Genomic DNA, 57,025 nt, shown 5'->3' on the forward strand with positions numbered 1-57,025 from the left:
TCGGAATTGCCGGATTCGACCTCGGCGACACGGCTGGCGGCGTCAGTGACGAACTTGATGGTGACGGTTTCGAAATCCGGCTTGCCGCCCCAATAGTCGGGATTGGCCTTCAGGCGCACGAAGGCGTTGCGCTCGTAGCGATCGACCATATAGGGGCCGGTGCCGATCGGCTTGGCCTCGAAGCCTTCCGCACCAACCTTTTCGTAATAGGCCTTCGGCAGCACATAGCCGGTCAGGAACGACATCCACTTGAAGATGGTCGGCTCGAACTCGATGACGTCTGCCTCGACGCGGTTGCCGTCAACCTTGAAGTTGCCGACCTTCGACCAGACGAACTGGATCGGATTGCCGGTTTCGGCCTTGCCGGCGCGCGCCAGCGACCAGGCGACGTCTTCGGCGGTGAAGGGGCTGCCGTCATGCCATTTGACGCCTTCGCGAACCACCAGGAAGATCTTGGAGCGATCGTCGTTCCAGCCCCACTCGGTGATCAGCCCCGGCGCGAAGGAAAGATCCGGATTCTGGTGGATGAACATGTCGAAAACGGACTGGTAGAAGCCCTGGATGGTCGGGTTGACCGCCGAAGGGCCGACCGTCGGATCCCAGGAAGGCAGGTTGACGTTGTAGGCGATGGTGAGTTCGTCCTTGCCTTGGGCAAAGACCTTGCCCGGTAGCGTCAAACTGGCAGCCGCTACGCCGGCGCCCGCCAGTTTCAGCAGGGTACGTCTGTTTGGATGTGCGCTCATGGTTGTGTTCCCCATTATTGTGATGCCCATTATTGTGTCTTGCGAGGCGATCCCGCGGCTTGCTCAGAGCGCTGCGGTTGCCTCGATCTCGATGAGAAATTCCGGCATGGCCAGCGTCTGGACGCCGATCAGCGTGTTGGCGGCCGGCGTGACGTCGCCGAAGAAGGCTCTTATTTCGGCCTCGATCGGGCCAAGCTTGTCGGGTGTGTGGTTGACGACATAGGTGCGCAGCCGCACCACGTCGCCGGGCGTGGCGCCGACTTCCGCCAGCACGGTCTTGAGATTGGCCAACGCCTGGCGTGCCTGCGCGGCAAGGTCGCCCGCTCCGACCAGCTCGCCGGCGCTGTTCCAGGCAACCTGGCCCGCCATATGCAGGGTGCGTCCGCTGTTCTGCTCGACGGCATGGGAAAATCCGAACGGCAGCGACTTGTACATGCTGTCCGGGTTGATCGCCTTGCGCTTCATATCGGTTTCTCCCACCTCTGGAGCCCGCTTTCCGCGAGCTTTGTTTGAAGATTTGTTTCAGCCGCCTGCCAGTTGCTGTGCGAGCAGGAAGCCTGAGCCCGCACCGACGCCCGCGCCGGGCCATGTTGCGGCGCCGGCAAGATGGAAATTGCGCACCGGCGTGCTCCAGTCGGCTGAGCCGGTTGCCGGCCGGAACAGGAAATTCTGTGACAGGTGATGGCTGCCGCAGATCTGGTCGCCGCCGATCAGATTGGCGTTGCCGCTTTCGAGGTCGAGTGGGCTCACTACCGTACGTTCGATGATTTTGCCCGAGAGGCCCGGCGCATAGCGTTCGATGATCGCGATCGCCCGGTCGGCATAAGCCTCCCGTACCGTTGCCCAGTCGCGATCCTGGATGACACCGGCAGCGTCGCCCCTGATTTCTGCGGGCACGACGCGCGTCTGCAGCCACAATATGTGCTTGCCGTCCGGTGCACGGGTCGGATCGATTGCTGTCGGCTGGCCGACCACGATCACTGGCTCGGCTGGCAGCAGGCCCGCCTGGGCTTCCTGATAGGCGCGTGCCATGACGTCCAGCGACGGCGCGACATGCACATAGGCGAAGTGCTGCAGGGCAGGGTCGGCCCAGTCGGGCAGTGTATCCACCGCCAGGTGGATCATCATGGTGCCGGGCGCATGGCGGAAATCGCGCATCTTGCGGTCGAAGCCGCTGTTGCCGGAGCCCTCCGGTAGCAGTCCGTTCAAGGCTTTCGGCGAAACCGTTGCAATGACGGCACGACTGGCCTCGATGCGGCGTCCATCGGCCAGCATCACACCCGTTGCCCTGCCGCCGGTGATAACGACCCGCTCGACCTGAGCATTGCACTCGATGGTGCCGCCATGGCCTTCGACCATCGCTGTCAGCGCCCGGATCATGGTGTCTGCGCCGCCCTTGCCCAGCACCATGCCGAAGCTCTGATTGGCCATGCCTTCGAGATAGGGGAAGACCGCCCCGCCGGCGATATCGGGCGCGAAATCCAGATGCATGCCCCAGGCGCCGAGCAGCGCTTTCACCTCGCTGCTTTCGAAGGTCTCGTCCAGCCAGGCGCGCGGTGACGACAGCAGGAAACGGCCGAGGTCGAGGGTGCCGGAGATGCCCTCCTTGCGCAGCAGCGAAAACAAGATACGTGCAAGTGCACGTTTTTTCATCGAGCTTCCGAGGATCGAGAAGATCCGCTCCGCCCGCGCCGGGAAGGCCTCGACCAGCGTCTCCCAGGTCTTGCCATCGCGTGCCGAGAATGCGTGGATGCGTGCCGTCGTCATGGCCAGGTCGGTGGATACGCCCAGCCAGCGCCCGCCCGGGAACACCGAAGCGAAGCAGTCCTGCACCGGTGCAAATTCCAGTCCGTGTTGTGCCAGTTCTGTGCCGTAAACCCGGTTGAATGCTGAGCCTGCGAACAGGCTGAGGTTCATGGCGGCGAGGTCGTGGCGATAGCCAGGCAGGGTCAGCTCAAGCGTCTTCACGGCGCCGCCCGGGCGGTCTGCCGCCTCGAACAGACCGACCTTCCAACCGCGTTTGGCGAGATGCGCCGCACAGGCAAGTGCGTTGTGTCCCGCGCCAATGAAAATGGCGTCGTATTTGGTCATGGAATTAGTTCACCCTTAAAATGATATTTGCATACGCATCTAAACTCGTCTAGCCTGATCTTCGGGAAAAACCGGTGCTGCCGCGATTGCTGGCGCCCGGTCAAAAGAATGAAGAACATGCAATCAGGAGGATTGAATATGACCGCTGCAAATGCGCTTGCCGGCTTGGCCGAGCTTCTGGTCAGTGGAAAGGTTGACGTCGTCGACCTGTCCGCCCCATTGGGACCGGACACTCCGCTGCTTAAACTTCCGCCGGAATTCGCGGTTGATACGCCCAAGATCGAAATCCACACCATTTCGGAATACGACAAGAACGGTCCGTTCTGGGCGTGGAACTGGCTGAAGATCGGCGAGCATTCCGGCACGCATTTCGATGCGCCGCACCACTGGATCACCGGTAAGGAATATTCCGACGGCTACACGGACACGATCCCGGTCAGCAACTATGTCGCACCGGTCAACGTCATCGACTGCTCGGCCGAGTCGGCAGCCGACAACGACTATCTGCTCACCGCCGAAGGCGTGAAGGCCTGGGAAGCCAAGCATGGCGCCATCGGCAAGGGCGAATGGGTGGTGATGCGCACCGACTGGGACAAGCGTAACGGTTCCGAGACTTCCTTCCTCAACGCCGATGCCAACGGCCCGCATTCGCCGGGACCTTCGGTCGATTGCATCGAATACATCATCGAGCGCGGCGCGATCGGCTGGGGCACCCAGTGCATCGGCACCGATGCGGGTGCGGCCGGTGGCATGACCCCGCCATTCCCGGCGCACAACCTGATGCACAAGGCCAACCGTTACGGCCTGGCCAGCCTGTGCAATCTCGACAAGCTGCCGACCAAGGGTGCCATCCTGATCGCTGCGCCGCTGAAGATCGTCAAGGGCACCGGCAGCCCGGTGCGAGCCTTGGCGTTGGTCCCGAAGGCCTGACCGGAAGCTGATCATCGTGGTCTACGATCACATCATCATCGGCAGCGGCATCAACGGGCTCGTGGCGGCAGCGATGCTGTCCAAATCGGGTGCGCGGGTGCTGCTCCTGGAACGCGAGCAGCGGCTCGGCGGTTGCATGTTCAGTGCCGAAGCGACGCTTCCGGGCTTCACCCATGACGTGATGGCGGCCACTTTCGTGCTTTTCCTGACCGGGCCTGCCCATGGTGCGCTCGGTCAGGATCTTGCCCGTCACGGGCTCGAATTCTGCCACACGCCGCACCCGACGGCGGCGCTGCGCCCCGACGGGTCGAGCGTGGTGCTGACCACCGACCGTGCCGCCAATGTTCGGGCCTTCAATGGCCTGTCCTCGGGCGATGGCGATCGTCATGCCGCCGATGTCGGTTCGATCGAAACCAGCGCCGAATTGCTGTTCGGTTTGCTCGGTGGTCAATTGTGGAGCCTCGCGACCGCGAAACTGCTGGCGCGCGAAGCCTGGCGGCGCGGCCTGCGCGGCCTTGTCGACTATTTTGGCGGTGCCCTGGCGCCGGCGCGCGGCTGGCTGGAAACAAACTACAAGTCGCCGAACATCCAGGCCCTGCATGCACCCTGGGCGTTGCATTGCGGCCTGTCACCGGAAGACACCTATTCGGCCCAGATGGGCAAGGTCATCGCCTTCGCGCTGGAAGCGGCGGGGGCGCCCATCGTCAAGGGTGGTGCCGGCAAGGCCGTCGATGCTTTCCGTGCGCTGATCCAGGAGCAGGGAGGTACGATCAGGACCGGAGCCGATGTGGAGCGCATCCTGGTTCGTGGCGGCAAGGCAACCGGTGTCCAGCTTGCCGGCGGCGAAGAGATCGGTGCCTCGAATTCCGTCATCGCCTCCGTCGCGCCGGGCCAGCTCTATGGACGCCTGCTCGGTCCGGATGCGCCGTCGCTGGCCAAGGATGCGACACGCGCCTATCGCCACGGCCGCGGCAATTTCCAGCTTCATTATGCGCTCGATCGCGCGCCGCGCTGGCGCGGCGAGGGCCTAGAGAAGGTGGCGCTGATCCACCTCACCGACGGCATCGATGCCGTCTCCAAGTCGCACAACGAGGCGACCCGCGGCATGCTGCCGGTGACGCCGACCATGTGCGTCGGGCAGCCGGCTTCGCTGGATCCGTCGCGCTGCCCTGAAGGCAAGGCGATCCTGTGGATTCAGGTTCCGGATGCGCCACGTGCCATCAAGGGCGACGCCGCCGGCGAGATCGCCACGCGGGGCGTGTGGGACGAGGCGACGCGTGAGGCGTTCGCCGATCGGCTCGAAGCGATCCTGGCGAACCACATCGAAGGTTTCCGCGAGACGGTGCTGGCGCGGCGCGCCTATTCTCCGGCCGATCTCGAAGCGATGAACATCAATCTGGTTGGTGGCGATCCCTATGGCGGCGCCTGCACCATCGACCAATTCTTCGTGTGGCGGCCATTCGCAGGGTCGGTCAACCACCGCAGTGCCATCAAATCTCTTTATCATATCGGCGCCTCGACCCATCCGGGTCCAGGCCTCGGCGGCGGGTCGGGCTTCCTCGTGACCAAGGAGTTCCGGTGAACGAACGCACGATCATAGGTGACGATACCGAAGGCCCGCGGCTCGGCGAGATCGGGCTGCAGCAATTCGCGCCCTATCTGATGAACCGCATCATGGGGCGCTACAATGCCTCGTTGCGCGAAGACCTCGCCAAGCTCGGCCTGACCACGCCCAAGATGCGCGCGCTGGCCGTGTTGTCGGTGATCGACAATCTCGCCATCAGCCGGCTGGCCGTCTACGCCATCACCGAGCAGTCGACCTTGAGCCGAGCGCTCGACGCATTGGAAGCGGACGGGCTGGTGCGTCGCACTGCCGATCCGGACGACAGCCGGGCAACGCGCATTTCCATCACCGAGGCTGGTCGCGCCGCTTTCGAGACGCTGTGGCCTACCATGCGCCGCACTTACAACCACATGTTCGCAGGTATCGACGCGGCCGAGCATGCCGCCTTCGTGGCGACGTTGCAGAAGATCCTGCTCAACGTGCGCAAGCACGAGTTCTGACCGTACCAGTTGATGATTTGAAGGCATCGAATTCCAGCCGAGTGTCGATCCGAGGACCGAGATGAGCAAGAATTTCCTGATCGCAACTGCCTTCGCCGCCATGTTCTGGCCGGCGCACGCCATGGCCGAGCCGATGCCTGGGGTTCGCGGCATCAATCACATCGGCCTCACCGTGCCGGACATCAAAGCGGCTGAAGCGTTCTTCGTCGACGTGATGGGGTGCCAGAAGGCGACGAGCTTCGGCCCGTTTCGGGACGACAAGGGCGACTTCATGAAGGACCTCGTCGACGTCGATCCGCGCGCGGTGATCAACGAGATCACCCTGCTGCGTTGCCAGTCCGGCTCCAACATCGAGCTGTTCGATTACAGCGCGCCCGACAAGAAGGATGTGCGGCCACGCAATTCCGACAATGGCGGCCACCACATCGCCTTCTATGTCGAAGACATCGATGCGGCGGCGAAATATCTGGCTGCCAAGGGCATCCGCACCCTCAAAGGGCCGATGCCGATCAATGAAGGCCCCGTCGCCGGCCAATCCATTCTCTACTTCTTCGCGCCGTGGGGCCTGCAGCTCGAGGCCATCTCGTTCCCGAAAGGCATGGCCTACGAGAAGAACGGCGGCCCGGTGTTGTGGTCGAACACGGACCCATCGAAATAAGGAAAGCTCGCCATGGCAGAACGGTCATTCGCCAAGGAGGTGAAGAAGCTGAAGCTTGGAGCCGGTGAAGAGTTCACCGGTGAAGGGATTCTGGCCATCACCAAGGCCCTGCTGCAATGCGGCGTCGGTTATGTCGGCGGCTACCAGGGCGCGCCGATCAGCCATCTGATGGACGTGCTGGCGGATTCCCAGGAAATCCTGGCGGAGCTCGGCGTGCATTTCGAGGCGAGTGCTTCCGAAGCCACCGCGACCGCCATGCTGGCGGCCTCCGTTCACTACCCGATCCGCGGCGCCGCAACCTTCAAGTCGACGGTGGGCACCAACGTCGCCTCCGATGCATTGGCTAACCTTGCTTCCGGTGGTGTCACCGGCGGTGCGCTGATCATCGTCGGCGAGGATTATGGTGAAGGCTCCTCCATCATGCAGGAGCGCAGCCACGCCTTTGCGATGAAGAGCCAGGTCTGGCTGCTCGACCCCCGTCCGAACCTGCCGTCGATCGTGGCCGCCGTCGAACACGGCTTCGAATTGTCGGAAGCCTCAAACACGCCGGTCATGCTGCAGGTGCGCATCCGCTGCTGCCACGTGCACGGTTCCTTCATTGCCAAGGACAATGTCCGGCCGATCATGACCGTCGCCGATGCATTGGAAAATCCACGCCGCGACACCCAGCGCATCGTGCTGCCGCCCGCATCGTTCCTGCACGAAAAGGAGAAGGTCTCCAAGCGTCTGCCGGCTGCCATCGACTACATCAAGCGCCACCAGCTCAATGAGACCTTCGGCGGCTCCGGCAAGGTCGGCATCATCATGCAGGGCGGCATGTACAACGGCGTCATCCGCGCGCTGCAGCGGCTTGGCCTCGCCAATGTGTATGGCGAGACCGAGGTGCCGCTGCACGTTCTCAATGTCACCTATCCGCTGGTCGAGGACGACCTTGTCGCCTTCTGCGCCGACAAGGATGCCGTGCTGATCGTTGAAGAAGGCCAGCCCGACTATATCGAGCAGGCTCTGGGGTCGATGCTCTACAAGGCCGGCGCTTCGGTGAAACTCGAAGGCAAGGGCATGCTGCCGATGGCCGGCGAATATTCCGGCGATGTCATGCTGTCCGGCATCGGTGCCTTCATGCGCAAGTATGGCAGCGACCTGCTGGCGCCGGAAATCCGCGCGCCCAACGTGCCGGCGCCGCCGATCTTCGACGATCTCGCCAAGACCGTGCCGATGCGCCCGCCGGGCTTCTGTGTCGGCTGCCCGGAACGGCCGATCTTCGCCGCCACGAAACTGGCCGAGCAGGAGCTGGGCAAGCACCACATCGCCTCCGATATCGGCTGCCATTTGTTCTCGATCATGCCGCCCTTCGAACTGGGCGCCACGACGATGGGCTATGGCCTCGGCCCGGCTTCGGCTTCCGCCTTCAATTCGCCGGACGCCAAGCGGCGCTCCATCTCCTTCGTCGGCGATGGCGGTTTCTGGCACAACGGCCTGACGTCCTCGATCGGCAATGCCGTCTTCAACAAGAATGACGGCGTGATCGTGGTCGTGGACAATTACTATTCGGCGGCAACCGGGGGCCAGGACATCCTGTCTTCGCGCGCCTCCAACCGCACCAAGTCGACCAAGCATCCGATCACCGATGCCATCAAGGGCATGGGCGTGAAATGGGTGCGCCATATCGAGCGCACCTATGATGTCGGCACCATGCGCGACGCGTTGAAGGAGGCGCTGACGACGGAGGAGAAGGGGCCGAAGGTCATCGTCGCCTCGTCCGAATGCATGCTCAACCGCCAGCGTCGCGAAGCGCCACTCAAGAAGAAGGCGATTGCCGAGGGCAAGCGCATGGTGAAAACCAAGTTCGGCGTCGACGAGGACGTCTGCACCGGTGATCACGCCTGCATGCGGCTCTCCGGCTGTCCGTCGCTGACGGTCAAGCATCTCGATGATCCGTTGCGCGACGATCCGGTGGCGGCGATCGACGAGAACTGCGTCGGCTGCGGCAACTGCGGCGAGGTCGCTGACGCTGCCGTGCTGTGTCCGTCCTTCTACCAGGCCGATGTGATTTCCAACCCGACAGGCTGGGATCGTTTCTGGTTCGGCCTGCGCCAGCGCGTCATTGCCGCGCTGCAGGGCTGGCGCGAGCGCGGCCGACCCGTGTTTGGAGACGTCGCGGCATGAAGTTCGGGTTGCCGGAAGGGCCGGATACCACCGGTCGCATCATCAAGATTTGTATCCTGGCCGTGGGCGGGCAGGGCGGTGGCGTGCTGAGCGGCTGGGTGACCGACGTCGCTCAGCGCGCCGGCTGGCACGTCCAGTCGACCTCCGTGGCCGGTGTCGCCCAGCGTACCGGCGCCACCATCTATTATGTCGAGATGCTGCCGCGCGATCCGGAGCGGCCGAATGACCATCCCGTGCTGTCGCTCAGCCCGTCGCCGGGTGATGTCGACATCCTGATTGCAGCGGAATTGGCGGAGGCCGGCCGCGCCGTGCTGCGCGGTTTCGTGACGCCCGATCGCACCACGCTGATCGCCTCCAGCCACCGCATGCTGGCGGTGTCGGAAAAGATCGTGCCGGGCGACGGCCGCGCCGATTCCGACACGGTGTCGCGTCGTGCCGGCGAGGCCGCCAGAAGGCTGATCCATTTCGACATGGAAGCGATGGCCAAAAAGGCCGGCAGTGTGGTCTCCGCAAGCCTGTTCGGCGCGCTGGCCGGTTCGGGCGAATTGCCTTTCTCGCGTGAGCAATTCGAAGCCACCATCAAGGCCGGCGGTAAGGGAACAGAGGCCAGTCTGGCCGCTTTCGCCCTGGCTTACGATCGGGCCGCCGGTGGTGAGGCGCCTGCTGCCGCTTCCGAAACAAAAGCAAAGCATGGCGAAGGCACGGTTCTGCCGAAGTCACTGAAGCGCGGATGGGAAGCCCTGTCCGCTCGCGCCGCTGCGTTGCCGCAGCCGGTGCGTGAGATGGCCGAGCCTGGCCTGCGCAAGGTGGTCGACTTCCTCGATCTCGCCTATGGCGAGGACTATCTGTCGGAACTGGAACGTCTGGTTGCGGCGGACAGCGAGGCCGAATCTTATACCTTCTCACGGGAAGCCGCGAAGTATATCGCCAACGCCATGGTCTATGACGACATCATCCGTGTCGCCGACGTGAAGACCCGGCCAGGGCGTTCGCAGCGCGTGCGCGACGAGGTGCGTCTCGGCAAGAGCCAGACCCTTGCGACGACCGAGTATTTCCATCCGCGCATGGAGGAAATGGTCGGCCTGATGCCGGCCGGTCTCGGCGCTGCGCTGGAGGCACGGCCGAAGATGATGAAGACATTCAACCGCTTCATCGACCGAGGCCGCCGCATCCGCACCGACACGATCTTCGGCTTCGGCATGTTGTGGACGATCGGCGGCCTGCGCCGCTGGCGTCGTGGCCTGCTGCGTCACAAGGTCGAGGCGGCGCATATGCGCGAATGGCTGCAGCTTGCGGAAGCCGAACGCGGCCGGGACTATGCGCTTGGCGTCGAGGTCTTGAAATGCCGTCGTCTGATCAAGGGTTATTCCGACACCCATGCGCGCGGCCATTCCAAATTCGACAAGGTGCTGGGCTGCCTGCCCATGCTGCGCGACCGCGGCGACGCGGCGGACTGGGTGAGGCGTCTGCGCGAAGCGGCTCTTGCCGACGCCGATGGTGTTGCTCTCGACGGCGCCATCAAGACGGTGCGCTCCTTCGCGGATGATTCCGGTAAATTGGCTGGGTGATTTTGAGCCGGTCCGTTTCGATTGACGGACCCGGCAGTTACTTTATGCTTTGACCATCACGGATGGAGTCGAGGCCATCTGGGAGCCGTGCCGGGGGGCGCGGTGTGTTTGATGGGGCGCCCGCGTGATGCGGCAGGGGTGGATTCATCGATGGCGGAAACAGATATCGAAGGCTGGCTCGACAGTGAGACCAAGGTGGTCGAAGCGCCGGCCGATCATGGCGACGAGACACGGCTGTGGCTGCGGCTGCTGACTTGCACCACACTGATCGAGGCGGAAATCCGCCGTCAGCTGCGCGAAGAATTCGACTTCACCTTGCCGCGTTTCGATCTGCTGGCGCAGCTCGAACGGGCGGAAGACGGCATGGTGCTGGGCGAGGTTTCGCGCCGCATGATGGTGTCGGCTGGCAATCTCACCGCGCTGGTGGAGCGCCTGGTCGAGAGCGGCCACATCAGCCGCACCACGTCACCGACGGATCGCCGCGTGCAGATCGTGGCGCTTACCGCCTTCGGCCGCAAGGAATTCCGCAAGATGGCTGATCGCCATGGCGACTGGATCGGTGCGCTGTTCCAGGGGCTGTCGTCGCGCGACCGCGAGGTGCTGATGAAGGAACTCGGCAAGCTGAAGGGCTCGATCCGCGGCGCGCTCGCCGACAACGCTTGAGAAAAGCAACTTTTTAAACTGAAAAGGCCGCCTCGCATTTGCTGGGCGGCCTTTTTTGCTGTCACTCCCGCATTACTTCGCGGGCAGCGCCGGGTGCCCGGCCGCGCTTCAGGCTGGGCAGCGCCAGCATCAGCAGCACGAACAGGCCGGTGGCCAGCTTCAGGTCGGGCGGCGGCATGCCGGCGGCCAGACACAGCGAGACAAGCTGGTAGTAGACGACGGCGCCGACGAAAGGCGCTGCCAGCTGGCGCAGCACTGTCTGTTTGCCAGTGATTGCTTCACCGATCATCAGCGCGGCGAGGCCGTTGATGAGGATGCCGAGTCCCATGTTGACGTCGGCGAAGCCCTGCGACTGCACCATCAGCGAACCGCTGAGCGCCGAGAATGCGCTGGCCAGGCCGACGCCGCCGATGGTCGCCGTCCAGACATTGATGCCTTGTGCTTCGGCCATGTCGGGGTTGGAGCCGACGGCGCGCACGCCGGTGCCGCGTTCGGTCTTGAAGTAGAGATAGAGCAGAACGAACACGAGCAGGCCGAGGGCGCCGGCAATGGCGATCTTGGTGCTGGGGAAGCCCGGCTGGCCGAAAGGCGACCAGTTGAACAGCGATTCCATGCCGAACACGGACAGGTTGGAACGGCCCATGATGCGCAGATTGATCGAATAGAGCATCGTCATCATCAGGATGCCCGCCAGCAGCGTATGGATGCGGAAGCGCAGATGGATGTAGGCGGTGCAGCAGCCGGCGGCGAAGCCGGTGATGAGCGCGGCAGCGATCGCCGTCAACGGTGACTGGCCAGCGGCCAGCAGCACGCCAGCGACACAGCCCCCGAGCGGGAAGGCGCCTTCGCTGGTCAGGTCCGGGAAGGAGAGCATCCGGAACGGGATCATGATGCCGAGCACCACGAAGGCGAGGATGAGGCTCTGCGCCAAGGTGACGGGAACGAGCGCGACAAAGCTCGAGAAAATGTCCTGGATCATGGCCATGGCGGTCAGCTCGCGAGCAGCATGCGGTCGCTCTTGACGGCGAAATGGCCGATCAGGTCCGCAACGGTGGTCTGTTTCTTCTCTTCGCCGCCGATTTCAAGGCGTACCTTGCCGGCGTCGAGCATGATGATGCGGTTTCCGTAGTCGACGGCATGCTGCATGTTGTGCGTCACCATTAGCGTGGTGAGCTTCAGCGCCTCGACTGCCTTCACCGTCGCTTTCATGACGATGTCGGCCGTGCGCGGATCGAGCGCCGCGGTGTGTTCGTCGAGCAGAAGCAGTTCCGGCTCGCCGCCGACCGCCATGATCAGCGAGAGCGACTGGCGTTGGCCGCCCGAAAGCAGTTCGACACGGGTATCCAGCCGGTTCTCGAGGCCGAGGCCGAGCAGCGCCAGCCGTTCCTTGTAGGCGGCAAGCCGCGTGGCGTTGAGACCCTGGCGCAGCCGGCGCTTCTGGCTGCGCAGATCGGCCAGCAGCATGTTCTCGGCCACCGTCATCGAGGCGGCGGTGCCTTTCATCGGATCCTGGAAGACGCGTGCGAGCTTGGCGGCGCGCTTGTAGACCGGCATGCCGGTGACGTCGGTCTCGTTGATCTGGACCTTGCCGGTGTCGAGGATCAGCGCGCCGGAAATGGCGTTGAGCATGCTGCTCTTGCCGGCGCCGTTGGAACCGATGACGACGCCGAAGTCACCTGTCTTGAGCGACAGGTTCAGACCGTTGAGCGCGATCTTCTCGTCGGCCTGTCCTTTGAAGAATACCTTGCGTGCCGATTTGATTTCCAGCATCCGCACCTCCTTGCGCAACGATCCGGTGGCGAGCCTCGCCGGCCATGATGTGCGCTGACCCCATTTAAGAAAAAACGGCGCCCGAGTTGCAGTTCCGGGCGCCGCCACGCGATCCTCAGTCCAGCCAGCCTAGTCGGCGAAGCACTTGCAGTCGTCGAGCGCTGCCGGAATCTTCAGGCCGAAGTCAGCGGCGACCTTCTTCGAGATCAGCGGGCTGTGGTCGGCGTAGGCCGGACGGAACGGCGGGATTTCCTTCGGGTCCTTGCCCTTCAGGATCTCGGCTGCGATCTTGCCGGCAGCAAGGCCGACCTGGTCGTAGTTGACCGCGAAGCTGGCCGGAACCACACCCTTGCGCACGGCGCCGTCGTCGGAGTTGACGATCGGGATGCCGGCCTGGCGGGCGGCAGCCGAAACCGCGGCGATCGCAGGCTGCAACAGGTTCGAAGCCGGGGTGTAGATCACGTCTGCCTTGCCCTTGAGCGAAGCGATGCGCTGCTGGATGTCGTTGACGTTGTCGACGCCGACGGCGACGACTTCAAAACCGGCCTTCGGTGCGGCTTCCTTGATCTTGTCGAGCACGGCGACGTCATTGGCTTCGCCGGGGTTGTAAGGAACGCCGAAACGCTTGGCTTCGGGCAGCAGCTTCTTGGTGAATTCCATCACGGCCGATACGTCCTGCAGGTCGGAGGAACCGGTGATGCCGGTGTCGCCGGCTTCCCACGACGGGACCAGCTTGGCGGCGACCGGGTCGGTCACGGCGGTGAAGACGATGTTGATGCCGCTGCCGGCAAGCTGCTGCTTGGCGATCTGCGAGACCGGGGTCGTCACGGTGTAGATCAGCTTCGGGTTTTCGGCCTTCAGCTTCTCGATCATCTGCGGGACCAGGGTGGCGTCGAAATTGGTGTGGCTCTCGGTAAAGACCACATCCTTCCCCTCGACGAAGCCGCTCTCGGCCAGGCCCTTCTTGAAGCCGGCGATCGAGGCGTTGAGCTGCGGATGTTCGCCGAAATTGGCGATGCCGATGCGAACCGGATCCGCAGCGGCGCTGACGACGCTGGCGATCAGCGAGCCTGCAAGTACTATTCCGGACAACCAGCCGGACTTAGACGAAATCATGTTTTCCTCCCAGATTAGGCAAGCGGCCGTCTCTCCCCGGCGCCCCAGGTTGCATCATAACGGGTCGGCAAACCTTGTCAAAAGGTTTATATATAAAATATCTGCTGTGGATGTTTGATATATTATTTTGCCGATAGGCCCGCCAAATATATGATCCTTGCGTGGAGGAAAAGTGCGATGCGGGATGAGGAGCCCTCGACCAAGACGGAAGCGGCTTATTTGCGGCTGCGGCGTGACATCCTGACCACGCGGCTGGAGCCGGGCACGCCGCTGAAGCTTGGGGCGCTGAACCAGATCTATGGCTTCGGCTGGACGCCGCTGCGCGAGGCATTGTCACGTCTGGAAGCGGAAAAACTGGTCACGGCGGTGAGCAACCGTGGTTTCGCGGTCGCGCCGGTTTCGCGTGCGGAGCTGGAAGACCTGATCCGGGCCCGTGAGGTCGTCGAACTGCCGCTTTTGGAAGAGTCGATCCGCAAGGGCGGCGCCGAATGGGAATCGGCCGTAGTGACGGCGCATTACCGGCTGTCGCGCTGCAAGTTCTCACCGGAGGATCCGTCCGAGGCTGCGATCGAGGAGTGGGACGAACGCCACGCCGCCTTCCATGCCGCGCTTGTCAGTGCCGCGAGTTCCGCATGGCTTCTGCGCTTCCAGGCGATGGTCTACGACCAGCTTCGCCGCCACCAGCATTTCCTCAGCCTTGCGCCGATGCTGCGGGCCGCGCGCGGCCGTGGTGGCAATTTCGAAAAAGCGGTTTCAGCGCTGCACGACGCCATGGGTATCGACCACCATACGGCACTGATGGATGCAGCCTTCGACCGTGATACAGAGCGTGCTCGCGCACTGATGACGGAACACATCTCGTTTACGTTGCAGGCCTTCGTCACTTTCGAAGGGGTTGATACCGGCGAGGCGGCCTAGCAACAGAAAAAGTGCTGGCCCGGCGGTGCCACGTGCGTCCTCGTGTGCAGGCGCTCCATCTATCGGGACGAGCTGTGCTGGCGCTTTATCAAAATAACGCGAAGCGTTGGGGGCTTGGCTGTCCCGGTCGCGGGGCAGTTGACGGCAGAACTTTGCGTTGCGGGTCGAAAGATCGACTGCGATAATCATTTTAAGCTTGAAATATCTTTGGATAGGCTTCACTATCGTTTCATGGTTCACGCACGGCTCTGACTGGCCGTGAGCAGAGCGGAGATGACCATGAAGATTGTGTGCATCGGTGGCGGACCGGCCGGGCTCTATTTTGCCTTGCTGATGAAGAAGCAGAACCCGGAACACCAGGTCACCGTGGTCGAGCGCAACCGCCCCTATGACACATTCGGCTGGGGTGTCGTGTTCTCCGATGCCACCATGCAGTCGATGCGCAAATGGGATCCCGAAACGGCGGCGACCATTGAGGATGCCTTCAATCACTGGGACGACATCGAGCTGGTGTTCAAAGGGCGCAAGATCCGCACCACGGGTCACGGCTTCGTCGGTATCGGCCGCAAGAAGATGTTGAACATCCTGCAGGACCGCTGTGTCGAACTCGGTGTCGAGCTGGTTTTCGAGCACGAAGTGACGGGCGACGACGAATTCCCTGACGCCGACCTCATCATCTCCTCGGACGGCGTAAATTCGCGCATCCGCAACAAATATGCCGACGTCTTCCAGCCCGACATGGTGGTGCGCCCGAACCGCTTCATCTGGCTCGGTACCACCAAGGCTTTCGAAGCCTTCACCTTCGATTTCCGTCGCACAGAGCACGGCTGGTTCCAGGCCCATATCTATCGCTTCGACGACAACACCTCGACCTTCATCGTCGAAACCACCGACGAGGTGTTCCAGGCACACGGCATTGACACGATGGACCAGGACCAGTCGATCGCCTTCTGTGAAAAGCTGTTCGCCGAAACGCTGGACGGCCACAGCCTGATGACCAATGCGCGCCATCTGCGCGGTTCGGCCTGGCTGAATTTCGGCCGCCTGATCTGCGGCAAATGGAGCCATTTCAACGGCAACAGCCATGTCGTGCTGATGGGTGACAGCGCTCATACCGCGCATTTTGCCATCGGCTCGGGCACCAAGCTCGCCATCGACGATGCGATCGAGCTGACCAACCAGTTCAACATCGCCGGTCACGACGCCAAGAACATCCCGGCCGTGCTCGAGGCTTATGAAGAAGTGCGCCGTGTCGATGTCGCGCGCATTCAGAATGCAGCGCGCAACGCCATGGAATGGTTTGAGGTGGTCGGCACGCGTTATGCCGACACGCTGGAACCGGAACAGTTCATGTATTCGATGCTGACCCGCTCGCAGCGTATCAGCCACGAGAACCTGCGCCTGCGCGACAAGGACTGGCTGGAGGGTTATGAGCGCTGGTTCGCCGAGCGCGCCGGGGCGCCGGCCCAGCCGAACGGCAAGCCGATCCCGCCCATGTTCACGCCTTACCGGATTCGCGGTCTGACGCTGAGCAACCGCGTCATCGTTTCGCCAATGGCGATGTATTCTGCCAAGGACGGCATGCCGAACGATTTCCATCTGGTCCATCTCGGCTCGCGCGCCATGGGCGGCGCCGCGCTGGTCTTCCCGGAAATGATCTGCGTGTCGCCCGATGCGCGCATCACGCCGGGTTGCCTTGGTCTGTGGAATGAAGAGCAGAAGGAAGGCTATCGCCGCCTTGTCGATTTCGTGCACAACGACACGCCTGCCAAGATCGGCATCCAACTCGGCCATGCCGGCCGCAAGGGTGCGACCAAGGTTGCCTGGGAAGGGACCGATCAGCCGGTGGAGCAGGGCGGTTGGCCGCTGATTTCGGCTTCCGCTATTCCTTATCTTCCGCACTCGGAGGTGCCGCGTGCCGCCACGAAGGAGGATCTGGAAAGGATCAAGGCGGATTTCGTGCAGGCCACGAAATGGGCTGACGAAGTGGGCTTCGATATTCTCGAACTGCACTGTGCGCACGGCTATCTGCTCTCGTCCTTCCTATCGCCGCTTACCAATCTTCGTGATGATGAATATGGCGGCGACCATGCGGGGCGCGCCAAATATCCGCTCGAGGTCTTTCACGCCATCCGTGCCGTCTGGCCGGAGGAGAAGCCGATATCGGTGCGCCTCTCGACCAATGACTGGTACGAGGGTGGCAACACGCCGGAGGATGCCGCGATCTTCGCAGCCATGTTCAAGGAAGCCGGCGCCGATCTGATCGACTGCTCGTCGGGGCAGGTGGTGAAGCAGGAAAAGCAGGTGTTCGGCCGCATGTGGCAGACGCCGTTCTCCGACAAGATCCGCAACGAGGTCCAGGTACCGACCATTGCCGTCGGTGCGATCTCGGAAGCCGACCACGCCAATTCGGTAATCGCGGCCGGTCGCGCCGATCTCTGCGCCATCGCCCGTCCGCATCTGGCCGACCCGTCCTTTGTCATGCACGAAGCCGCCAAGGTCGGTTATTCCGGCCAGGTCTGGCCGAAGCAGTATTATGCGAGCCGGCAGCAATATGAGGCCAACCTGGCTCGTGCCGCAGCCGAAGCGTCGGGGCGCAAATGAGCGCAACGCGCCACGCTCTCATCACCGGTGCAGGCAGCGGCATCGGCCGTGCCATCGCTCTGGAATTGGCCCGGCGTGGGCACGTCGTCTCCTTGGCCGGCCGTCGTGCCGGACCTCTGGAGGATGTTGCCGGGGAGATCGCAGCCAGCGGCGGCCGGTCCGTCGTGATCGACGGTTTCGACGTGACCGATGCAGCGGCGATCGCTGCAGGTTGTGCCAGAGCCATTACCGCCTCGGGAGACGTTGCGGTCCTGGTCAACTGCGCTGGAGAGGCGCCATCGGCACCCTTCGAGCGTACGGATGCAGCACTTTGGGGCCGCGTCATCGGCATCAACCTGACCGGCACATTCCTCGTCACGCAGGCTTTGCTGCCGTCGATCCGCAAGGCCGGCAAGGGCCGCATCGTCAATGTCGCCAGCACCGCCGGCCTAACCGGCTACGCTTACGTTTCGGCCTATTGCGCTTCCAAGCATGGCGTCGTCGGCTTGACCCGCGCGCTGGCGCTGGAACTGGCGCGCACTGATGTCACCGTCAACGCCGTATGCCCCGGTTTCACCGACACGCCACTGCTCGATGGCGCGGTCGACACCATCGTGGGCAAGACAGGCCGCACCGCCGATGAGGCTCGCGCCAGTCTGGCCCGCGCCAACCCGCAAGGCCGTCTGGTGACGCCGCAGGAAGTTGCCGATGCGGTGCTGTGGCTGGCATCCGAGGGAGCAGGGGCCATCACCGGTCAGGCGATCGCCGTCGCTGGCGGTGAGGTCATGGCCGGTTGAGAATAATCAAGGGAGGAACACATGACTGACAAAGCATTGGAAAAGGGCATCACGGAAAACGGCACCGGTTATGAAGCGACCGAGTGGAACATTCTCGGCCAGCGTTATTTTCCAAAGGCGACCTGCGCTTCCAGCTTTGCTTTCGAGACCAACAGCGAAGCTGGTCAGTTCGTGCCGGTCCACATTCATCCGACGCAGGAGGAGTTCATCCTCGTCCAGGAAGGACAGCTGGAACTGAAGCTCGACGGCAAGTGGTTCACGGCCAGGGCCGGCGATCTGGTGCGCATGCCTCGCGGCATCCCGCACGGCTATTTCAACAAGTCGGACAAGCCAGCGCGTGCGCTGTTCTGGGTGTCGCCAGCCGGCCGGCTCGAAGATCTGTTCAAGAAGCTGCACAACCTCACCGATGTCGAGGAAGTGGTGCGGCTCTCAGCTGAGCATGACGTGGATTTCCTGCCTCCGTCGGCCAACGACTGACGACCGGCCCGCATAACAGGACGACAGCCCGGCACGCCGACGGGCGTGCCGGAAGCAAGCAAGCCTGCACGCCGATAGGCGTGCTGGAATCAAGCAAGGATAATGAGCGATGACCGACGCGATGCTGGACAAAAAGCGCCCCTTCAAGGGCCACAAGGCCAAGCACTTCCTGTTCGAGACCGATGCGGACGGCCGTGTCGCCACGATCACGCTCAACCGGCCGGAGCGCAAGAACCCGCTGACCTTCGAAAGCTATGAGGAACTGGGCGACCTGTTCCGTTCGCTGCACAAAGCCAGCGACGTCCGCGCCATCGTCCTGACCGGAGCCGGCGACAATTTCTGCTCCGGCGGTGACGTATTCGAGATCATCGAGCCGCTGACCAAGATGGCGATGCCGGAGCTGCTGGCCTTCACCCGCATGACCGGCGATCTGGTGCGCCAGATCCGCGCCTGCCCTCAGCCGATCATCGCCGCCGTCGACGGCATCTGCGCCGGCGCAGGTGCGATCCTGGCGATGAGCGCCGACTACCGTGTCGCGACGCCGGAGGCCAAGACGGCCTTCCTGTTCACCCGCGTCGGTCTGGCCGGCGCCGACATGGGCGCCTGCGGCATTCTTCCGCGCATCATCGGCCAGGGCCGGGCCGCAGAACTTCTGTTCACCGGCCGCTCGATGTCGGCCGCAGAAGGCCATGCGTGGGGCTTCTACAACGCGCTGCATGACCGTCCCGTTATGTTGGCCGAGGCACAGCGCTTCGCCCGCAATCTCGCCGATGGGCCGTGGTTCGCGCATTCCATGACCAAGAAGATGCTCGACCAGGAATGGTCGATGGGCATCGAGGAGCTGATCGAATCCGAAGCGCAGGCGCAGGCCATCTGCATGGCGACGGGCGACTTCCGCCGCGCGTTTGAAGCCTTCGCAGCCAAGACGAAGCCGGTTTTCGAAGGGAACTGACCATGGACAATCCGCTGCGCTCCGGCGGCCCGACGCGGGATCATCTCGACTGGCCGTTCTTCGCCGAGAACCATAGGAAGCTTGCCGGCGAGCTTGATCACTTCGTTGCCGGCGGCGGCCTTGGCCATATCGACCATCACGATGCCGACGGCGCCTGCAAGGGGCTGGTTCGCAAACTCGGCGCCGGCGGTTTCCTGCGCCATTGCGTGCCGGCGGAATTCGGCGGCATGGCGGCGGAAATCGACAGCCGTTCGCTCTGCCTGATCCGGGAAACGCTCGCTTATGCAGACGGGCTGGCCGACTTCGCCTTCGCCATGCAGGGATTGGGAACCGGCGCCATCAGCCTGTCCGGATCGCCTGAGATCAAGCAGGCGATCCTTCCGAAGATCGCCAAGGGCGAATTGATCTCGGCCTTCGCATTGACCGAACCGGAAGCAGGCTCCGACGTTGCAGCGATGAGCACGTCGGCCGAGCGTCAGGGCGACGAGTTCGTGCTCAACGGCGAGAAGGTCTTCATCTCCAACGGCGGCATCGCCGACGTCTATACCGTTTTTGCCCGCACCGGCGAAGCTCCAGGCACGCGCGGCATCTCCGCCTTCGTCGTCTATGCAGACACGCCGGGTTTCCATATCGCAGAGCGCATCGAGACGATCGCGCCGCATCCGCTGGCCCGCATCCGCTTCGACAACTGCCGCGTGCCGGCCGCGAACCTGCTCGGCCAGCCGGGTGAGGGCTTCAAGATCGCCATGCGCACGCTGGACATCTTCCGCCCGTCCGTTGCTGCTGCAGCACTCGGCTTTGCACGCCGTGCTCTCGATGAGGCGGTAGCCCACGCCAAGTCACGAAAAATGTTCGGCGCCACGCTTGCCGATCTGCCGACCGCGCAAAGCACGCTGGGTGAAATGGCAACGGCGATCGATGCCGCGTCGCTCCTGACCGTGCGCACCGCCTGGCGGCGCGACGTGCAGAAACTGCCGATCACCCGCGAAGCGGCGATGGCCAAGATGACGGCCACGGAAAACGCGCAATGGGTGATCGACCAGGCGCTGCAGATGTTCGGCGGCCGCGGCGTGCGTGTCGGCGAGATCACCGAGACGCTGTATCGCGAGATCCGAGCACTGCGCATCTATGAGGGCGCAACCGAAGTTCAGAAGCTCATCATCGGCCGCGAGCTGATGAAGAGCGCGAAATGACTGGAGTAGACATGACTTTGACCGCAATCTCCGAACACAAAGCCGCCACGACGCCGCACCGGGTGCTGCAACCCGAAGGCTGGGCGAAGCCGATCGGCTATGCCAACGGCATGGAAGCGCGCGGCCGGACCATCTTCGTCGGCGGCCAGATCGGCTGGAACAGCCAGTGCAAGTTCGAGGTGCATGATTTGCCGGGCCAGATCCGCCAGACGCTTGAGAACGTCATCGCCATCCTGCGTGAGGGCGGCGCCGGCCCCGAGCACATCACGACCATGACCTGGTACGTGATCGACCGCAAAGCCTACTCCTCTTCGCTGAAGGAGATCGGCGCGGCATGGAAGGCGACCATGGGCCGCAACTTCCCCGCTATGGCAGTGGTTCAGGTGTCGGGTCTGATCGAGGACGACGCGCTTGTGGAAATCCAGGCGACCGCGGTCGTTCCGGATTGATCGTATTCTGAACTGGGAACCAAAACGCCGGCGGCTCTGTCCGCCGGCTTTACTTTAGAGAACCGTGCGAACGGTCCACAGTTCCGGGAACAGCACGACTTCCAGCATCTTGCGCAGGTAGGAAACGCCACCGGTGCCGCCGGTGCCGCGTTTCAGCCCGATGATCCGTTCCACCGTGGTGACGTGATTGAAACGCCAGCGCCGGAAGTAGTCCTCGAAGTCGACGAGCTTTTCGGCGAGTTCGTAGAGATCCCAATATTTCTGCGGCGCGGCATAGACCGCTTTCCAGGCTTCGAGCACCTGCGGGTTCTCCTCGCGCGTCTCGCGCCAACTGGTGCGAGTGGCGTCGGCACCGATGTCGAAGCCGTTGCGCGACAGAAGCAACAGCGCCTCGTCATAGAGACTGGGCTCCGCCAGGATCTCCTCGAGCTTGGCGATCAGGTCCGGCTGGTGCGCATGCGGACCGAGCATGGCGGTGTTGCGGTTGCCGACCAGGAATTCGACCGCACGATACTGATAGGACTGGAAGCCTGACGACTGGCCGAGCGAATTGCGAAACTCGGTGTATTCACTGGGGGTCATGGTGCGAAGCACGTCCCAGGAATTGTTCAACTGCTCGAAGATACGCGCCACACGCGTCAGCATCTTGAATGCCGGCTGCGGCCTGTCGGATCGGATTTCGCGCATGGCCGAGCGGATCTCGTGGATCGCCAGCTTCATCCACAACTCGGACGTCTGGTGCTGCACGATGAAGAGCAGTTCGTCATGCGCGGTGGAAAGTGGCTCCTGCGCATCGAGCACGCGTTCGAGGTGCAGATAGTCACCATAGGACATGCGTTCCTTGAACGACATCTGCGCACCTTCCTGGGAAGGATCGTAGGGTTTGCTCATGTCACCAGGGCTTTCTTGCGGTACTGTGGCTCGTCCCAGCGCCGGTTGTTCATGACGTCTTCCAGAACGCCGACCGCGCCGAGCACTTCCTGCTCACCGATATAAAGCGGCGTGAAGCCGAAGCGCACCGCGTCGGGCGCACGGAAATCGCCGATCACGCCGCGCGCGATCAGCGCTTGCATGATGGCGTAGCCTTCCGGATGGCGGAACGAGACCTGGCTGCCGCGTTCCGCGCCATTGCGCGGCGAGGCGAGCGTGAGCTCAGGGCAGCGCGCTTCTACCTCGTGGATGAAGAGATCGGCGAGCGCGATCGACTGCTTGCGGACATCGGCCATCGAAACGCCTTCCCAGGCATCCATCGCCGCATCGAGCGCCGCCATCGCGATCACCGCCGGCGTACCGACCCGCATGCGGTCGATGCCGGCCCCCGAGCGATAGTCGAGGTCGAAGGCGAAGGGGCTTTCGTGGCCGAGCCAGCCGGACAGGGCAGGGCGCACCTTGCCGGCATGCTCTGGCGCGACATAGATGAAGGCCGGGGCGCCGGGGCCGCCATTAAGATATTTGTAAGTGCAGCCGACGGCGAAATCCGCTTTGGCGCCTTCGAGATCGACCACAAGCGCGCCGGCCGAATGCGCGAGATCCCACACGGTCAGCACGCCGGCGGCATGTGCTTTAGCTGTCAGCTTCTTCATGTCGTGCAGGCGGCCGGTCCGGTAGTCCACCTCGGTGATCATCAAAACGGCGACGCTTTCGTCGATCGCTGCTTCGACTTCTTCCGGATCGACCACCTTTAATTCGTAGCCCTTGTCGAGCGAACCCAGCAGGCCCTGCGCCATATAGAGATCGGACGGGAAGTTGCCATTGTCGGACAGCACGACGCGCCGCGACGGATTGAGCTCCAGTGCGGAGGCAAGTGCCTGGTAGACCTTGATCGACAGCGTGTCGCCGACGACGACGGTGCCTTCCGGGGCGCCGATCAGCTTGCCGATGCGGTCACCGAGCCTGCGCGGCTGCATCATCCAGCCGGATGCGTTCCAGCCGCGGATCAGCTGTTCGCCCCACTGCGCGGTCATCATCTCCTGCACGCGCCGGGTGGCGCTTTTCGGCAACGGTCCCAGCGAGTTGCCGTCGAGATAGAACACGCCGTCCGGCATGTGGAAGAGGCTGCGCGTCCTTGCGAAGTCGGTCATGGTCAGTGCGTGTCTTTCAAGCGGAAACGTTGGATTTTGCCGGTCTGGGTTTTCGGCAGCGCATCGATGAACTTGATCGAGCGTGGGTATTTGTAGGGCGCGATGGTTGCCTTGACATGGTCCTGCAGGCGCTTTGTGGTCAGCTCATCGGCCGCCACGCCTTCCACCAGCACGACATGCGCCTGCACGATCTGGCCACGCTCCTCATCGGCCGCGCCGATGACGGCGCATTCCTTGACGTCGGCGTGGGACAGGAGCGCTGCCTCGACCTCCGGTCCGGCGATGTTGTAGCCGGCCGAGATGATCATGTCGTCTGAGCGTGCGGCGAAGTGCAGATAACCATCCTCGTCCTGGAAGAAGGAATCGCCGGTCAGGTTCCAGCCATTGCGCACATATTTCAGTTGGCGGTCGTCGGCCAGATAGCGGCAGCCGGTCGGTCCGCGCACGGCAAGCCGGCCGACTTCGCCGCGCGGCACTTCGTTCATGTTTTCATCGACGATCTTGGCCTCGTAACCTGTGACGGGCTTCCCTGTGCAGGCCGGTTTGGAATCGCCGAAACGGTTGGAAATGAAGATGTGCAGCATCTCGGTTGCACCGATGCCGTCGAGCATCGGCTTGCCGGTCTTCTCCATCCATTCTTCGTAGACCGGCGCGGGCAGCGTTTCGCCGGCGGAAACGGCGGCACGCAGCGATGAGAGATCGGCGCCCTTGTCCATCGCCGCCAGCATGGCGCGATAGGCAGTCGGTGCGGTGAAGCAGACGGTGGCGCGATAGGTCTGGATGATCTCGACCATGTTGGGTGGTGAGGCGTTCTCCAGCAGGGTCGCGGCCGCGCCGAACCGCAGCGGGAAGATCGCCAGTCCGCCGAGCCCGAAGGTAAAGGCGAGGGGCGGCGATCCGATGAAAATGTCGTCCGGTGTAACGCTCAGCACCTCGCGGGCGTAGCCGTCGGCGATGATGAGGAGGTCACGATGAAAATGCATCGTCGCCTTGGGCATGCCGGTGGTGCCGGAAGTGAAGCCGAGCAGCGCGACGTCGTCACGGCCGGTCTTGACCGCATCGAAGCGCACCGACTTGTCGAGCGCGACACGGTCGAGTTCCGCATCGTGATTGGCGGTGCCGTCGAAGCCGATGACCTGCTTCAGGAATTTGCTTTGCTTGGCGCAGGCCACCATCTCTTCCATCAGCCTGGTGTCGCAAAGCGCCAGTGTGATTTCAGCCTTGTCGACGATTTGAGCGAGTTCACCGGCGCGCAGCATCGGCATGGTGTTGACCACGACGGCACCGGCCTTGGTCGCGGCAAGCCAACAGGCCACCATGGCAGGGTTGTTGGCCGAACGGATCAGCACGCGATTGCCGGGCTTGACGCCGTAGTTTTCGACCAGCGCATGCGCCAGCCGGCTGGTCCAGTCGGCCAGCTCCTTGTAGGTGCGGCGGCGACCGTTCCCGATCAATGCGGTGTGGTCGCCAAAGCCCTTTTCGACCATGCGGTCGGTGAGTTCGACGGCGGCATTGATGTGATCGGGATACTCGAAACCGTCGAGCAGGAAATCAGGCCAAAGATCCGGAGGCGGGAGATTGTCTCGTGCAAACGTGTCGGTATGCGCCGTTGGCCCAAGCATCTCGTCTGATCTCCCAGCTTCCGTAAAATTTGCGCCGACCGTCTTGACGCGGCCTTGTTACCCGGCGGTGTTGAAGACGCCTGACTGCATGTCCATCCGTTCCGCTAATGGAAACGCTCGCATAGCGCCAGAGTTATTTCAAGCATAAAGTTTATCGTTGCGCTGGCTCGGCGCTTGCCTATTGTAGAGGCTGAGGATGCCAGCCGGAACAGGCAGGGGAGAGACAGCGAACATGGTCGTTCACAAGATCGTCGACTGGGACAACGCCTACACCAATGGCGCCAACATTGCGGGTGGCGATCGCTGGCCCGAGGCCTGGGTAGCTCCGGCAGCGGCCTATCGCGACGAATTGGTGGCGTCAGACCGAGCGCAACTCGACATCGGTTATGGACCGGAAACCCGCAATCGGCTCGACCTCTTTCTGCCGGTTGGTACACCCAAGGGCCTCGTCGTCTTCGTGCATGGCGGCTACTGGATGGCGCTGGACAAGAGCTTCTGGTCACACCTGGCGCGCGGTGCCGTCGAAAGTGGCCATGCGGTGGCGATGCCGTCCTATACGCTGGCGCCCGAGGCTCGCATCAGTCGGATCTCCGCCGAGATCGGCGCAGCCATAACGAAGGCGGCGGAACTGGTTGCTGGTGATATCCGCCTGACCGGTCACTCGGCCGGCGGCCATCTGGTCACGCGCATGATCTCGGCAACGTCGCCGCTGGCGGACGCGGTGCGTCGCCGTATCATCAACACGGTCTCGTTGTCGGGCGTGCATGACCTTCGCCCCATCATGAATACGGGGATGAACAAGACGCTCAAGATCGACGCTGCCGAAGCCGCCGTCGAGAGCCCGGTCCTGCTGTCGCCGATGGATGGCGCACGGCTCGTCTGCTGGGTGGGCGGTGGTGAACGCTCGGAATTCATCCGCCAGTCCGAGCTGCTCGCCAACATCTGGACCGGTCTCGGAGCCTCGACAGGCTTCTACGCCGAGCCCGATCGCCATCATTTCAGCGTTATCGATGGGCTGGCGGATGCCGCTCATCCACTCACCCGGACCTTGCTGGAGGGGTAAGGCCAACGTCAGATCTGATGTGCCTCGAAGCGGCAGGCCGCGGCGCCGCACGCGCTACATTCGATTTCGCGTGCGATGACATCGTCGCTGTCCATCACCATGCGGCCGACCGCGGTCGCCATGCCTGCGATGGCATGACATACGGGTTGTGATGCAGGTCCGTAGCCGGCCGCAAAGGGACTGTTTCGGACCGTGAGTTCGATGCCCGAAGGTCCATGCGCGAAAGACCAGACACCCCAACCAAGATCGGGCGCGGTGTTGGCCACGGTCGACAGCAAGGCGCCAACATCGCCTCCGCCATGTACCTTGTAGGCACGCGCACTGTCGCCACCCATCTCGATCACCGAAGCCGCGAGCGCGTCCAGCGCCCTTTGCCGGGTTTCGTCGTCCAGGCGGCGGAATAGGCCCATCAGTGCCTCGGGCCGCATCAACATGTAGCGGCGGCTTTCGTCGAGCACCTGACCGTCGGCACCGTCAAATTCCAGCCGTTCGCGAAAGGGCCGTTTCATGCTGCCGCTCCGGCGAAATCGCGCACCACACCGTTGAAGGCATCGCGCACCACATCGACATCGGAGGCGAGCACCACGAGGTGATAGCCTTCGGCCCGCCGTTCGAGCGCTTTGTCGACATTGCCGGTGAAGATGCCGCAAGGCACGCCGGCTCTGGCGCAGGCTTCCTTTACATGGAGGCAGCCTGCCTCCGTCGCGTCGCCGTCTCCGCCACGCGCTGCATAGGAAATGCCGAGATCGCCGGTGCCGATCAGCACGAAGTCCAGTCCAGGCGTGGTTACGATAGCCTCTGCCTGTTCGACACCTGCGGCGGTTTCGATCATGAGGCCGACTGCGACATGGCCCGCCCGTTCGAGATAGGCACCGAACCCCATGGACAGCGGCCTCACGCCGCCGCCAGAGCGATGGCCGTGCGGCGGAAAGCGGGCGGCCGATATCGCTTGTTCGGCCTGATCGCGGCTTTCGATCAACGGCACCAGCACGCCGTCGCAACCGGCGTCCAGCGCATTGCCGATCGCTGTTGTCGAGCCGTCTGCCACGCGCGCGATCACTGGAGCCGTGCCGACAGCAATGCCGACCGTCGTTTCCAGCGAGCGGCGATCCCACAAGCCGTGCTGCAGGTCGACGACAAGGGCGTCGGCGCCGGAATGCGCCGCCATTTCGGTGATCGAGGCATGGCCGAGCGTCAGCCAGACCAGGCCAAGCTGTTCATTGGCGGCAAGACGGGTCTTCAGCCGACCGGACAGGACAGGGGACATCGGCTGGTCTCCGTTATTGGCTATTGGTGGTGAGAAAGCGCCCGTGGGCGTAGAAGATCGGGTCGCGCTCGACACGGTCGAGCGTCACTTTGGTCACGAGCCCGATCAGGATCAGATGCGAGGCGCGCGCGACGATCTCACCAACCCGGCATTCGAACACGGCGCGGGCACCAACCAACAGAGGTGCACCGGCTTCGCCGCGGACCCAGGAACCCGCAGAGAAGCGGGCTACGCCCTTGGCCGTCGTCATGCCGCCGAAGACGCGTGCGACATTTTCCTGATCCGCCGCCGGCAGGTTGACGGAAAAGGCCATGTCCTGCCGTGTCAGTGAAGCGAAAGTGCTGTTTCTGTGCACGCAGGCGAGCAGCGAGGGTGGCTCGGCGCTGAACGAGCAGACGGCGGTCGCCGTCAGTCCGAAGCAACTGTGCTCGGCATCTTCAGCGGCCAGAATCGCGACGGCTCCGGCCATCGCGCGCATGCCTTGCTTGAAGCCGCGCGGATCGACTGTGCCGTGCGCGGAAAATGCACCGGTTGCAACGTCCATCAGTTCATCCTCAACCCGGCCTGGCGCATCAGCGGCAGCACGCGGTCGCAGAAGAAGGGCAGGTCGTAGGTGTAGTTGACGAAGGAGAGAGCTGCGCCCGCATAGCCTTGCTCCATGATCCGGATCAGGTCGTCGACGATCTTCTCCGGCGTGCCGACCAGCGGATAGGTGCCCGCGCCGCCTGCAAAGCGCTGCCGGTATTCGGTGAATGCCTTGTCGTCGTGGGAATGGGCGAATTCCTTCTTTTTCTTCATATGCTCGTCGACGGCACCCTTGTCGGCGAGTTCGAGGGCATAGCGGCGATAGTAGTCCTCGGCCTCCTGCTGCGTTTCGCGACAAACCACGTGACAGACCGTATAGACACCGACATCGCGCCCGACTTCAGCGGCACGGTTGGCGATGTCGACGACATGAGCACGGCCTTCCGAAATCTCGGAAAAGGTCGAAAACAGATAGTCGCAATGGCGCGCCGCATAGTTGCGGCCGGGAGCGCCGAAGGCTGCGTTCATCGTCACCGGACGTGGTGCCTGCAGGCTGGCGGGTCGGCTCACCACACCCTTCAGGTCATAGAATTCCCCAGCGAAGTCGAATGGTTCGCGCGACTTGTAGGCACGTTCGATGATGGTGATCCACTCTTCGGCTTGGTCGTAGGTGCGCTCGCCCACCGTTTGACCGAACATGGCGAATTCGTCAGGGTTCCAGCCGCAAACGATGTTGAGCCCCGCGCGGCCGCCGGAAATATGGTCGACGGTGGCGAGTGCCTTGGCGGCCTGTAGTGGGTGTACCAGCGGCACATGCACGGTCATGAACAGGGCAATGTTCTCCGTGGCGGTCGCCAGGCCCGCCGCCCAGGTGAAGGTCTCGAACGACCATTCGCGTGCGTGGGTGACGCCGCCGAAACCACGCCAGCGCGCGATCGGCAACAGGAACTCGAGCCCGGCACTGTCGGCGATGCGGGCGGCGTTGAGATTGTCGTCCCAGCGGGCGCGCCAGCGCTCGGGCGCAGTGGTCATTGCCAGGCCGCCGTCGGCGTTCATGGAAAAGACGCCGAGCTTGAATTTGTTCGGGCCCTTGAGCGGATGTGGCTTGATCATTGCGACTGTCCCTGAGAGCGCCGGCCCTCGTCATTGGCGGTTTCCATTGCCCTGGTCAGCGTGACGAAACGCTCTTCGGCATGCTGGATGAAGGTGGTCATGTGGTCGAAAGCGGCCATCGAGTCGCGGCTCGCGAAGGCGTCGTAGAGCCTGCGCATGCCGGCAAGCACGATCGCCTGAGTCGGCTGATGCGTGAGTGTGCCGAGACGCACGACCTGCACATGGTCGGCGAAGCGGGCGATGGCCGAAGCCAGTCGGTCATTGTCGACGGCTTCGAGCCAGGAGCGGCGGAAGCGGACATTTGCCTGGAACAGTAGTTCGGCGTCGGCGGTCGCTACCGCTTCCTCGGCGTCTTTCAGCGCTGCTGCCAGGCGCTCCATGCCTGCCGCGTCGAGTGTGCGCGCAGCATGGGCGGCGGCGCGGGGCTCGAGGCAGCGCCGAACTTCGAAGATGTTGGCAACATCGGCCGGCGTCAGGGTCGGTAGCATGAAGCCGCGTGTGGTACCGACGAGATAGCCCTCATGCGTAAGCTGCAGCAAAGCTTCGCGTACCGGCATGCGGGAGACGCCGAGACTGCCCGCTATCTCGACATCGACCAGCCGGTCATTGGGACCCAGTGCGCCGCGGTGAATGCGATCGCGGATATCCTCATACACCTGAGCGCGCAGGCTGCCGCCGGAGCCTTTGAATGGTCTCTCGTCCGACATTAGATCCTCCGAAATCAGTATACTGTTTCTCGCCAATTTTTGCCGTGAAAGGTTTGCAATGTTCGATCTGTGCCCGGCGAGAATGGCTAAAAACGGCGAATTTTTGCGAAGCTAGCCCTTATTCTGGGTTGAGCGCAAGCGGTTCAACAAAAAATTTTAGGCTTGAACAGTATACTGTTTCATGCGTTATATTGTGCGAGTTAATTGAGGTCGAGCGTGCAGGAACATGCGCTTCACTCCGGCGTGTCCGGCGTGTCTTTGGGAGGAGTTGGCATATGACCTTGAGCAGAAGTCGCGCATCCGCCTACCCGGCGAATGTCCGGCCTTTCCCGCCGCTCGAGGGCATTCGGCCACAGATCCAGGACCTGCGTACCGAAAACATCGCGCAACTCGCCGCCAAGGCACAAAGCCTCGGCGATGTCATTCCTCTCTGGTACGGCGAAGGCGACATGGTGACGCCGGGCTTCATCATCGATGCCGCCAAGGCGTCGCTCGATGCCGGTCAGACTTTTTACATTCCGAATATGCGCGGTCTCGGCTCGTTGACAGCCGCGCTTTCCGAATATCAGAGCAGGCTGCACGGCCGGCCGATCGCGGTGGAGCGCTCGACCATAACGCCCGGCGGTATGCACGCGGTGATGCTGGCGATGGAATTGCTGATCGATGTCGGCACCAATGCCGTCTACATTGAGCCGCAATGGCCCAACATTCACAACGCCATTCACTTTGTCGGCGGCGAGCCGAGGCCGGTGGCGCTCGCCTTTGACGGCGAATGGCGACTGGATCTCGACGCGGTGTTCGCGCGTTGCGATGCCCGCACACGCGCCATTTTCCTGTCGACGCCGAGCAACCCGCTGGGTTGGACGGCGACCCGTGAGGAACTCCAGGCCCTGCTTGATTTTTCGCGGCGCACCGGCATCTGGATCGTCTCCGACGAAGTCTATGGCCGGCTCTATTTCGAAGGTGAGGTCGCACCCTCCATGTTGCAGATCGCAGAGGACGACGATCGTATCCTTGTAGTCAATTCCTTTTCCAAAGCCTGGGCGATGACCGGCTGGCGCATTGGCTGGCTGTCGCATCCGACCGGCGTCGCCGACCAGCTTGCTGCCATGACCCAGTATGCCAACAGCGGCACCGCCGCCTTCGTGCAGGCGGGGGCCGAGGCAGCGTTGCGCCAGGGCGAGCCGCTGGTGTCCGAAATCCGCGAGCGGGCGCGGCTCGGCCTCGACATCGCCTATGACGCTTTGGCCAGGCTGGATGGCATCATCCTGCCCTCCAAGCCGAAGGGCGGCATGTATGCCTTCTTTGCCTTCGAAGGGCAGGAGGATTCGCGAGAAGCCTGCATGCGTATCATCGACAAGGCGCGCGTCGGCTTGTCGCCGGGCTACCTGTTCGGCGATGCGTCGCGCTCTTTCCTTAGGATGTGTGTGCTACGCGACCCGGATCAGATCCGGGAAGCGGCCGCCCGCATGGTGTCCGCACTTTCATGACGAAGGGTCGCGTCCAGCCAGACCCATCCCGCCGCAACGAACCGGCGGATAAATAGAAGGGGAACCAAAAATGCTTCTCAATCGCCGCAATCTGATCGGCGTCGTCGCGGCGCTGACGTTGGGCCTCGGGCCTGTGTCGCTGGCATATGCCGAAACGCTGCTGGTGGGCGCCTATCCGGCCAACCCGCCATGGGAAAACAAGCTCGAGAATGGCCAGTTCGAGGGTTTCGAAGTCGACCTCGTCAAGGAGATCGGCAAGCGCATCGGCTCGGACGTCGAAATCCAGGACCTCGGCTTCCAGGCGCTGTTTTCGGCGACCGTGTCGGGCCGCATCGATCTTGCCATCTCTTCGATCACCATCAACAACGATCGCCTGCAGAACCAGACCTTCACGCAAGGCTATTACGACAGCGACATCGCGCTGGTGGCCAAAAAGGACACCACGCTGAAGACGCTGGAAGATATGAAGGGCAAGACGGTTGGCGCCATCTCGGCTTCGGTCGGAGAGGCCTGGATCAAGGCCAACACCGAAAAGTATGGCATCAAGGAATATCGCGGCTACGACACACAGCAGAACCTCATACTCGACGTGCAGTCGGGCCGTCTCGACGGTGCCATCGGCGACATCGCCGGTTTCCAGTTCGCCTTCACCAAGATGCCTGACATGGGCGTGGTGACGGCGATCCCGACCGGCGACAAGTTCGGCATCATGATGAAGAAGGGTTCGCCGCTGCTCGAAAAGGTCAACGGCGCCATCGATGACATCAAGAAGGATGGCACCATGGCCGCACTTCACAAGAAGTGGCTGGGTGCAGACGCTGCCGCGGATTCCTCGACCAACAAGATTCTGCCTATTCCACAGGCTCAGTGAGCCCGGCGAGCTTGGCCGATGCCGGCGGCGACACGTTGGGCGCCGCCGGCATCGTGTTGTCCAGAAGGCTGCCGCCGGCAGATCGATGGGCTAAAGCTGTGACCGGGACCAACATGGTTGCTGCTGGAGCGCCGGATTGCCCGAAGCCGGGACCAGCGTAACAACGCGGACGGATCGTCACGATGGGATTGCTAGAAACCTTCTTCAACTGGGATGTTCTCGTCCGCGCCTTCCCGATGCTGATCAGGGGGTTGGGCAACACGCTGCTGCTCGGTTGCGCAGCGATCGTGTTCGGTGGACTGCTCGGTCTGGGCGTCTGCCTGATGCGGCTCTATGCGCCGAAGCCGCTACGCCTGCTGGCAGTGGGCTTCATCGACATCTTCCGTGCGACGCCGATCCTGGTGGTCCTGATCATGATCTACTACGCGCTGCCCTTTGTCGGCATCCGCCTGTCGGCCTTCACCTCGGCGACGCTCGCCCTCTCCATGGTGCTGGGCGCCTTCACGGCGGAAGTCTGCCGTGCCGGCATCGAGAACATCCCCAAGGGACAGTTCGAGGCGGCCGCAGCGCTCGGTCTGCCGTTCTGGACAGCCATGCGCAAGGTGATCCTGCCGCAGGCCCTGCGTATCGTCGTGCCGCCCTTGACCAGCAATGCGGTTTCCATCTTCAAGGACACCGCGCTGGCCTCCGTGGTGGCGATGCCGGACTTGCTCAAGCAGGCGACCGACGCGCAGGCTTTGATGGCCAACCCGACGCCGCTGGTGGGCGCGGCCCTGATCTATCTGCTGTTCCTGTGGCCGTTGGTTCGGCTGGTCAGCTGGTTGGAGCAGCGCTCCAAAGCTGATCCGAGGGCGTAGAGCAGGATCAGCAAATCAAGTGGTGGATAAGGAAGGCCGGTCAGGTTTCGCCTGACCGGCCTTTTTGTTGATGGCAGTCAGCCTATGCGCGCGAGCACCGCTACGGCACGGCCGCGCCTGTCCAGCAAGGTGAGCTTGCGGCGGCGCTGGTCGATGCGCCAGCTCCGTGCCTCGCCGAGCGCTGCGTGGAACTTGCTTTCCTGGTCCATGATCGCCGGGGCGCAAGCCATCTGGGTGCTCATCAAAGAGCCGAAGCGGATACGGTTGCCGGTGATCTTTGCGCTGCCGCCATAGCCGTTGCAGCCGCCCTTGCCGGACACGGAGCCGTTGGCGTCGATCTTGAGGGTGGTCTGCAGATTGTCGATGACGCCGCGGCCGTTGATGTCCTCGGCCAGCCATTCGCCGGCAATGCCGAGCTCGGTGCTCGGTTCACCGGCAACACGCTCGACGCGGATTTCGGTGTTGTTCGGCCCGCCGTCGAAAACCGTATGCCGCGTCGTGTTGATGAACAGCAGCTGCTTGCCCTGGGTAATGCGGGCCTGCAACGCATAGGTGCGACCTTTGCGGATCTGGCTCGAATCGAATGCCAGACGGTAGCGGATCGGGCTTGCACGGGCGCGGCGGATGACGTGGCGGGCGATGGTCTTTGACGGCGCGTCGGCCAGCGAGACGTCTACGAGCGAAACCTCGACCGTCGAATTCGGCGGCAGCATCATCCGTTCGCGATAGGTCACAGTACCGCTCAGCGTCATGGCGCGCGCTTCAGCCTGCATTGCCGGCAAGGCAAAGGCGGCTGCCACCAGGCCGATCATGTGGCGACGGTTGAGGTTCATCGTGGCAATCCTTTCCGTGGTTGGCCGGGTTCTAATTGAGGATGTGCGCCGGCCGGACTGTCTCCCTGCGGTGCTCTTAAGAAGCAAGGTATGAACCCTTGCTGAACAGCTTCCAGTTGCAACTTTGTCGGCACCGGCAATCCAGCTTATAGTCACCTTGGGGAAATGCACATTCCTGCCCCGACAAGCTGGTTTGACTTTTGTCAGTCGTCGTGAATAATGTCGAAAACGAGATTTCGACCCATGGCGATCCGGGCGGCAGATCAGATCATTCACAAGGCGGCGTGGCTTTATTACACGCATGGGCTTCGCCAGGACGAGGTGGCGAAGAAGCTCGATATCTCGCGGGCTTCTGTCGCAACCTATCTGCGCAAGGCGCGCGAGACAGGCATCGTCAATATCTCCACATCCACCCAACTCTTCACCGAAGATACGCTGGCGCGCGAAGTGGAGGATGCGTTCGGGCTCACGACCGTCTGGATCGCGCCACAGGATCGCCAGGCGCTCGATGCGAGCGTGGAGGTGCCGGCTCTTGCGGCAGGTGTCTTCCTCGAACTCGTCAATCGCGGCGACCATGTCGGCGTCGCCTGGGGGCGCACCGTCTATGCGGTTGCCGATGTGATGTCGTTTGCAGACTTGCAGGATGTCACCGTTGTACAGTTGTGCGGCAATCTCGGCGCGCCTTATTCGCAGCGCCCGGACCAGTGCACCATGGAGATTGCGCGCCGTCTCAATGCCAAGGGCCTCAATTTCTATGCGCCGCTGTCGCTGAGCTCTGAAAGGCTGGCGCGCGAGTTGCGGGACGAGCCGGTGATCCGGGAACAGCTCTCACTGGTAGCACATTGCGACCTGGCGCTGTTTTCGGTGGGTACGATCGATGCCGAAAGCCACATCGTCAAATGCGGTGCGTTGACGCCTGCCGAAATGTTTGCGCTGCGCGATCAGGGCGCGGCCGGCGTGATCGCCGGCCAGCTTATCGACACTGCCGGCAACCTGCTCGACTGCGACTACAACCGCCGTGTCATTTCCGCCGATCTCGCATCGATGCGTGCCATCCCCAAGCGCATGATGGTGGTGCAGGAAGACAACAAGCTAGAGCCGCTGCAGGCGGCACTTGCCGGTGGCCTTTGTTCGCATCTCGTACTCCCGGCCGGCGTGGCGCGGCGGCTGCTCGATGCACCCGGCGCCCGTCTGTCGCAAAAGCAAGATCGGCCGGACCTATAACAATCCAACGATCGATCCGGCAGGCCGAGAGGTCTGCCGGAGACTTGTGCATGCAACCTGAACCAATGATGTGGACGACCCGATGAAAAATCTCTGGAACGACGCCGAAGCCGAGAACGTGGTGAAGACCTATGCGGCAAAGGGCGTGGGACGTGATCTGGCGCTGCGGGTCTACACGACACGGCTGCTCGGCGGCGAGCCGAGGCTTGTCCTGCACGGCGGCGGCAACACGTCTGTGAAGACCAAGGTCACCGACTTCGTAGGCGATGAATGGGATGTGCTCTGTGTCAAGGGCAGCGGCTGGGACATGGCCGTCATCGAGCCGCAGGGCCTGCCGGCGGTGAAGCTCGGCGCGCTGCTCAAGGCGCGCAAGCTGGAGAGCCTCGGCGATGAGGACATGGTCGCGTTGCAACGCGCCAACCTGATCGATCCGTCCTCCCCGAACCCCTCGGTTGAGACGCTGCTGCATGCCTTCCTGCCGCACAAATTCATCGACCACACCCATTCCACCGCCATCCTGGCCATTGTCGACCAGGGTGGCGACAGCGAGGCGCTGTCCAAGAAAGTGTTCGGCGACAAGATGGGCTTCGTGCCCTACATCAAGCCGGGCTTCGACCTCGCCAAGGTCGCGGCCGAGGTCTACGACGCCGATCCGAGCGTCGAGGGCCTCATCCTCGACAAGCATGGCATCTTCACTTTCGGTGACGATGCCAGGCAGGCTTACGATCGCATGATCCATTATGTGACGATGGCCGAGGATTATGTCGCCAAGAACGGCAGCAACCCGCTGAAGCCTGCGTCGTTGCCGGCCAAGCTGGCGAAGCCGGAAGAGGTCGCCTCCATGTTGCGCGGCGCTGTCGCTGTCGCCAAGGGCGAGGGACGCTTTGACCGCATGGTCAGTGATTTCCGCACCTCGGAGGCCATTCTGGAATTCGTCAACTCGGCGGCCATTGCAGATTACGCCGCCGCCGGTGTTTCGACGCCGGACCTGTCTATCCGCATAAAGACCGGGCCGATGGTGCTCCCGGCGCCGGATGCTTCGGATCTCGCCGGCTACAAGGCCGAGATCGGCAAGCGTGTCGCAGCCTACATGGCCGAGTACACCCGCTATTTCGAAGAGAACGACGCGCTGGACGACGTCAAGCGCACCATGCTCGACCCGATGCCGCGCCTGTCGCTGGTGCCGGGGCTCGGGATGTTCGGTCACGGCCGCACGCTGAAGGACGCCAAGATCGCTTCCGACGTCGGCGAGATGTGGATCGAGGCGGTCAAGGGCGCGGCCAGCGTCGGTACCTTCCGTCCGCTCGCCAAGTCCGACCTGTTCCCGCTCGAATACTGGTCGCTCGAACAGGCCAAGCTCGCTTCCAACAAGCCGAAGCCTTTGACCGGCCAGATCGTGCTGGTCACCGGCGGCGCCGGTGCCATTGGTGCGGCCACCGCCAAGGCCTTCGCCCGGGAAGGCGCGCATGTCGTCGTGGTCGACCTCGACGCTGCCAAGGCTGCCGAAGCGGCCAAGGCTGCCGGCAACAATTCGATCGGCGTCGGTGCCGACATCACCAACCCGGCCGAGGTGCGTGCTGCCTTCGATCAGGCGGTGAAGGTGTTCGGCGGCATTGACATCGTTGTTTCCAATGCAGGCGCTGCCTGGGAGGGCATGATCGCCGACATCGACGACGCGCTGCTGCGCAAGAGCTTCGAACTCAACTTCTTCTCGCATCAGAGCGTGGCGCAGAACGCGGTGCGCATCATGCGCGAGCAAGGCACCGGCGGCGTGCTGCTGTTCAATGCCTCCAAGCAGGCGGTCAACCCGGGTGCCAAGTTCGGCGCCTATGGTCTGCCCAAGGCCGCGACGCTGTTCCTGTCACGCCAATATGCGCTGGAATATGGCTCGATCGGCATCCGTTCGAACGCTGTCAACGCCGACCGCATCCGTTCCGGGCTATTGACCGATGCCATGATCGCCAGCCGCTCGACGGCGCGTGGCCTCTCGGAGAAGGACTATATGTCCGGCAATCTGCTCGGCCAGGAAGTCACGGCCGACGACGTTGCCCAGGCTTTCCTGCATCAGGCACTGGCCGAGCGCACCACCGCGGATGTGACGACTGTCGACGGCGGTAACATCGCCGCGGCGCTGAGGTAATGCGATTTGCTCTCTGCCTCGGCGGAGAGATTGATCGCCCCTGAAACAATAATGGGCGTCCGCCAGGGCGCCCATTATTGTTTCTCGTGTGCAAGCGAGCGGTTTCGACCAGGCTGCGGATCTTTGCCAGACGCAACAAAAAAGCAGCCCGCCGAAGCGGGCTGCTTTCCTTTCGCAATTTCCCGTCGCTTACTTGGCGTTCGGGTTCGGCATCCACTTCGGCATGGCGACATCGGCATGAGCGAACTGCGGCAGCTTGGCCGAGAGTTCTTCCATGTTCTTGATGTCCTTCTCGACCAGTTCCTTCTGGGTGATCAGCGTTGGCGGCACAATCACGCTCTTGCCCGGATCTTCACCGGCCAGAAGCTGAGCCAGCGCACGCACCGAGACCTGGCCGACGACGGCCGGATTAGTGGCGGCGGTGGCCGCCCAGGCGCTGTCGGGCTCACGCATGGCAGCGATGTCGGAGGTAGAGATATCAGCGGAATAGATCTTGATGTCCTTCGAGAGGCCGGCTTCGTCCACCGCGATCTTTACGCCCTTGGCGAATTCGTCATAGGGGGCGAACATCACCTTGATGTCGGGGTTGGCCGACAGCACCGAACGAGCCTGGTTGGCGACCGAGTTGGCGATCGGGTTATCAAGAGTGCCGAACTGCGCGGCTTCCTTGATGCCCGAATACTTCTTCTTGAACTCCACCCAGGTCTCGTTGCGGCGGTCGAGCGGGGCAATGCCGGCGACATAGACGTAGCCGGCCTTCCAGCTTTCGCCGTTGTCCTTGATCGCCTGTTCCAGCGCGAGACGGGCAAGGTCGCGATCCGACTGCTCGATCTGCGGGATCTTGGGGTTTTCGACGTTGACGTCGAAGGCCACCACCTTGATGCCGGCGTCGACCGCGCGCTGGGCCGCTTCCTTCATCGATTCCGTCAGGCCATGTTGGATGATGATGCCATTGACGCCGAGCGCGATCGCCTGGTCGACCATGTCAGCCTGGAGGGCCGCGTCCTGCTTGGAATCCAGCACGCGAAGGTCAACGCCAAGCGCCTTCGCCTGCGATTCCACGCCGGCGAGATAGGCCTGGAAGAAGTCGCCTGTCGAGAGATAGCGCACCAGCGCGATCTTGACCTGGCCTGGCTTGTCGAACGGCGCCGGCTTATCTTGCGCCAGCGCTGGCGAGAAGCCCAGCGCTGTCGCGCCGAGCAGGCCGAAGGCCAGCTTGGCAAATGTTCTGCGATCGAATTTCATCTAAGTCCTCCGCTTGGTTTTAGTCGTTATTGCCGCAATTACCTTTTGGCCCTGGTCGACAAGGCAAATGTGAAGACGAGCGCGACCACGAGCACAGCGCCCTTCACGAAATCCTGGGTGTAGTAGGGCGCGTTCATCATGGTCAGGCCCTGCAGGAGCACGCCGACGAACAAGGCGCCGACCGCGGTGCCGAAGGCATTGGGCTTTGAGGCGCCCAGCACGGCGAAACCGATCAGCGCCGCCGCAACCGCGTCCAGCAACAGATTGTTACCCGAGGCGATGTCGCCGCGTCCAAGCCGGGCAGCGAGCAAAATCCCGCCGATTGAGGCGAATATGCCGGAAATGACGTAGGCCCAGATCTTGTATGCCTTGACAGGTGCGCCGGCGAGTTCGGCCGCGCGCTCGTTGGAGCCGACCGCATACATCATGCGCCCGAAGCGCGTGTATTCGAGGAAGAACCAGATCGCCACAGCCAGCACCACCAACACCACGACAGAAACCGGGACAAGGTTCGGTGCGAAGAAATCGAAGCGGTGGCGGCCGAGCGCCAGGAAGGCCGCGCTGAACTTGCCGGGCGCGACCGAGCCGTCTGGCATCGTCATGCCTGCTGCGATCGAGCGGCCTTCGGTCGGGATGCGCTGCAGGCCCAGCAGCAGGAACATCATGCCGAGCGTGGCCAGAAGGTCCGGTACGCGCATATAAACGATGAGGAAGCCGTTGATCAGGCCAATCAGCACGCCGATGGCCAGGCAGACCAGCACCGCGACGAGCGCGTTCTGGTCCAGCACCACCATGACGTAGGCGGCCGCCATCATGGCGCTTGTCGCCACCGAACCGATGGAAAGGTCGAAGCCGCCGACAACCAGGGTGGCGGTCACGCCGAGCGCCAGGATGCCGGTGATCGCCACGGACTGGAAGATGAACACTGCGCTCTGCGGCGAGACGAAGCCGTCGGCGGTGGAGGCAAAATAGGCGACCAGTGCCGCGAAGAGCACAAGGAAGCCGTAACGCACGGCAATATCACGCATTTAGGCGCAAACCTCTCTGCTGTAGACCATGCCGTATAGCTGCGCCATTCGCGCCCCCTTTATCGTCATCATTTTTAGGCGGCGCCTCGGGCCGTCTGGCCGGCGACTTCCGCCAACAGGCGGTCCATGTCGAGGCGCTCGTTCTTATGTTCGCCGACGACCGTGTGTTCCGACATGACCAGGATGCGGTCGGCCGTTTCAACCGCCTCATCGATCTCGGTGACGAAGATCAGCGTCGCGCGTCCAGCGGCACTTGCTCGTAGCTTGGCGGCGATGTCGCGTCTTGCTGCTATGTCGACGCCCTGGAACGGCTCGTCCAGCATGAAAAGCGAAGAGGGCTGCGCCATCCAGCGCGCCACCATCACCTTCTGCTGGTTGCCGCCCGACAGTGTCGACATCTCGTCCTTCTCGGACCGGCAGACGATGCCCAGCTCGCCGATCTGACGACGGGCAATGGCGCGTTCGGCACGGCGGCGCAACACGCCGAAGGCCGAAATCCGCTTCAGAAACGGCAGGCTCATATTCTCGTAGATGTTGAAGGCGCCGACGATGCCGCTTTCACTGCGATCCTTGGCGACAAGGAATGCGCCGGCGTTGATCGCTTCGGTCGGCGTGCGGGGATTGTAGCCGCGCCCATTGAGGGTCATCGAACCGCCGAGAGGCGAACGCAGTCCGAACAACGTTTCGGCGAGCGCCGTCTTGCCGACGCCGACCAGGCCGGTGATCGCGACGATCTCGCCGTCACCCAGGGATAGCGAAATCGGCTTCGCATCCTCAGCTATAACGAGATTGTCGGCAGTGAAGATCGTCTTGCCGCCCACATTGGCGGCGAAGGCACTTTGATGAACCTTGCGGCCCAGCATGGCATTGACCGCGCCTTCATAGTCGAGCGGCTTCTTATCGAACGTGCCGACGATCTGGCCATCGCGGAGCGAGACGATGCGGTCGGCCAGGCGGCGGATGTCCGACATGCGGTGCGAGATGTAGAGGATGGCGACGCCGTGAGACTTAAGCCGGTCGACGAGCGCGAACAGGCGGTTGGCCTCTGCGCTGGAAAGCGAGGAGGTCGGCTCGTCGAGGATCAGCACCTTCGGCTCATGCGCCATGGCTCGGGCGATCGCCACCATCTGGCGGTCAGCCAGCGTGAGGTCCCCGATCGAGGCGCTAAGGTCGATGTCCAGTCCCATGCGCTCGGCGACGGCGCGCGCTTCGCGCTGCACGCGTCGAGGGTTGAAAAGGAGAGGCTGGCCTTTGCCGCTGAGACGGTCGAGCGTCAGATTGGTGCCGACATCGAGCGCGGCGACCACGCCGTCATTGATGTTCTGGTGCACGGTGACGACGCCGGCGCGAATGGCTTCAGCGGGGGTCTTTGGAGCGAAGTCGGCGGCGCCCAAGGTCATGGCGCCGCCATCACGCGAATGGACGCCGCTGATGACTTTCACCAACGTCGACTTGCCCGCTCCATTGGCGCCCATCAGCACCGTCACCTCGCCTGGATGCAGGTCGAGGCTGACGCCGCCAAGAACTTGGATCGGGCCGAAGGATTTCTTCAGATCCGCGATGCGGAACACGGCTTCTGCGGCCATATTCTCCTCCTTGACCCCGACGCTAGGAACAATCTCGTCATTTGTCAACACGATTGACAAATGACAGAATGGTTCCTAGCCTTTTACCTGTCATGACCGTTCGCTAACAGAAACGGGGACGCGGATCGGGAGGCCGACATGGCAAAAAATGCTTCGTTCGAGGCGCTGACGGTCGAAACTTTGCCTGGGCGGCTTGGTGCGCTGGCGGCATTGACCGATCACCTCGGCGACGATGTTTCAGCCTGGCGTGTACGCGAGGTCGGCGACGGCAATTTGAACCTCGTCTTCATCGTCGAGGGCTCAACCGGTTCGGTTGTCGTCAAGCAGGCGCTGCCCTATGTCAGGTTGGTGGGCGAAAGCTGGCCTCTGCCGCTGAAGCGCTCCTTCTTCGAATATCATGCGCTGATCAGGCAGGAGGCACGCGCCGGCAAGGGCACGGTGCCGGCGGTGCTGCATTTCGACGAAGCGCAGGCGTTGATCGTCATGGAATATTTGACGCCGCACATCATCCTCCGTAAGGAGCTGATCGCCGGTCGCGAATTGCCGCGCATCGGCGTGGATCTCGGCCTGTTCGTCGCCCGCACTCTGTTCCGTGGCTCGGACCTGCATATGGCCGCGCGCGATCGCAAGGCTGACCTGGCTCTGTTCGCAGACAATGTCGAGCTGTGCGACATCACCGAAAACCTGGTGTTTACCGATCCCTATTTCGAGGCGAAGCTGAACCATTACACGCCGGCTCTCGAACCGCTGGTTGCCGAATTGCGGGCCGACCGCGACCTCAAGGTCGAAGCACAGCGCCTCAAACATCTTTTCGCGGCCAACGCCGAAACCTTGCTGCATGGCGACCTGCACACCGGTTCCGTCATGGTGACCGACACCGACACGCGCGTCATCGATCCTGAATTCGCCTTCTATGGGCCGATGGCTTTCGACGTCGGCATGATGCTGGCGAATTTCTGGATGTCTTACTTTTCGCAGAGCGGCCACGAACAGGACGGCTCGCGCGAAAGCATGCGCGCTTATCTGCTGGAAACGATCACCTCGATTTGGGCGGTCTTCCGCACCGAGTTCTCCCGTCTCTGGCGGAGCGAGCGCTCCGGCATGCTCTACGCACGCAGCCTGTTCGAGGATCGCGGTGATCCGCTTGGAGCCGAGCAGGCACTTGATCGCGTGCTGCATGATATCTGGCAGGATCTTCTGGGTTTCGCCGGCGTCGAATGCCATCGACGCATCCTTGGTCTCGCCCACAATGCGGATTTCGAGACCATCGAGGATGAAGCGAAGCGGGCCGTCTGCGAGGCCAAGGCACTGCGTTTCGGTCGCCACATCGCGGTCAACCGCCGCGCCATCCACAGCATCGAAGAGGTCAACGCGTTCGCCGCGCTGATCGAAAAAGGAGCATACGCGTGAACGTCGGCGGCAAGCATTTTCGCACCATCTGGCTGAACGAAGACGGCCGTTCCGTCGACATCATCGACCAGCGTTGGCTGCCGCATGAATTCCGCGTCGTCACATTGTCGACGGTGGAGGATGTCGCGGTCGCCATCCGTGACATGTGGGTGCGCGGCGCACCGCTGATCGGCGTCACCGCGGCCTATGGCATGGCGATCCAGATGCAGGCTGACGCATCGGATGCTGCCCTCGATGCCGCGTGGGAAAAGCTCCACGAGACGCGCCCGACGGCGATCAACCTGCGCTGGGCGCTCGATGAGATGCGAAAGCTGTTGAAGCCGCTGCCGGTTTCCGAGCGTATCGCTGCGGCCTACAAGCGCGCCGCCGAGATCGCTGACGAGGATGTCGAGCTCAACCGCTCGATCGGCGGCAACGGCCTTGCCATCATCAAGGAGATCGCAGCCAGGAAGAAGCCGGGCGAGCGCGTCAACATCCTCACTCATTGCAATGCCGGCTGGCTGGCGACGGTCGACTACGGCACCGCTACGGCCCCGATCTATCTGGCGGCCGAGGCAGGCATCCCGATCCACGTCTATGTCGATGAGACGCGCCCGCGCAACCAGGGCGCCCAGCTCACAGCTTGGGAGATGGCCGGGCACGGCGTGCCACACACCTTGATTGTCGACAATGCCGGCGGTCACCTGATGCAGCATGGCGAGGTCGACATGGTCATCGTCGGCACCGATCGCACCACCGCCAATGGCGATGTCTGCAACAAGATCGGCACCTACCTGAAGGCACTCGCAGCCAAAGACAACGACATTCCGTTCTATGTCGCGCTGCCGTCGCCGACCATCGACTGGACTGTGTCCGACGGGCTGACCGAGATCCCGATCGAAGAGCGTTCCGGCGAGGAAGTCTCCTACGTCCAGGGCAAGACCGAAACCGGCGAGATCGCCCGCGTGCGCGTATCTCCGGAGGCGTCGCCTGCCGGCAACCCGGCCTTCGACGTGACGCCGGCCCGCCTCGTCACCGGCCTGATCACCGAGCGCGGTGTCGCCAAGGCTTCCCGCGACGGGCTGGCGGCGCTGTTTCCAGAGCGGAAGTAGCGCTGGGAGGGCGTGCGTCCTTCGAGGCTCGCCCACATGATTTTTTGCCTTTCTTCCAGCGTTTTGCGGCGAGCACCTCAGGATGAGGCAGGTTGGCGCGAACCTCTCTTGTACCGTAACGCCTTCGTCTGGGGTGGCACCACACAACGGTCCTCATTCTGAGGTGCGAGCCTGCAGAGCGTTGAAAATACTGGTAAAATCCCACGAGGGCGAGCCTCGAAGGACGCACTACACCGCAACGTCAACCAGCCGAAATCCCGACACGGCCCCTCCCGCCAAGACCGATTGAGCCTTGGCGGGCTTCGCGATTCGCGCAATATGGGCGTTTCGGCGCGGTCGTCTTCTGCTGTCACCGCCCGGGCGTATGGGAGGTGCGAGATGAATGTCGTCGACAAACACCGAGGTGGCCAGGCGGTCGGCGCTGCCGCCTTCGCCAACCAGCCGCATCCTTATAACCCGCCGATACCATTTTCCCTGGATCCGATCGAGGCTGTCCGCGTCAACCTGAGTGCCGCCGAACGGCGCACCTCGTCGCTCGGTGGGCGCCGTACGGTGAAGAAGGAGTGGCAGGCCGCCTGGCTGGTGCGCGCGCTGCAGTGCATCGATCTCACCACGCTGAACGGCGACGACACCGCCGGCCGCGTGCGCAGGCTCTGCGCCAAAGCGCGCCAGCCGTTGCGCACCGATCTGCAGGAAGCACTCGGCCTCGGTGACCGCACCATCACCACCGGTGCCGTCTGCGTTTATCATCGTTTCGTCGCCACTGCGGTCGACGCGCTGCAGGGCTCAGGTATCCCAGTTGCCGCCGTTTCTACCGGCTTTCCGGCCGGCCTTTCGCCGCTCGACACGCGGCTCAAGGAGATCGAGGCTTCCGTTGCCGACGGTGCTGAGGAGATCGATATCGTCATCACGCGCGAACATGTGCTGACCGGCAACTGGCAGGCGCTTTATGACGAGGTGAAGGCCTGCAAGGAAGCCTGCGGGAAAGCGCATATGAAGACGATCCTGGCCACGGGCGATTTGCAGACCTTGCGCAATGTCGCCCGTGCATCCTGGGTGTCGATGATGGCGGGTTCCGATTTCATCAAGACCTCGACCGGCAAGGAGGCGATCAATGCAACGCTGCCGGTCACGCTGGTCATGATCCGTGCCATCCGCGATTATCGCGAGATGACCGGCCACGTCGTCGGCTACAAGCCCGCCGGTGGTATCTCCACCGCCAAGGACGCGATGGCCTATCTGGCGCTGATGAAGGAAGAACTCGGCAACGACTGGCTGCAGCCCAACCTGTTCCGCTTCGGCGCCTCGTCCTTGCTCGCCGATATCGAGCGCCAGCTCGAACACTATGTCACGGGTCGTTACGCGGCCTTCAGCCACCACGCCATGGCGTAAGGGGTCTTCCATGTCGATCGCAGAAATCCTGGACACGATGGAATACGGACCGGCGCCGGAGAGCGACAAGGAAGCCCGCGCCTGGGTCAAGGGGCTGGGTAGTGAAACCAAACTGTTCATCGGCGGGGCCTGGAAGAAGGCCAAGTCGGACGAGAGCTTCGAAACCACGTCGCCATCCAGCGGCGAGGTGCTGACCCGGCTGGCTCAGGCTAATGCCGCCGATGTTGACGCCGCGGTCAAGGCCGCCGCCAAGGCGCAGCCCGGATGGGCTGCACTGCCCGGCCATGTGCGCGCTCGTTACCTCTATGCCATCGCCCGGCTCATCCAGCGCCACAGTCGTCTGTTCGCGGTGGTGGAAACGCTCGACAACGGCAAGCCGATACGCGAAACCCGCGACATCGACATCCCCCTGGTCACCCGCCATTTCTATCATCATGCCGGCTGGGCGCAGCTGATGGAGGGCGAACTGGCCGACAAGGAACCGCTCGGCGTCTGCGGCCAGATCATCCCTTGGAACTTCCCGCTGCTGATGCTGGCTTGGAAGATCGCGCCGGCGATCGCGCTCGGCAACACGGTGGTGCTGAAGCCTGCCGAATACACCTCGCTGACCGCACTTTTGTTCGCCGAGATCTGCCAGAAGGCCGGTCTGCCCGAAGGTGTCGTCAACATCGTCACCGGCGACGGCGCCACCGGCGAGGCCATCGTCAATCATCCGGGCGTTGCCAAGATAGCCTTCACTGGCTCGACCGAGGTCGGCCGCCGCATTCGTGAGGCCACGGCCGGATCGGGCAAGAGCCTGACCCTCGAGCTCGGCGGCAAATCGCCGTTTATCGTCTTTGACGATGCCGACTTGGATGCCGCGGTGGAAGGGGTCGTCGACGCGATCTGGTTCAACCAGGGCCAGGTCTGCTGCGCCGGTTCTCGCCTGCTGGTGCAGGAAAGCGTGCAGGCGCGTTTCATAGCCAAGCTGGTGGCCCGCATGGAGACATTGCGCGTCGGCGATCCGCTCGACAAGGCGATCGATATAGGCGCTATCGTGCATCCGGTGCAGTTGGCGCGCATCCGTGAACTGGTCGATGTCGGCGTCAAGGAAGGTGCCGTCCTGCGCCAACCCAAATCGGGCGTGCCGGCCAAAGGATGTTTTTACCCGCCGACGCTGCTCACCGGAGTGCACCCGGCTGCCACCGTCTCGCGCGTCGAGATATTCGGGCCGGTGCTCGTAGCCACCACCTTCCGCACCCCGGCTGAAGCGGTCGAACTCGCCAACAACACCGAATACGGGCTTGCTGCCTCGATCTGGTCGGAGACGCTCTCGCTGGCGCTGGACATTGCGCCGAAGCTGAAATGCGGCGTCGTCTGGGTCAACGGCACCAACATGTTCGATGCCGGCGTCGGCTTCGGCGGTTACAAGGAATCCGGCTATGGCCGCGAGGGCGGGCGCGAAGGCCTGGCGGCCTATTGCAAGCCGAAATGGCTGGCCAAGGCCAAGCCGATCGCTGTCCTGCCTGTGGTCGAGCCCAATGGCGATGTCGTCTCGACAGGCTTCATCGACCGCACCGCGAAACTCTATGTCGGTGGCAAGCAGGCGAGGCCGGATGGCGGTTATTCGCGTCCGATCGTTTCGCCTTCCGGCGCGTTGGTCGGCGAGGTTGGCGATGGCAACCGCAAGGATATCCGCAACGCCGTGGAAGCCGCACGCAAGGCGACCGGCTGGGCGACGACTGCCGAGCACAGCCGCGCGCAGATCCTCTACTACATTGCCGAGAATCTGGATGCGCGCTCGGGCGAATTCGCCGATCGTCTTGCCGCGATGACCGGCAAGCGCAAGCAGGATGCCGCCAGGGAAGTTGCAACCTCCGTGTCGCGCCTGTTCTCCTACGGCGCCTGGGCCGACAAGTTCGAAGGCGCGGTGCACAAGCCGCCGCTGCGCGGCGTGGCGCTCGCCGTGAACGAGCCGGTCGGTGTCCTGGGCATCGCCTGCCCGGAAGACCATGGCCTGCTCGGTTTCGTCTCGACCTTCGCGCCGACGATCGCTATGGGCAACCGGGTTGTCGTGCTGCCGTCGTCGCGCCAGGCGCTTGCCGCTACCGACTTCTACCAGGTGCTCGAGACGTCCGATGTGCCGGACGGTGTCGTCAACATCGTCACCGGCGATCGTGACGCGCTGGCGCTTGAACTCGCCAAGCACGAGGAAGTCGATGCCATCTGGTATTTCGGCGGCCGCGACGCGGCGGCGAAGATCGAGAAGGCCTCGACCGGCAACCTCAAGCAGGTCTGGACCGAAACCGTCCAGCGTGACTGGTATGACGCGCGCCAGGGCGAGGGCAGGGAGTTTCTAGCCCGTGCCGTCCAGGTGAAGAACATCTGGGTGCCCTACGGCGAGTAGCGTTTCTTCCTTCTCCCCGTCCTACGGGGAGAAGGTGCCCGAAGGGCGGATGAGGGGCAGCACCACGCGGCGGACGCGGGCTCTGCCCCTCACTGTCTGCCGGACGTCTCTCTCCGCAAGCGGGCGAGAGTAGCAACTTCGATGCGGTTCCCACGCCGCGAATCGGCTACTCGATCCCAAATCACGATCTGAGGAACTTCGCCTTGACCATCACCATGTACGGCATCCCGAACTGCGACACGATCAAGAAGGCGCGCGTCTGGCTGGAGGGCCATAAGGTCGGCTACGCTTTCCATGACTATCGCGCCTCGGGCATCGAGCCTGATCGCCTCCAGGGCTGGATCGACAAGCTTGGCTGGGAAGTGCTGCTTAATAAGGCGAGCACAACCTTCAGGGAATTGCCGGACGACAAGAAGCAGGGCCTCGACGCCGGGAAAGCCAAGGCGCTGATGCTGGCCAGCCCGACGATGATCAAGCGTCCGGTGCTCGATCTGGGCGACCGCCTGCTCGTTGGTTTCAAGCCGGATGTCTACGAGCGCGAGCTCGGTTGATTTTCGAGGCTCGCCCCGTTTGGTTTTTACAGCCTTTCCAACGCTTTGCGGGCTCGCACCTCAGGATGAGGACCGTTGGTGCAACGACACCCAAGTTCTGAGACGTTTCAGAATTGTCGATCGACTGGCACAAACGGTCCTCATCCTGAGGTGCGAGCCCGCAAAGCGTTGGAAAGATGAATAAAAATCATGCGGGCGAGCCTCGAAGGACGCACCATGCAAAACTTCGGTCAGCGGATCACGCCCACTCGCCCTTGCGCATCACCGGCACGGTGCTGCCGTCCTTGTTGACGCCGTCGATGTCGACCTTGTCGGAGCCGATCATCCAGTCGATGTGGATGAAGCTCTTGTTGCCGCCACGCGCTGCGATCTCGTCCTGCGAGAGCTTGTCGCCACCCACGAAACACTTCGAATAGCATTGGCCGAGCGCGATATGGCACGAGGCGTTTTCGTCGAACAGCGTGTTATAAAACAGGATGCCGCTTGCCGAGATCGGCGAGGAGTGCGGCACAAGCGCCACTTCGCCCAGCCGGCGCGCGCCTTCGTCGGTGTCCAGCACCTTCTGCAACACATCCTGGCCTTTGGCAGCCTTTGCTTCCACGATGCGGCCTTCCTCGAACCGCACCGAAATCTCGTCGATCAGCGTGCCCTGGTAGGACAGCGGCTTGGTCGAGGAGACGTGGCCGGTGACGCGCTGCGCATGCGGTGTGGTGAAGACTTCCTCGGTCGGGATGTTCGGATTGCAGGTGATGCCGTTCTTGGCGGTCGAGGCGCCGCCCATCCATTCGTGCCCGTCGGCGAGGCCGACGGTCAAATCGGTGCCCGGACCCCTGAAGTGCAAGGCATGGAAATTGTGTCCGTTCAGCCATTTCGTGCGTTCGGCCAGCGCGGCGTTGTGGGTCTTCCAGGCGCCGATCGGATCATCATTGTCGACGCGGCTGGCCGCAAAGATCGCGTCCGCCAGCTTGGCCACCGCGACGTCGTCTGTTTCACCAGGGAAGACCTGCTTTGCCCAAGCGAGTTCCGGATAGGCGACGATGTTCCAGTTGATGTCGAAGCCGGTGATCTTTTCCAGGGCCGGCTGGTAGGCGATCGAGTTTGCCTTGTTGGCGCGCGAGACCTTGGCCGGATCCTGGGCCGACAGTAGTGACGGGTCGTCGCCGCGCACCGCAAGCCGCGCGGCATTGTTGGAGAAGGCCTTGGCCATGCCTTCGTAGAGCCAGCCGGCAGCGCGGTCGAAACCGGCGTCGGCCCCGTAGCGGAACCGGGCGAGCGTGATCTCGTCATCGTTGAAGATCGGCGTCACCAGCCCGGCGCCGGCCTTGTAGGCGTGCTCGACTATTTTGCGGGTCAGCGGCAGCGCGGCAATCGAGGACGTCAGCACCAGGTCCTGGCCGGGTTGCAGCTGCAAGCCAACCTTGACGACCACTTCCGCCAGGCGCTCGAGCTTAACCGGATCGATGGCAGCGGGAAAATCGCGGGCGTGGGATGTCATGGTCTGGCCTCGGCTGTTGGTGATGTCATCCTACATAGACCGCCAGCGCGTCGCTTTCCACATTAGACCATTGGTCCTCAGGCGATGGCACGCTCACTAGGCGTGGAGAATGTCGCCATGGTCACCTCGATCTCTTCGCGCAGCCACGCCTTGAAGTCGCGCACCTTGCGGCTTTCCGGCTCGTCGGGAGCCGTTACCATCCAATAGCCGAGTCCACTCGGCGCACGCACACCGAAGGGAGCAACGAGACGGCCGTCAGCCAGAGCATCGGCACACAACAACTGCCAGCCCAGCATGACGCCATGGCCGGCAATGGTCGATTCCAGGCACAGCATCGGATCGGTAAAGGAAGCGCCCTTGAGCAAAGTCACCGGTTCGGTGCCGGCGGCTCTGAACCAGTTCTCCCAGGCGATCATCGTGCGCTCGTCGGTGATCGCATAGGCATTGGCGAGATCGGCAGGCGTCTTCAACTTCGCTGCGATCGATGGTGCGCAAACCGGGAAGATCTCTTGCGCCAACAAGAGTTCCGCATGCAGGCCGGGCCATCTGCCGTCGCCGAGCCGGATGCCGATATCGACCTCGGAATTGCCGGGATCGACCAGCCGGACCGAAGCATCGATGCGCAAGAGCACATTGGGGTAGCGCGTGAAATGCCGCGACAGCCTCGGCATCAGCCACTTCGACGCGAAGGCCGGCGCCACCGAGACCACCAGCGTGCAGCGTGAGGCATCGTCCGCCAGGGCGACGGCTTGCGTCAGTTCGCGAAAACCTTTGCCCAGGCGCGTCGCGAACTGGTTGCCGAAATCGGTCAGAACAAGTCCCGACGGCGTTCGTTCGAACAGCGCGAGCCCTAGCTGTCTTTCTGTGCGGTTGATCTGCTGGCTGACGGCGCTTGGCGAAACGCCTAGCTCTCCGGCCGCTGCTGAAAGCGAGCCTAGTCGTGCGACGGCCTCCACGGCACGCAGGCCGTTGAGGTGGATTCGGTTCAAGGCAGCCATGAAGTTTTTCTAAACTCTAGCGATGCAAATCTCAATTGAAACCATGCGGTTTGATGGCAAAATTCCTTTCAGAAAGAGGAGTTGCCGCCATGACGCTTTTCTCCTTGTTGAATCCGTTCAGGGAGTTGCTGTCTTACCCAACCGAAGGGGACAATGCAGGCTGGATGCGCGATCCGCTTTCGCATCCGGTTCTCGACGCCATGTCGGAGCGTGAACTGGGTGACATGCCATTCAGGTTGACAGCGCGGCGGACCGCTTTCGAGACCGCAACCCCCAGCGGTGCTTGATACAACTGGCCTAAGCAAAACGCGTTGCCACGCAGCCGCACAGTTTTATTGTGCGCTGCAATGAAGGAAACCTCGGCCTCTCCGTTACGTTTCGCTCTTGCCGGCATGATCGCCATGGCGGTCGCCATGGGTATCGGCCGTTTCGTTTATACGCCGATCCTGCCCGGCATGATGGAAGAACTCCATCTGTCGGCGGGCGACGCCGGCTTGATCGCCTCATCCAATTATCTCGGTTACCTGATCGGTGCATTCGCCGCGGCTGGTGGCTGGGCGCATGGACGCGAGCGCGTCGTCATGCTGGGCGCACTGGCCTCCAGTGGCGTGCTGACCGGGCTGATGGGATTGACGGATTCGACCCCGGCTTTTCTTGTCATCCGGTTCCTGGCCGGTGTTGCCAGTGCTTTCGTCATCGTCTTCCTTGCGGCGATCGTCTTCAGCCATCTCGCTGTCGCTGGCCGCAACGGGCTGCAGGCACTGCATTTCAGTGGTGTCGGCCTCGGCATTGCCGGCTCTTCCCTGATGATGGCGCTGCTGGTGAGCAGCCATGCCACCTGGGTCGCAGGCTGGATGGTGGCGGCGGCCCTGTCCCTCGTGGGCTTCATCATGACGGCCTTGATGATCGATCGTGGCCCGGCGTTGGCCAGCGGGTCGGGGCGGGAACAGGCTTTGAACTGGAGCGCCCCGTTGGTGAAAATCACCATTGCCTACGGCATGTTCGGCCTCGGCTACATCGTCACAGCCACCTTCCTCGTGGCTATCGTGCGCCAGGGCGGCGGCAGCCGCACCTTTGAGGCAATGGTCTGGATGGTGACGGGTCTCGCCGGAATGCCTTCGATCTGGTTATGGCAGAAGATTGCCGGCAGGACCGGCCTCTACATAGCTTATGCCTTGGCGTCTCTGGTCGAGGCGGTGGGGGTGACAGCCAGCGTGGCGCTGAGCTTGCCGATAGGGCCGTTGCTGGGCGGTTTCTTTCTCGGCTGCACGTTCATTGCCATCACTGCGCTCGGCTTGCAGGCGGGCAGGCTGCTGTCGCCGCAGGCCCCGCGCCGGGCCTTCGCGCTGATGACCGCGAGTTTCGGCATCGGCCAACTGATCGGCCCTCTGGTGGCAGGTGTGCTGGCAGAGCGTTTCGGCGGCAGTTTCTTCGTGCCGTCGATTGCCGCGGCTGTGGTTCTGGTCATCTCGGCGGCGATAGTCTGGTCGGCAGGCCACGACGTCAAACAACAAGTCCGGGAACAAACCCGCTCTTCAACGTGACGAAAATGTAATTCGCCGGCGAGCCCTCTCACCATTCCTTTGCCGCAAAAACTGTGACTTGATGCTTTCGAATCGCACTTGCGCATCATCTGGGGGCAGGCAAACGTGTTCGTATCTTTCTTTCCAAGGCCGAAGCTATTTTTCCTTTCGGCTGCGGCGTGGTCGCTTTTCCTGATCTTGTTGTGGTTTTTCGGCGGGCAGCAATTTGGTTCAGTATTCGGACTTGGACCTGCTGATCCCGCGGCGCCAGCGATCATCGGCATCAGCGTGTTCTGGTCGAAGCCGTTCCTGTGGTTCTACATCTACTATGCGATAAGCGTTCTTATCTTCTACGCATTCTGGGCCTGGTTCGCACCTCACCCCTGGCAGAATTGGTCGATCCTCGTCACGTCACTGATCCTGTTCCTGATCTATTTCACCGTGCAGGTGAGTGTGGCCGTGAACAACTGGTACGGGCCTTTTTACGATTACGTCCAGGGCCTGATGTCGGGGACAAAGCAGTCGACCAATGCAGAGTATTATTGGGGAATAGCGAGCTTCGCGTGGCTGGCTTTGGTCGGCATGAACGTGCAGGTCATCAATGTCTTCATCGTTCAGCATTGGATTTTCCGCTGGCGCACGGCGATGAACGATTACTTCATGGCGAACTGGGATAAGTTGCGTCACATCGAAGGTGCTGCGCAACGCGTTCAGGAAGACACGATGCGCTTTTCGCAGATCATGGAAGACCTGGGTTCTTCGTTCGTGCAGTCAATCATGACGCTGATCGCTTTCCTGCCCGTTCTGATCCAATTGCAACAGCACATCACGGAGTTGCCGCTGGTAGGCGCCATCCCCCAACCGCTCGTTGTAGCGGCCTTGGCCTGGTGCTTTTTCGGTACCATTGCGGTGATGCTGGCGGGTATCAAACTGCCCGGCTTGCAGTTCCGCAACCAGCGCGTCGAAGCGGCTTACCGCAAGGAACTCGTCTATGGCGAGGATCATGCCGACAGGGCACAGCCTGCCACCACCAGGGAATTGTTTGCCAACGTCCGGCGCAACTATTTCCGGCTCTATGGACACTATGTCTATTTCAACATCGTTCGCTACACCTACTTGCAGGCGGACAATATCTACTCCGGTCTGATCCTCGGCCCGTCTCTGGTGGCGCATAAGATAACGTTCGGCGTGTTCAGCCAGATCTCCAACGCCTTTGGGCGGGTCACCAACTCGTTGCAGTTCCTGCTCAACTCCTGGTCGACGATTGTCGAACTTCAGTCGATCCACAAGCGTCTGCGCGCTTTCGAAGCGACGCTGGCCGGCGAGCCTTTGCCGGATGTCGACCAGCATTACCTCGACCGCGAGCGTGCAGGCATGCGCCCTGAAGATCAGCCGGCCTCATGAGTGAAAGGTGGGCGGCTCAGCCGCCCACGGTCGCCGGCTTGGTCGGTTTGCTTCTGGCCAGATAGTCGCGATAGCTGATGCATTCGACATCGGCTTTCACGCAGATTTCTCCTGCGAAACGCTCCAGCGCGTTCCAATAGGTGCCGTCGTTCATCAGCGTGAAGTGGAAGCCGAGTTCGAGCGGAATGCGCTGCCCGGCATACTGCTTGTCGAAAGCCGCGCGGAAGGCTTCGTAGGTTCGTTCCTCGAATTCCTTGGCCTGGCTCGGCCGCTCGAAGCCGCCGGAGTGGCGCACGAACAGATTGTAGTCCATCGCGATCACAGGGCGCCGTTTCGGCCCTTCCGGAATCAGCGGCAGCGAAAAACGCGTCATACCGCCGGATTTCGTCGGCAAGGCAGGTCCTTGCGAGACGCCACTGGCGTCATAGGTGAAACCCGCCTCAGGGAGTGCCTGATAGAGACCTTTGCCGGTAGAAAGATAGGGCGCGCGGAAACCCGTCACAGACTTTGCCAGATCGCGCCAACCGGCGGGCTCAGCGGCGATACCGTTGATCGTGTAGGCATTTTCCAGAATGCGCCGCGCGGCGGCGAGCTCAGCCAACCAGTCGCTCTTGCTCCAGTCCTTGCCGTCGAAATGACCGCAGGCATGGCTGCCGAGATCATGCCCTTCCGCCACCGCAAGGTTGATTTGCTCCAACCGCTCCGCCACCTCTTCCTTGGAGGCGGCGAAGCCGATGTTCGACTTGCCGGTTCCCTTGGGCGGCGTGACGTAGTCCTTGCGGGTCTCCTTCGACAGCAGAAAGACGCAGGACAGGAAATAGCTGAAATGCGCGCCGGTGCGCTGCGCGAGCGCACGGCTGCGTTTCCATTGCGTGATGTCGCGCGCATTGTCGAAGGAGATGATGACAACCTGCTTTGGAGCTGCCGGCCCCTGCGATCGTGGCGGATCGGCAAACGTCGCCGTCGCGATGACGGCGATCAGGCTGGAATACGCAAGAACACGGAACGGACTGGGCATCGTTGATACGAAAAACTACAATTCATCCAGATGGATAGGGGATATATGCGGCTCGGGCAATGGTGATGGCTGTCCGCTAGTCCTGAAATATGGCGTCGGTAGGTTCTTCCCCGCGGGCAAGATGCCGATTTTCCGGCTCCCCCCTTCCATGCTGACAAAATTCCGCTACAAGGCGGGGCTCATCTTTTGGCTCGGCTTCATTTGCCGAGCGGCAACGGTTTGATTGATGTCCGACGACAGTTTTATCCGCGAAGTCAACGAAGAGATACGCAGCGACCGTGCCAAGGCGCTGTGGGATCGCTTCGGCCCGATCCTGATTGGAGCCGCCGTGCTTATCGTGCTCGGCACGGCAGCCTTCGTGGGCTATCGCTATTGGGATACCAGCCGTGCCAACCGTTCCGGCGACGCCTTCTCACAGGCGTTGAAGCTTGCCAATGACGGCAAGCAGGACGAAGCGCTGACCGCGCTTTCCCAGTTGGAAAAGGATGGCTATGGCGCTTATCCGCTGCTGGCGCGCATGCGTGCTGCCACCGTCAAGGCCGACAAGGGCGACTTCGACGGCGCAGTGAAGGATTTCGACGATGTCGCTGCCGACGGCGCCATTCCTGCTCCGCTGCGCGATATGGCCCGTCTGCGTGCCGGGCTGCTCCTTGTCGATCACGGCAGCTTTGCCGACGTCTCCAGCCGCGTCGAAGCGCTGACCGCGGATACCAACCCGCTACGCCATACGGCGCGCGAGGCCCTCGGCCTCGCTGCTTGGAAGGAAGGCAAGTCGAAGGACGCGCTGAAGCTGTTCGAACAGATCTCGGCCGATGAGGGCGCACCGGGCAATTCTCGCCAGCGCGCCTCTATGATGGCGGATTTGATCCGCGGCTCCGGCAACGCATCGTGATGGGCAATGAGCTTCAAAGTCGCCATCATCGGCCGGCCTAACGTCGGCAAGTCCACGCTTTTCAACCGCCTCGCCGGTCGGAAGCTGGCTCTTGTCGATGATACGCCTGGGGTTACTCGCGACCGCCGCATTCATCCGGCCAAACTCTACGACATTGTCTTCGATGTGATCGACACGGCGGGTTTCGAGGACGCGCCGGCATCGACACTGCCTGGCCGCATGCGCCAGCAAACCGAGATCGCCATCCGCGAAGCCGACCTCATCTTCTTCCTGATGGATGCCAAGGCCGGCCTGATGCCGGACGATCGCACCTTCGCCGAAGTCGTGCGCCGCTCCGGCAAGCCGGTGGTTCTGGTCGCCAACAAGGCCGAAGCGCGCGGCGCCCAGGGCGGCATGCTGGAAGCCTGGGAGCTTGGCCTCGGTGAACCCGTGCCGATTTCAGCTGAACACGGCCAGGGGATGCCGGATCTGCGCGACGCCGTCATCGCGGCTCTCGGCGAGGAACGGGTGTTCGGCGAAGATGACGAAGCCGACGACGAGATTGCCATCTCCGAAGTGCTGATCGGCGAAGATATCGCCGATCCGGACGCTGAGGACGTGCCGGCTTACGACGAGGCGAAGCCGCTTCGCATTGCCGTGGTCGGGCGACCCAATGCCGGCAAGTCGACCCTCATCAATGCACTGATTGGTGAGGAGCGTCTGTTGACAGGTCCGGAAGCCGGCATCACTCGCGATTCCATCTCGGTCGATTGGGATTGGCGCGGCCGCCAGATCAAGCTTTTCGATACTGCCGGCATGCGCCGCAAGGCCAAGGTTCAGGAAAAGCTCGAGAAGCTGTCTGTCACCGATGGCCTGCGCGCGATGCGTTTCGCGGAAGTCGTCATCATCGTCCTCGATGCGACGATCCCCTTCGAGAAGCAGGATCTGCAGATTGCCGACCTGATCATCCGCGAGGGCAGGGCGCCCGTCATTGCCTTCAACAAGTGGGATCTGATCGATCACCCGCAGGAAGTGCTGGCGGATCTGCGCGAGAAGACGGAGCGGCTGTTGCCGCAGGCGCGTGGCATCCAGGCCGTTACGGTTTCAGCCGAGACCGGGCGCGGTCTCGACAAGCTGATGGATGCCGTCGTGCGCACCCACAAAGTCTGGAACAGCCGCGTCTCGACAGGCAAGCTGAACCGCTGGCTGGAGGGCATCCTGGCGCATCATCCGCCGCCCGCCGTCGCCGGCCGCCGGCTCAAGATCAAATATGTGACGCAGGCCAAGACGCGTCCGCCGGGTTTTGTCGTCTCGTGCTCGCGGCCGGATGCCTTGCCGCAATCCTATGTGCGCTACCTGGTTAACAGCTTGCGCGAGTCCTTCGACATGCCGGGCGTGCCGATCCGCATGGCGCTGCGCACGTCGGACAATCCGTTCGCTGGACGCGCCAGGAAGAAAAGCTGAACACTGGCTAGGCGACGGTGCGAAGGCGTGCCTGGTTTTGATCGCCGGGCAGCGCCGTTCGCGCAGCCTGCAGCAGGATGTCGGCCAGCCGCTGTGTGACGGGATCACCCTCCGCGTCCTTCCGATGCAGTCGCAAGCCGAGTTTGGGCAGAGCGGGCAATCCCGAAGCTTCCGGCGGCAGCGCCGCCACCGTGGGCGGCAGGCCGATGTCGGTGCGGATGGTCAGGCCGAGTCCGGCAGCCACTGCAGCCCAGATGCCGGCAAGACTCGGGCTGGAAAAAGCCAGCCGCCACGCGCGGTCGGCACGGTCGAGCCTTTCTGTCGCGATCGTGCGCAACAGGCACGGCGCCTCCAGCGACACCAGAGGCAACGGCGAGCCGCGCCAGTCAGACATGTCGAACTTGATTGGCCCGACCCAGCGCAACTGCACATCGGCGATCGGCCTGCTGTTGGGGAGCGCCGCGCCATTGTCCCACGCCAGCGCCAGATCGAGGCTGCCTGTCGCAACGCGCTCGGCCAGTTCCTGGCTGCGTGTGATCCGGGCTTCGATCTTTACCTTGGGATGGGCGCGTGCAAAGCGGCCCAATACCTGCGGCAGCACCGTCTCGCCGAAATCCTCCTGCAGGCCGAGC

At 62.7% G+C, this 57,025-nt stretch carries 52 protein-coding genes (2 of these 52 cut by a window edge); 30 read left to right on the plus strand and 22 right to left on the minus strand.

All coding sequences use genetic code 11. The features are described 5' to 3' along the window. From L4923_RS14240 to L4923_RS14250, 3 genes are all read right to left on the minus strand, one after another. Positions 1-743 carry the start of an ABC transporter substrate-binding protein gene (locus tag L4923_RS14240; protein WP_239366105.1) on the minus strand. Its footprint begins 793 nt before the window's first position, so 743 of the gene's 1,536 nt are visible here — the first part of the coding sequence; the start codon lies at positions 741-743; its stop codon lies beyond the left edge, outside the window. A gap of 63 nt (positions 744-806) precedes the next feature. Then, positions 807-1,208 (minus strand): RidA family protein, encoded by a 402-nt coding sequence (locus L4923_RS14245; RefSeq protein WP_239366107.1) that lies wholly within the window; start codon positions 1,206-1,208, stop codon positions 807-809. Positions 1,209-1,265: 57 nt separating this feature from the next. After that, complete coding sequence (locus L4923_RS14250; RefSeq protein WP_239366109.1) at positions 1,266-2,834, minus strand: phytoene desaturase family protein; 1,569 nt, start codon at positions 2,832-2,834, stop codon at positions 1,266-1,268. A gap of 138 nt (positions 2,835-2,972) precedes the next feature. Between L4923_RS14250 and L4923_RS14255 the strand changes: the two genes are divergently transcribed. From L4923_RS14255 to L4923_RS14285, 7 genes are all read left to right on the plus strand, one after another. Then, the gene (locus L4923_RS14255; RefSeq protein WP_239366111.1) at positions 2,973-3,764 is read left to right on the plus strand and encodes a cyclase family protein; all 792 of its coding nucleotides are present in this window, start codon (positions 2,973-2,975) and stop codon (positions 3,762-3,764) included. 16 nt (positions 3,765-3,780) lie between these two features. Then, positions 3,781-5,346, plus strand: a complete 1,566-nt coding sequence (locus L4923_RS14260; protein WP_425530945.1) for a phytoene desaturase family protein — start codon at positions 3,781-3,783, stop codon at positions 5,344-5,346. Further along, positions 5,343-5,828: a MarR family winged helix-turn-helix transcriptional regulator gene (locus L4923_RS14265; protein ID WP_239366113.1), complete on the plus strand. Its 486-nt coding sequence runs from the start codon at positions 5,343-5,345 to the stop codon at positions 5,826-5,828. The genes L4923_RS14260 and L4923_RS14265 overlap by 4 nt, the downstream gene beginning before the upstream one ends. Before the next feature lie 61 nt (positions 5,829-5,889). Continuing rightward, positions 5,890-6,486, plus strand: coding sequence for a VOC family protein (locus tag L4923_RS14270; protein ID WP_425530946.1), 597 nt, complete (start codon positions 5,890-5,892; stop codon positions 6,484-6,486). Between the two features lie 12 nt (positions 6,487-6,498). Then, positions 6,499-8,652 carry a thiamine pyrophosphate-dependent enzyme gene (locus L4923_RS14275; RefSeq protein ID WP_239366115.1) on the plus strand — a complete coding sequence of 718 codons (2,154 nt, stop codon included), beginning with the start codon at positions 6,499-6,501 and terminating at the stop codon, positions 8,650-8,652. After that, entirely contained in the window at positions 8,649-10,220 is a 1,572-nt protein-coding gene (locus L4923_RS14280) for an indolepyruvate oxidoreductase subunit beta family protein (protein ID WP_239366118.1), read from the plus strand. The genes L4923_RS14275 and L4923_RS14280 overlap by 4 nt, the downstream gene beginning before the upstream one ends. 150 nt (positions 10,221-10,370) lie before the next feature. Then, positions 10,371-10,883, plus strand: a complete 513-nt coding sequence (locus L4923_RS14285) for a MarR family winged helix-turn-helix transcriptional regulator (RefSeq protein WP_239366121.1) — start codon at positions 10,371-10,373, stop codon at positions 10,881-10,883. A gap of 61 nt (positions 10,884-10,944) precedes the next feature. Here L4923_RS14285 and L4923_RS14290 read toward each other — a convergent pair whose 3' ends face one another. From L4923_RS14290 to L4923_RS14300, 3 genes are all read right to left on the minus strand, one after another. Further along, positions 10,945-11,868 (minus strand): ABC transporter permease, encoded by a 924-nt coding sequence (locus L4923_RS14290; RefSeq protein WP_239366124.1) that lies wholly within the window; start codon positions 11,866-11,868, stop codon positions 10,945-10,947. 5 nt (positions 11,869-11,873) lie between these two features. Continuing rightward, positions 11,874-12,653, minus strand: a complete 780-nt coding sequence (locus L4923_RS14295; protein WP_239366127.1) for an ABC transporter ATP-binding protein — start codon at positions 12,651-12,653, stop codon at positions 11,874-11,876. Positions 12,654-12,782: 129 nt separating this feature from the next. Continuing rightward, positions 12,783-13,769, minus strand: coding sequence for an ABC transporter substrate-binding protein (locus L4923_RS14300; protein WP_239366130.1), 987 nt, complete (start codon positions 13,767-13,769; stop codon positions 12,783-12,785). A gap of 177 nt (positions 13,770-13,946) precedes the next feature. On the opposite strand from L4923_RS14300, the gene L4923_RS14305 reads away from it, so the two are divergent. From L4923_RS14305 to L4923_RS14335, 7 genes are all read left to right on the plus strand, one after another. After that, positions 13,947-14,687, plus strand: a complete 741-nt coding sequence (locus L4923_RS14305) for a GntR family transcriptional regulator (RefSeq protein ID WP_239366133.1) — start codon at positions 13,947-13,949, stop codon at positions 14,685-14,687. A gap of 279 nt (positions 14,688-14,966) precedes the next feature. Then, positions 14,967-17,291, plus strand: coding sequence for a bifunctional salicylyl-CoA 5-hydroxylase/oxidoreductase (locus L4923_RS14310; RefSeq protein ID WP_239366136.1), 2,325 nt, complete (start codon positions 14,967-14,969; stop codon positions 17,289-17,291). After that, positions 17,288-18,067, plus strand: coding sequence for an SDR family NAD(P)-dependent oxidoreductase (locus tag L4923_RS14315; protein ID WP_239366139.1), 780 nt, complete (start codon positions 17,288-17,290; stop codon positions 18,065-18,067). The genes L4923_RS14310 and L4923_RS14315 overlap by 4 nt, the downstream gene beginning before the upstream one ends. 21 nt (positions 18,068-18,088) lie before the next feature. Further along, on the plus strand, positions 18,089-18,544 hold the full coding sequence (locus L4923_RS14320) for a cupin domain-containing protein (protein ID WP_239366142.1): 456 nt from the start codon (positions 18,089-18,091) through the stop codon (positions 18,542-18,544). A gap of 109 nt (positions 18,545-18,653) precedes the next feature. After that, a complete protein-coding gene (locus tag L4923_RS14325) occupies positions 18,654-19,496 on the plus strand; it encodes an enoyl-CoA hydratase family protein (protein WP_239366145.1) in 843 nt (280 codons plus the stop codon). A 2-nt stretch (positions 19,497-19,498) separates the two neighbouring features. Next, complete coding sequence (locus L4923_RS14330; RefSeq protein ID WP_239366148.1) at positions 19,499-20,689, plus strand: acyl-CoA dehydrogenase family protein; 1,191 nt, start codon at positions 19,499-19,501, stop codon at positions 20,687-20,689. An 11-nt stretch (positions 20,690-20,700) separates the two neighbouring features. Further along, on the plus strand, positions 20,701-21,138 hold the full coding sequence (locus tag L4923_RS14335; RefSeq protein WP_239366151.1) for a RidA family protein: 438 nt from the start codon (positions 20,701-20,703) through the stop codon (positions 21,136-21,138). Positions 21,139-21,192: 54 nt separating this feature from the next. On the opposite strand, the gene kynA is transcribed toward L4923_RS14335, so the two are convergent. The 3 genes from kynA to L4923_RS14350 are packed head-to-tail and all read right to left on the minus strand — an operon-like array spanning position 21,193 to position 24,841. Next, the gene (gene kynA, locus L4923_RS14340) at positions 21,193-22,029 is read right to left on the minus strand and encodes a tryptophan 2,3-dioxygenase (RefSeq protein WP_239366154.1); all 837 of its coding nucleotides are present in this window, start codon (positions 22,027-22,029) and stop codon (positions 21,193-21,195) included. Next, positions 22,026-23,219 (minus strand): kynureninase, encoded by a 1,194-nt coding sequence (gene kynU, locus L4923_RS14345; RefSeq protein WP_239366157.1) that lies wholly within the window; start codon positions 23,217-23,219, stop codon positions 22,026-22,028. Before kynU ends, kynA begins: the two co-directional genes overlap by 4 nt. Before the next feature lie 2 nt (positions 23,220-23,221). Next, entirely contained in the window at positions 23,222-24,841 is a 1,620-nt protein-coding gene (locus tag L4923_RS14350) for an AMP-binding protein (RefSeq protein ID WP_239366159.1), read from the minus strand. A gap of 232 nt (positions 24,842-25,073) precedes the next feature. Here L4923_RS14350 and L4923_RS14355 point away from each other — a divergent pair, with 232 nt between their 5' ends. Further along, positions 25,074-25,904, plus strand: a complete 831-nt coding sequence (locus tag L4923_RS14355) for an alpha/beta hydrolase (protein WP_239366161.1) — start codon at positions 25,074-25,076, stop codon at positions 25,902-25,904. 8 nt (positions 25,905-25,912) lie between these two features. On the opposite strand, the gene L4923_RS14360 is transcribed toward L4923_RS14355, so the two are convergent. From L4923_RS14360 to L4923_RS14380, 5 genes are read right to left on the minus strand one after another with little or no spacing between them, the layout of a single operon-like run. Then, complete coding sequence (locus tag L4923_RS14360; protein WP_239366163.1) at positions 25,913-26,413, minus strand: V4R domain-containing protein; 501 nt, start codon at positions 26,411-26,413, stop codon at positions 25,913-25,915. Further along, on the minus strand, positions 26,410-27,171 hold the full coding sequence (locus tag L4923_RS14365; protein WP_239366165.1) for an HpcH/HpaI aldolase family protein: 762 nt from the start codon (positions 27,169-27,171) through the stop codon (positions 26,410-26,412). The genes L4923_RS14360 and L4923_RS14365 overlap by 4 nt, the downstream gene beginning before the upstream one ends. 13 nt (positions 27,172-27,184) lie before the next feature. Further along, positions 27,185-27,715 carry a flavin reductase family protein gene (locus L4923_RS14370; protein ID WP_239366167.1) on the minus strand — a complete coding sequence of 177 codons (531 nt, stop codon included), beginning with the start codon at positions 27,713-27,715 and terminating at the stop codon, positions 27,185-27,187. Then, positions 27,715-28,809: an LLM class flavin-dependent oxidoreductase gene (locus L4923_RS14375; RefSeq protein ID WP_129410939.1), complete on the minus strand. Its 1,095-nt coding sequence runs from the start codon at positions 28,807-28,809 to the stop codon at positions 27,715-27,717. The genes L4923_RS14370 and L4923_RS14375 overlap by 1 nt, the downstream gene beginning before the upstream one ends. Further along, on the minus strand, positions 28,806-29,516 hold the full coding sequence (locus tag L4923_RS14380) for a GntR family transcriptional regulator (protein WP_239366168.1): 711 nt from the start codon (positions 29,514-29,516) through the stop codon (positions 28,806-28,808). The genes L4923_RS14375 and L4923_RS14380 overlap by 4 nt, the downstream gene beginning before the upstream one ends. A 275-nt stretch (positions 29,517-29,791) precedes the next feature. Between L4923_RS14380 and L4923_RS14385 the strand changes: the two genes are divergently transcribed. The 3 genes from L4923_RS14385 to L4923_RS14395 all read left to right on the plus strand — a co-directional run bounded on the left by L4923_RS14385 (position 29,792) and on the right by L4923_RS14395 (position 32,734). Then, positions 29,792-31,006, plus strand: coding sequence for a pyridoxal phosphate-dependent aminotransferase (locus L4923_RS14385; protein WP_239366169.1), 1,215 nt, complete (start codon positions 29,792-29,794; stop codon positions 31,004-31,006). 70 nt (positions 31,007-31,076) lie between these two features. After that, positions 31,077-31,877 carry an ABC transporter substrate-binding protein gene (locus L4923_RS14390; RefSeq protein WP_239366171.1) on the plus strand — a complete coding sequence of 267 codons (801 nt, stop codon included), beginning with the start codon at positions 31,077-31,079 and terminating at the stop codon, positions 31,875-31,877. Positions 31,878-32,059: 182 nt separating this feature from the next. After that, positions 32,060-32,734 carry an amino acid ABC transporter permease gene (locus L4923_RS14395; RefSeq protein ID WP_239366173.1) on the plus strand — a complete coding sequence of 225 codons (675 nt, stop codon included), beginning with the start codon at positions 32,060-32,062 and terminating at the stop codon, positions 32,732-32,734. Positions 32,735-32,811: 77 nt separating this feature from the next. Here L4923_RS14395 and L4923_RS14400 read toward each other — a convergent pair whose 3' ends face one another. Then, the gene (locus tag L4923_RS14400; RefSeq protein WP_239366175.1) at positions 32,812-33,567 is read right to left on the minus strand and encodes a YbaY family lipoprotein; all 756 of its coding nucleotides are present in this window, start codon (positions 33,565-33,567) and stop codon (positions 32,812-32,814) included. A gap of 243 nt (positions 33,568-33,810) precedes the next feature. Between L4923_RS14400 and L4923_RS14405 the strand changes: the two genes are divergently transcribed. Together L4923_RS14405 and L4923_RS14410 are read left to right on the plus strand one after the other, a co-directional pair. After that, the gene (locus tag L4923_RS14405) at positions 33,811-34,791 is read left to right on the plus strand and encodes a sugar-binding transcriptional regulator (RefSeq protein ID WP_239366177.1); all 981 of its coding nucleotides are present in this window, start codon (positions 33,811-33,813) and stop codon (positions 34,789-34,791) included. Between the two features lie 82 nt (positions 34,792-34,873). Further along, on the plus strand, positions 34,874-36,931 hold the full coding sequence (locus tag L4923_RS14410) for a bifunctional aldolase/short-chain dehydrogenase (protein WP_239366178.1): 2,058 nt from the start codon (positions 34,874-34,876) through the stop codon (positions 36,929-36,931). Between the two features lie 189 nt (positions 36,932-37,120). On the opposite strand, the gene L4923_RS14415 is transcribed toward L4923_RS14410, so the two are convergent. The 3 genes from L4923_RS14415 to L4923_RS14425 all read right to left on the minus strand — a co-directional run bounded on the left by L4923_RS14415 (position 37,121) and on the right by L4923_RS14425 (position 40,790). Next, complete coding sequence (locus L4923_RS14415) at positions 37,121-38,176, minus strand: substrate-binding domain-containing protein (RefSeq protein ID WP_239366179.1); 1,056 nt, start codon at positions 38,174-38,176, stop codon at positions 37,121-37,123. A gap of 38 nt (positions 38,177-38,214) precedes the next feature. Beyond that, a complete protein-coding gene (locus L4923_RS14420) occupies positions 38,215-39,204 on the minus strand; it encodes an ABC transporter permease (protein ID WP_239366180.1) in 990 nt (329 codons plus the stop codon). Positions 39,205-39,278: 74 nt separating this feature from the next. Continuing rightward, complete coding sequence (locus L4923_RS14425) at positions 39,279-40,790, minus strand: sugar ABC transporter ATP-binding protein (protein ID WP_239366181.1); 1,512 nt, start codon at positions 40,788-40,790, stop codon at positions 39,279-39,281. Positions 40,791-40,928: 138 nt separating this feature from the next. Here L4923_RS14425 and mtnK point away from each other — a divergent pair, with 138 nt between their 5' ends. From mtnK to L4923_RS14450, 5 genes are all read left to right on the plus strand, one after another. After that, the gene (gene mtnK, locus L4923_RS14430; RefSeq protein WP_239366182.1) at positions 40,929-42,200 is read left to right on the plus strand and encodes an S-methyl-5-thioribose kinase; all 1,272 of its coding nucleotides are present in this window, start codon (positions 40,929-40,931) and stop codon (positions 42,198-42,200) included. Continuing rightward, positions 42,197-43,291 (plus strand): S-methyl-5-thioribose-1-phosphate isomerase, encoded by a 1,095-nt coding sequence (gene mtnA, locus L4923_RS14435; protein WP_239366183.1) that lies wholly within the window; start codon positions 42,197-42,199, stop codon positions 43,289-43,291. The genes mtnK and mtnA overlap by 4 nt, the downstream gene beginning before the upstream one ends. 378 nt (positions 43,292-43,669) lie before the next feature. Further along, the gene (gene deoC, locus L4923_RS14440; RefSeq protein WP_239366184.1) at positions 43,670-44,683 is read left to right on the plus strand and encodes a deoxyribose-phosphate aldolase; all 1,014 of its coding nucleotides are present in this window, start codon (positions 43,670-43,672) and stop codon (positions 44,681-44,683) included. A gap of 10 nt (positions 44,684-44,693) precedes the next feature. After that, entirely contained in the window at positions 44,694-47,069 is a 2,376-nt protein-coding gene (locus L4923_RS14445) for an aldehyde dehydrogenase family protein (RefSeq protein ID WP_239366185.1), read from the plus strand. Positions 47,070-47,272: 203 nt separating this feature from the next. Continuing rightward, positions 47,273-47,620 carry an ArsC family reductase gene (locus L4923_RS14450; protein ID WP_239366187.1) on the plus strand — a complete coding sequence of 116 codons (348 nt, stop codon included), beginning with the start codon at positions 47,273-47,275 and terminating at the stop codon, positions 47,618-47,620. A gap of 238 nt (positions 47,621-47,858) precedes the next feature. Here L4923_RS14450 and L4923_RS14455 read toward each other — a convergent pair whose 3' ends face one another. After that, positions 47,859-49,115 (minus strand): aminopeptidase, encoded by a 1,257-nt coding sequence (locus tag L4923_RS14455; RefSeq protein WP_239366189.1) that lies wholly within the window; start codon positions 49,113-49,115, stop codon positions 47,859-47,861. Positions 49,116-49,192: 77 nt separating this feature from the next. Beyond that, complete coding sequence (locus L4923_RS14460; RefSeq protein ID WP_239366190.1) at positions 49,193-50,113, minus strand: LysR substrate-binding domain-containing protein; 921 nt, start codon at positions 50,111-50,113, stop codon at positions 49,193-49,195. An 89-nt stretch (positions 50,114-50,202) separates the two neighbouring features. On the opposite strand from L4923_RS14460, the gene L4923_RS14465 reads away from it, so the two are divergent. From L4923_RS14465 to sbmA, 3 genes are all read left to right on the plus strand, one after another. Then, a complete protein-coding gene (locus L4923_RS14465; protein WP_239366191.1) occupies positions 50,203-50,400 on the plus strand; it encodes a hypothetical protein in 198 nt (65 codons plus the stop codon). Between the two features lie 60 nt (positions 50,401-50,460). Beyond that, positions 50,461-51,657: a YbfB/YjiJ family MFS transporter gene (locus L4923_RS14470; protein ID WP_239366192.1), complete on the plus strand. Its 1,197-nt coding sequence runs from the start codon at positions 50,461-50,463 to the stop codon at positions 51,655-51,657. Between the two features lie 105 nt (positions 51,658-51,762). Then, positions 51,763-53,040: a peptide antibiotic transporter SbmA gene (sbmA, locus tag L4923_RS14475; RefSeq protein WP_239366193.1), complete on the plus strand. Its 1,278-nt coding sequence runs from the start codon at positions 51,763-51,765 to the stop codon at positions 53,038-53,040. Positions 53,041-53,056: 16 nt separating this feature from the next. Here the strand turns inward: sbmA and L4923_RS14480 are convergent, their stop codons facing one another. Continuing rightward, on the minus strand, positions 53,057-54,058 hold the full coding sequence (locus L4923_RS14480; protein WP_239366194.1) for a polysaccharide deacetylase family protein: 1,002 nt from the start codon (positions 54,056-54,058) through the stop codon (positions 53,057-53,059). Between the two features lie 226 nt (positions 54,059-54,284). Here L4923_RS14480 and L4923_RS14485 point away from each other — a divergent pair, with 226 nt between their 5' ends. Then, positions 54,285-54,950: a tetratricopeptide repeat protein gene (locus L4923_RS14485; protein ID WP_239366195.1), complete on the plus strand. Its 666-nt coding sequence runs from the start codon at positions 54,285-54,287 to the stop codon at positions 54,948-54,950. 6 nt (positions 54,951-54,956) lie between these two features. After that, the gene (gene der, locus L4923_RS14490; RefSeq protein ID WP_239366196.1) at positions 54,957-56,393 is read left to right on the plus strand and encodes a ribosome biogenesis GTPase Der; all 1,437 of its coding nucleotides are present in this window, start codon (positions 54,957-54,959) and stop codon (positions 56,391-56,393) included. Between the two features lie 7 nt (positions 56,394-56,400). Here the strand turns inward: der and L4923_RS14495 are convergent, their stop codons facing one another. Beyond that, positions 56,401-57,025, minus strand: the 3' portion of a protein-coding gene (locus L4923_RS14495; RefSeq protein WP_239366198.1) for a LysR substrate-binding domain-containing protein. The gene runs 290 nt beyond the window's last position; 625 of the gene's 915 nt are visible here — the last part of the coding sequence; its start codon lies beyond the right edge, outside the window — the gene reads right to left on this strand; the stop codon is at positions 56,401-56,403.

The organism is Terribium retamae (assembly GCF_022347545.1).
Classification (GTDB): domain Bacteria; phylum Pseudomonadota; class Alphaproteobacteria; order Rhizobiales; family Rhizobiaceae; genus Mesorhizobium; species Mesorhizobium retamae.

Excerpts from the sequence above, each read along its gene's own strand:
- L4923_RS14245 (WP_239366107.1), bottom strand. The coding sequence starts at position 1,208 with ATGAAGCGCAAGGCGATCAACCCGGACAGCATGTACAAGTCGCTGCCG.
- L4923_RS14250 (WP_239366109.1), bottom strand. The coding sequence starts at position 2,834 with ATGACCAAATACGACGCCATTTTCATTGGCGCGGGACACAACGCACTT.
- L4923_RS14255 (WP_239366111.1), top strand. The coding sequence starts at position 2,973 with ATGACCGCTGCAAATGCGCTTGCCGGCTTGGCCGAGCTTCTGGTCAGT.
- L4923_RS14270 (WP_425530946.1), top strand. The coding sequence starts at position 5,890 with ATGAGCAAGAATTTCCTGATCGCAACTGCCTTCGCCGCCATGTTCTGG.
- L4923_RS14275 (WP_239366115.1), top strand. The coding sequence starts at position 6,499 with ATGGCAGAACGGTCATTCGCCAAGGAGGTGAAGAAGCTGAAGCTTGGA.
- L4923_RS14280 (WP_239366118.1), top strand. The coding sequence starts at position 8,649 with ATGAAGTTCGGGTTGCCGGAAGGGCCGGATACCACCGGTCGCATCATC.
- L4923_RS14285 (WP_239366121.1), top strand. The coding sequence starts at position 10,371 with ATGGCGGAAACAGATATCGAAGGCTGGCTCGACAGTGAGACCAAGGTG.
- L4923_RS14290 (WP_239366124.1), bottom strand. The coding sequence starts at position 11,868 with ATGGCCATGATCCAGGACATTTTCTCGAGCTTTGTCGCGCTCGTTCCC.
- L4923_RS14295 (WP_239366127.1), bottom strand. The coding sequence starts at position 12,653 with ATGCTGGAAATCAAATCGGCACGCAAGGTATTCTTCAAAGGACAGGCC.
- L4923_RS14300 (WP_239366130.1), bottom strand. The coding sequence starts at position 13,769 with ATGATTTCGTCTAAGTCCGGCTGGTTGTCCGGAATAGTACTTGCAGGC.
- L4923_RS14305 (WP_239366133.1), top strand. The coding sequence starts at position 13,947 with ATGCGGGATGAGGAGCCCTCGACCAAGACGGAAGCGGCTTATTTGCGG.
- L4923_RS14310 (WP_239366136.1), top strand. The coding sequence starts at position 14,967 with ATGAAGATTGTGTGCATCGGTGGCGGACCGGCCGGGCTCTATTTTGCC.
- L4923_RS14315 (WP_239366139.1), top strand. The coding sequence starts at position 17,288 with ATGAGCGCAACGCGCCACGCTCTCATCACCGGTGCAGGCAGCGGCATC.
- L4923_RS14320 (WP_239366142.1), top strand. The coding sequence starts at position 18,089 with ATGACTGACAAAGCATTGGAAAAGGGCATCACGGAAAACGGCACCGGT.
- L4923_RS14325 (WP_239366145.1), top strand. The coding sequence starts at position 18,654 with ATGACCGACGCGATGCTGGACAAAAAGCGCCCCTTCAAGGGCCACAAG.
- L4923_RS14330 (WP_239366148.1), top strand. The coding sequence starts at position 19,499 with ATGGACAATCCGCTGCGCTCCGGCGGCCCGACGCGGGATCATCTCGAC.
- L4923_RS14335 (WP_239366151.1), top strand. The coding sequence starts at position 20,701 with ATGACTTTGACCGCAATCTCCGAACACAAAGCCGCCACGACGCCGCAC.
- kynA (WP_239366154.1), bottom strand. The coding sequence starts at position 22,029 with ATGAGCAAACCCTACGATCCTTCCCAGGAAGGTGCGCAGATGTCGTTC.
- kynU (WP_239366157.1), bottom strand. The coding sequence starts at position 23,219 with ATGACCGACTTCGCAAGGACGCGCAGCCTCTTCCACATGCCGGACGGC.
- L4923_RS14350 (WP_239366159.1), bottom strand. The coding sequence starts at position 24,841 with ATGCTTGGGCCAACGGCGCATACCGACACGTTTGCACGAGACAATCTC.
- L4923_RS14355 (WP_239366161.1), top strand. The coding sequence starts at position 25,074 with ATGGTCGTTCACAAGATCGTCGACTGGGACAACGCCTACACCAATGGC.
- L4923_RS14360 (WP_239366163.1), bottom strand. The coding sequence starts at position 26,413 with ATGAAACGGCCCTTTCGCGAACGGCTGGAATTTGACGGTGCCGACGGT.
- L4923_RS14365 (WP_239366165.1), bottom strand. The coding sequence starts at position 27,171 with ATGTCCCCTGTCCTGTCCGGTCGGCTGAAGACCCGTCTTGCCGCCAAT.
- L4923_RS14370 (WP_239366167.1), bottom strand. The coding sequence starts at position 27,715 with ATGGACGTTGCAACCGGTGCATTTTCCGCGCACGGCACAGTCGATCCG.
- L4923_RS14375 (WP_129410939.1), bottom strand. The coding sequence starts at position 28,809 with ATGATCAAGCCACATCCGCTCAAGGGCCCGAACAAATTCAAGCTCGGC.
- L4923_RS14380 (WP_239366168.1), bottom strand. The coding sequence starts at position 29,516 with ATGTCGGACGAGAGACCATTCAAAGGCTCCGGCGGCAGCCTGCGCGCT.
- L4923_RS14385 (WP_239366169.1), top strand. The coding sequence starts at position 29,792 with ATGACCTTGAGCAGAAGTCGCGCATCCGCCTACCCGGCGAATGTCCGG.
- L4923_RS14390 (WP_239366171.1), top strand. The coding sequence starts at position 31,077 with ATGCTTCTCAATCGCCGCAATCTGATCGGCGTCGTCGCGGCGCTGACG.
- L4923_RS14395 (WP_239366173.1), top strand. The coding sequence starts at position 32,060 with ATGGGATTGCTAGAAACCTTCTTCAACTGGGATGTTCTCGTCCGCGCC.
- L4923_RS14400 (WP_239366175.1), bottom strand. The coding sequence starts at position 33,567 with ATGAACCTCAACCGTCGCCACATGATCGGCCTGGTGGCAGCCGCCTTT.
- L4923_RS14405 (WP_239366177.1), top strand. The coding sequence starts at position 33,811 with ATGGCGATCCGGGCGGCAGATCAGATCATTCACAAGGCGGCGTGGCTT.
- L4923_RS14410 (WP_239366178.1), top strand. The coding sequence starts at position 34,874 with ATGAAAAATCTCTGGAACGACGCCGAAGCCGAGAACGTGGTGAAGACC.
- L4923_RS14415 (WP_239366179.1), bottom strand. The coding sequence starts at position 38,176 with ATGAAATTCGATCGCAGAACATTTGCCAAGCTGGCCTTCGGCCTGCTC.
- L4923_RS14420 (WP_239366180.1), bottom strand. The coding sequence starts at position 39,204 with ATGCGTGATATTGCCGTGCGTTACGGCTTCCTTGTGCTCTTCGCGGCA.
- L4923_RS14425 (WP_239366181.1), bottom strand. The coding sequence starts at position 40,790 with ATGGCCGCAGAAGCCGTGTTCCGCATCGCGGATCTGAAGAAATCCTTC.
- mtnK (WP_239366182.1), top strand. The coding sequence starts at position 40,929 with ATGGCAAAAAATGCTTCGTTCGAGGCGCTGACGGTCGAAACTTTGCCT.
- deoC (WP_239366184.1), top strand. The coding sequence starts at position 43,670 with ATGAATGTCGTCGACAAACACCGAGGTGGCCAGGCGGTCGGCGCTGCC.
- L4923_RS14445 (WP_239366185.1), top strand. The coding sequence starts at position 44,694 with ATGTCGATCGCAGAAATCCTGGACACGATGGAATACGGACCGGCGCCG.
- L4923_RS14455 (WP_239366189.1), bottom strand. The coding sequence starts at position 49,115 with ATGACATCCCACGCCCGCGATTTTCCCGCTGCCATCGATCCGGTTAAG.
- L4923_RS14460 (WP_239366190.1), bottom strand. The coding sequence starts at position 50,113 with ATGGCTGCCTTGAACCGAATCCACCTCAACGGCCTGCGTGCCGTGGAG.
- L4923_RS14465 (WP_239366191.1), top strand. The coding sequence starts at position 50,203 with ATGACGCTTTTCTCCTTGTTGAATCCGTTCAGGGAGTTGCTGTCTTAC.
- L4923_RS14470 (WP_239366192.1), top strand. The coding sequence starts at position 50,461 with ATGAAGGAAACCTCGGCCTCTCCGTTACGTTTCGCTCTTGCCGGCATG.
- L4923_RS14480 (WP_239366194.1), bottom strand. The coding sequence starts at position 54,058 with ATGCCCAGTCCGTTCCGTGTTCTTGCGTATTCCAGCCTGATCGCCGTC.
- L4923_RS14485 (WP_239366195.1), top strand. The coding sequence starts at position 54,285 with ATGTCCGACGACAGTTTTATCCGCGAAGTCAACGAAGAGATACGCAGC.
- der (WP_239366196.1), top strand. The coding sequence starts at position 54,957 with ATGAGCTTCAAAGTCGCCATCATCGGCCGGCCTAACGTCGGCAAGTCC.